The organism is Citrobacter sp. Igbk 16 (genome assembly GCF_028069755.1).
Taxonomy (GTDB): Bacteria; Pseudomonadota; Gammaproteobacteria; order Enterobacterales; family Enterobacteriaceae; genus Citrobacter.
The window spans coordinates 57,672-115,342 of the sequence record NZ_JANEWJ010000015.1 but is presented as its reverse complement, the minus strand read 5'-3'; the positions used below and the strand labels follow the sequence as shown (position 1 = coordinate 115,342).

Here is a 57,671-nt window from a genome sequence, read left to right as displayed (position 1 = left end):
TTTTCAGTTGCTGGCCTGAATCTCCGGGAATCTTCGCTACTGGAGGTGTAAGCATAAAGGGTACGTTAATTTTTTCCGGCGGTAATGACGTATTGCCGTCATCAATCCATGATTGCACCAGTGACGAACGCTCCCCTTGGTTCATCAACTGTACCAGAACTTCATTTTTTTCTGCTGGGTAGATTACGCGAGTACCATAAATCACGATCCCTGCGTGTCCAGAAAAAGAGCATATCACAAGCATTGAGATAAATATTCGTTTCATACGGTGCCATCCAAAATAATGCCGGTAATAATTACCGGCAAAATAATTTATTCAGCCGAAACAGAAAAAGTGACTGTGGCGCTAAGTTGACCATTTTTAACCGGATTTAAATTCAATCGAGAATAGTCGGCATCAAAATTCAAAGTATAGATCTCCCCTTCCCCTCCCAGCGTTTTATTTAAAGATGAAATATCAATAACGCCAGTTTTATCAATATGCTTTTCGTCCATTTTAAGTTTGAAACCAACGTTAGTATCCGCCCCTGTTGACGGTTTAATAATGCCGCCATCACCAAAAACAACATTTGTGATATTAATGCTTGTTAACTTCGAATTCCCAGGGCAAATTATCTTCATATTTGTTGCTTTTTGGGCATTGCCTTCAACCACCTCCCCGACCGCTTTATTGGCGAAAAGTGATGCATCAACGGCATTCAATTGAAGAATTTCAGAGTCTTTGCCACTGTCAAAATAGCAAGAAGATCCTTTAATTTCCCCATTAATAGTTAGAGTACCCTCTTCATTATTAGCAGCAAAAGCCCCAGCACTCATAAACACAGCAGACAGTACAGCAGCAGAAATAATTGAGCGTTTCATAATATCTTCCTTAATAAAGTAATTTCTATTTATTACCAGGGGTCGGCCCTTGAAATTAAATTCGCACAGCATAAACGTTACCGCAATGTAAACATGTTGTTTTTTTGATTTAAGACAAGTTACAAATAGCAATATAATTGCAACAAATAAATATCATAGATATTATTATCGACTTTAATAAATTAACGTAATTAATCGTTAGATATCATTCTTCAGGCCAAAAAAAAGCCCCCATCTCTCATTAAAATGATGGGGGCCTACTATGCAGTACGCTTTTTTAATCGTAGCGATTTAATACTATCTGCCGCGAAGAATCCCCAGGAACAGCGACGATACGGGTCACAACGCCTTGTGCTGGAGCAGTCATCACATTGTTGATATCTGCACTATGCACAGTCTGACCACACCGCTGTTGCACAGTACTATCCACGACATCAGTGCTACAGGTGGGTTCAACTATCTTGCCAGTAATGGTCAAGGTCGCGGTATCAGAAGCAAAAGCAGACGTGCTAATTCCATAAGCCAGAGTGATAATTCCCAAGAATAAACTAATTTTCATGTGTTCATTATTCCTGTAAGGGGTCAGAAACAGCGAGCAAGCTGCTTGTCCGTTGAATTATGGGATAACTTCCCTGCTAAAACCAATTGAAATTGTAGATTGATGAGATTGGTATGATCAATTTGAATGATGCATTAAGAGGAATTATTCGGAAAAGAACACGAATTATAGTGGCATGATGAATAATATTGGGCAGTTTGTTCACTCAATATATTCACCGCATCAATATATCATTAATACGGTGAATACGTACAACACCTTTCGCATCAGAAAAAATTACACCGCGCGGAAGGCAATTTCCCCCGGAATAACCTCTCCCTGCCAGTAGAGTTGGGCGGCGACACGACCGGCCAGATCGCGGTAAATCGCGGTGAATTCACTGTCAGGACGACTGATAACCGTCGGCATACCGCGGTCGAGATCTTCACGCAAGGAAATATGCAGCGGCATCTGTCCCAGCAGTTGGGTGTGATATTGCTCAGCCAGCTTTTGTGCGCCACCCGTGCCGAAAATCGGTTCATGATGACCGCAGTTGCTGCAAATATGCATGCTCATATTTTCAACAATGCCCAGCACCGGTACTTCCACTTTTTCGAACATCACGATGCCTTTTTTCGCATCGATAAGCGCAATGTCCTGCGGCGTGGTGACCACTACCGCGCCCGTTACCGGAATGTTCTGCGCCAGCGTCAGCTGAATGTCACCGGTGCCCGGCGGCATATCCAAAACCAGGTAATCAAGATCCGGCCATAAGGTTTCTTGCAGCATTTGTAACAACGCTTTGCTGGCCATTGGACCACGCCACACCATCGCATTGTCGTCAGTTACCAGATACCCAATGGAATTGGTTGCCAGGCCATGAGACATAATCGGCGCCATATGGGTGCCATCTGGCGAGGTTGGACGCTGATTTTCCGCACCGAGCATGGTCGGAATGGACGGACCATAAATGTCGGCGTCCAGAATGCCTACTTTCGCCCCTTCGGCTGCCAGCGCCAGTGCCAGGTTCACCGCAGTAGAGGATTTACCCACACCACCTTTGCCGGAACTCACGGCAATGATGTTTTTCACACCATTAATACCCGGCTGGTTTTTCACACGCTTCAGCGTCGCAATGTTATGCGACAGCTTCCAGTCAATGGCTTTAGCACCGGTAATACGCAGTAAATCGGCACTGCATTGCTCTTTTAATGCTTCAAACGCGCTGTGCCATACGAATGGCATGACCAGCTCAACGTGCAACGTGTCGTCCATCCAGGCGACATGATGCAACGCTTTCAGCGTCGTCAGATTATGCTTCAGGGTTGAATGCTGAAAATTCGCCAGCGTCCCAGCGACCATGGCGCGCAGGGTTTCTGGTGATTTGGCCTGGGATTGTGCGTTCATCCCGACTCCTTTTTGTTGTTCTGAAAGTACAATAGTCACCAGGTAGTTTACTCCAACCGCAACAATTATTCATTTACGGATAAATGCCCTTATCGCTTGGCGCAGTAATTACCATTTTGGTACTATCAAAGCCCTTTTCACTACAAAAGAAGTAATTGCCCACTATGACTCAAGTCGCGAAGAAAATTCTGGTAACGTGCGCGCTGCCGTACGCCAACGGCTCAATCCACCTCGGCCATATGCTGGAGCACATCCAGGCTGATGTCTGGGTCCGTTACCAGCGAATGCGCGGCCACCAGGTTAACTTCATCTGCGCGGACGACGCACACGGTACGCCAATCATGCTGAAAGCACAGCAGCTTGGGATCACACCAGAGCAGATGATCGGTGAAATGAGTCAGGAGCATCAGACTGATTTTGCGGGTTTCGACATCAGCTATGACAACTATCACTCAACGCACAGCGAAGAGAACCGTGAACTGTCTGAACTGATTTACACGCGCCTGAAGGAAAACGGTTTTATTAAGAACCGCACCATCTCCCAGCTTTACGATCCGGAAAAAGGCATGTTCCTGCCGGATCGTTTTGTCAAAGGCACCTGCCCGAAATGTAAGTCTCCGGACCAGTACGGCGATAACTGTGAAGTGTGCGGCGCAACCTACAGCCCGACCGAACTTATCGAGCCGAAATCCGTTGTTTCCGGTGCGACACCGGTAATGCGTGACTCCGAGCACTTCTTCTTCGATCTGCCGTCGTTCAGCGAAATGCTGCAGGCGTGGACGCGCAGCGGCGCATTGCAGGAGCAGGTTGCCAACAAAATGCAGGAGTGGTTTGAATCCGGCCTGCAGCAGTGGGATATTTCCCGCGATTCACCGTACTTCGGTTTTGAAATTCCGAATGCGCCGGGTAAGTATTTTTATGTCTGGCTGGATGCGCCAATTGGTTATATGGGTTCGTTCAAAAACCTGTGTGACAAACGTGGCGACACCGCCAGCTTTGATGAGTACTGGAAGAAAGACTCCGATGCTGAGCTGTATCACTTCATCGGTAAAGATATCGTCTACTTCCACAGCCTGTTCTGGCCTGCCATGCTGGAAGGCAGCAACTTCCGCAAACCGACTAACCTGTTCGTTCACGGGTATGTCACAGTAAACGGCGCGAAGATGTCCAAGTCTCGCGGTACCTTCATTAAAGCCAGCACCTGGCTGAAACACTTTGATGCCGACAGCCTGCGTTACTACTACACCGCGAAACTCTCTTCGCGCATTGATGATATCGACCTGAACCTGGAAGATTTTGTTCAGCGTGTTAACGCCGATATCGTCAACAAAGTAGTGAACCTGGCTTCCCGTAACGCAGGATTTATTGCGAAACGCTTTGACGGCATTCTGTCCGCCGAACTGGCCGATCCGGCACTGTACAAAACCTTTACCGACGCAGCTGCAGTCATCGGCGAAGCGTGGGAAAGCCGCGAATTCGGTAAAGCAATCCGCGAAATTATGGCGCTGGCCGACGTGGCGAATCGCTATGTTGACGAACAGGCACCATGGGTTGTGGCTAAACAGGAAGGCCGTGACGCTGACCTGCAGGCAATTTGCTCCATGGGTATTAACCTGTTCCGCGTCCTGATGACGTACCTGAAACCGGTACTGCCGACGCTTGCTGAACGTGTTGAGGCATTCCTGAACAGCGACCTGAGCTGGGATGCCATTGAGCAACCGCTGCTCGGTCACAAGGTCAACACCTTTAAGGCGCTCTACAACCGTATCGACATGAAGCAAGTTGAAGCGCTGGTGGAAGCGTCCAAAGAAGAAGTGAAAGCCGCAGCCGCTCCGGTGACCGGCCCGTTAGCGGATGACCCTATCCAGGACACCATCACCTTTGACGATTTCGCCAAAGTAGATCTGCGCGTGGCGCTGATTGAAAACGCCGAGTTCGTGGAAGGTTCCGACAAACTGCTGCGTCTGACGTTGGATCTCGGTGGTGAGAAACGTAACGTCTTCTCCGGTATTCGCTCTGCCTACCCGGACCCGCAAGCCCTGATTGGCCGCCAGACTATTATGGTGGCGAACCTGGCTCCGCGTAAGATGCGTTTCGGTATCTCTGAAGGGATGGTAATGGCAGCAGGCCCTGGCGGAAAAGATATCTTCCTGTTAAGCCCGGATAACGGTGCTAAACCTGGTCAGCAGGTGAAATAACAATAAAGCCGGAGATAATCTCCGGCTTTTTTTTGTTTTTTTCAGGCTGGCGGCTTCGCCTAACCCGGTCTTCAAATCCCGTAGCCCCTGCAAGCGCAGCGCCACTGGGCAAAAATCACGACTTCGCCTTATGTACTCGCGCAGTTAAACCACGCAAGAAATAACGCAAGAATTGATCGCCACATTCGCGATAGTTCTTATGATCCGGTGCACGCATCATTGCGGTGATTTCCGGCATTGATACGCGAAATTTCTGTTCGGTCATGATGGCCAGAATATCATCGGTTTTCAGTGAAAACGCAATGCGCAGTTTTTTCAGCACCGTATTGTTGTTAACACGACGTTCAATCGCCAGTTCCGGCGCAGAATCATCTTTTCCACGCAGATGGTAGATAAGACCGTTCAGGAAACCGGAGAGGATGATATCCGGGCAGCGAACAAACCCGTCTTCATCCTCTTTCGTCATCCAGGTGTCGAAACCTGCCGAGGTGGCTTCCATCTCAGCAAGCGCAAGAATGCGCACCATGTCGTTATTGTTCGCTTTCAGGGTGTAGCGCAGGCTACGAAGAATATCGTTACTTAGCATAAAGCCTTCAACTGTCGGTGATGCAATGGCGCGCAGTGTACCAGTTTTACAGACCAATCGCCTCTTTTAGACTTTTGAGGTAACGACGGCTCACCGGGACAGTCAGTCCGTTACGCAAAATCAGCTCAGCCTGGCCATTATCTTCCAGACGGATTTCCTGCAAATGGGCCATGTTGACCAGGTATTGTCGGTGGCAGCGCAGCAGCGGAGTACGGCTCTCCAGTGTTCTAAGCGTCAGCTCGGTGAATCCTTCTTTGCCATCACTACTGGTCACATAAACGCCGCTCATACGACTGCTGACAAACGCCACATCATCCATTTGCAGCAGATAGATTCGGCTATGACCACTACATGGAATGAACTTGAGCGCCTGCTGATGTTCCGGCAGTAACGACACATCCTGCTTCGTGCGCTCCTGACGTAAACGGATCAGCGTTTTCTCCAGCCGCGTTTCTTCAATCGGCTTAAGCAGATAATCAAAGGCATGCTCTTCAAAGGCTTTCACGGCATATTCATCAAAAGCGGTGAGAAAAACGATATATGGGCGATGCTCGGGGTCAAGCATACCCACCATTTCCAATCCGCTAATACGCGGCATCTGAATATCGAGGAACAGCACATCCGGGCGCAGCTTATGTACTGCACCAATGGCCTCTACCGCATTCGAACACTCTCCGACTATCTCGATGTCGCTTTGCTCCTGTAACAGGATCCGCAGATTCTCCCGCGCTAACGGTTCATCATCGACAATCAGCACTTTGATCATGCCAGTTCCTCCAGGGGAAGTCGTAAAGTAATTCGGGTAAAGAGGTCAGGCTCACAGGCTACGCTGATACCAAAATCATCGCCAAACCGTTCCCGCAGGCGTTTGTCCACCAGACTCATTCCAAGCCCACTGGACTCCGTCGTGGGCTGATACAGCCCGGCATTATCTTCAATATCCAGCATCAGATACTGCCCTTCCTGACGAGCAGTGATAGAGACTTCTCCGGTATCAAGTAGCTGGGAAGTGCCATGCTTAATTGCATTCTCGACTATCGGTTGCAGAGTAAACGCAGGCAATTGCTGATGCGCAAGCGCTTCCGGGACCGTTAAGGTCACCTGCAGGCGGGACTGGAATCGTGCCTTTTCAATTTGTAGATAGGCATTTACGTGTTCTATTTCATCAGCCAGCGTCACAATTTCCGACGGGCGTTTTAAATTCTTACGAAAGAAAGTCGAGAGATATTGCACCAATTGGCTGGCCTGTTCGCTGTCACGACGGATCACGGCTTTGATCGTATTCAACGCGTTAAACAGAAAATGGGGATTAACCTGAGCGTGCAGAAGTTTGATTTCTGACTGCGTCAGCATCGCTTTTTGTCGCTCATATTGGCCGGCCAGGATTTGCGCGGAAAGCAACTGGGCGATCCCTTCCCCCAGCGTGCGGTTAATTGAGCTAAAGAGACGGTTTTTGGCTTCATACAGTTTAATCGTCCCCATCACCCGCTGGTTTTCACCACGCAACGGGATCACCAGCGTCGACCCTAATTTGCATTGCGGATGCAGTGAACAGCGATAAGGCACTTCGTTACCGTCGGCATACACAACTTCTCCGGTTTCAATCGCCCGTTGGGTGTATGAAGAGGATATGGGCTTGCCTGGCAGGTGATGGTCATCACCAATGCCAGTAAAGGCCAGCAACTTCTCGCGGTCAGTAATCGCCACCGCACCGATATCCAACTCTTCATACAGCACCTGAGCAACCTTCATGCTGTTAACCTCATTAAATCCCTGTCGCAGAATCCCCTCCGTAGAGGCGGCAACTTTTAGCGCAGTGGCAGAAAACGCCGAGGTGTATTTTTCAAACATCGCACGTTTGTCGAGCAGAATACGCATAAACAACGCAGCACCAACGGTATTGGTCACCATCATCGGTGCGGCAATGTTACTGACCAGGTGCAATGCATTCTCAAAGGGACGCGCAATCAGCAAAATGATGAGCATCTGCACCAGTTCGGCAACAAAGGTAATCGCGCCAGCCGTCAGCGGACTAAACACTTTATCAGTACGGCCCCGTCGAGTAAGTACACTGTGTACCAGCCCTCCAAGCAGGCCTTCCACTATGGTCGAAATCATGCAACTGAGTGCCGTCATGCCCCCCATCGAATAGCGATGAAGACCGCCGGTCAGGCCAACCAGTCCCCCAACAACAGGCCCGCCAAGTAGCCCGCCCATCACCGCGCCGATGGCACGGGTGTTTGCAATGGAGTCTTCAATATGCAGCCCAAAGTAGGTGCCCATAATGCAAAAGATGGAGAAGGTGACGTAACACAGAAGTTTGTGCGGCAGTCGGATAGTGACCTGCATCAGCGGGATAAACAGGCGCGTCTTGCTCATTAGCCACGCGATAACGAGAAACACGCACATCTGCTGAAGCAGCAGCAACACCAGATTAAACTCGTACATACCCGCCAACCACACATTTCTTAAAAGCGCGTAACATACATGGGCTGCGCGTAACTTTCTTTGAACTGTTGCAAAAAAACAGGAATTTGTGAGAACGATCACTCGAAAGCGCGAATATGACGACAATCTCACCCTTCTTCTGATCAAAAAACAGACAAAACTACCTGGTTCGCAAAAGAGCGTCTAAAGTAAAACTGGGACCTCGCGAGCAAGAGTGAGACAACGATGGCGCTTTACACGATAGGTGAAGTGGCTTTGCTTTGTGATATCAACCCTGTCACTTTACGTGCATGGCAGAGGCGTTACGGATTACTAAAACCTCAGCGTACAGACGGGGGGCATCGCCTGTTTAACGATGCGGACATTGACAGGATCCGTGAGATAAAACGCTGGATAAATAATGGCGTTCAGGTCAGTAAAGTTAAAATGTTACTCAGCAATGAGAACATTGATGTGCATAACGGCTGGCGTGAGCAACAAGAAACGCTATTGAGCTATTTGCAAAGTAACAATCTGCACAGCCTCAGGTTGTGGATCAAAGAGCGTGGTCAGGATTACCCTGCGCAAACGCTCAATACGCATTTGTTCATTCCCTTACGCCGACGTCTGCAATGCCAACAGCCCATTCTTCAGGCGCTATTGGGGATCCTTGACGGTGTGCTCATCAATTATATTGCGATTTGCCTTGCCTCGGCGCGTAAAAAACAGGGTAAAGATGCCCTGGTGGTCGGCTGGAATATCCACGATACCACCCGCTTATGGCTGGAAGGTTGGGTCGCCAGCCAGCAAGGATGGCGTGTTGATGTACTGGCCCACTCGCTCAATCAGCTACGGCCTGAGCTGTTTGAAGGGCGCACCCTACTCGTCTGGTGTGGAGAGAACCAAACCCCTGCACAACACCAACAACTGGAAGAGTGGCGCGCGTTAGGTCACGATATTTATCCACTCGGTATTTAATATTTTATTAACAAACGTGTACAATCCTTATATTCACATAAGGAGTACAAAATGAGCGCAGCTAAAATCGGTGTTATAACCCTCTTCCTGCTGATGGCTATCGGTGGTATCGGCGGCGTAATGCTGGCTGGTTATACTTTTATTTTACGTGCCGGGTAAGGTAGTACGCTAATCGCTCAAACCCGCGATCGATAATGACTGCGGCCAATGCGACCAGCAGCGCCCCCTGGATCACATAGGCGGTATTAAACCCGCTTAACCCAATGATAATCGGTGTTCCCAGCGTATTCGCACCAACGGTAGAGGCTATCGTTGCGGTGCCAATATTAATAATCACTGACGTGCGAATCCCGGCCAGAATAACCGGCGCCGCGAGCGGAAGTTCGACTTTACGTAGCCGCTGCCCATGACTCATGCCCATCCCGCTGGCAATATCTATTACGCTGGCAGAGATCCCTCCCAGCCCTGCCAGCGTTGCCTGTAAGATCGGTAATACCCCATACAGGATCAGCGCGATAATCGCAGGCTCCGGGCCAAACCCCATCACCGGCACGGCGATCGCCAGCACCGCGACCGGCGGAAAAGTTTGCCCCACTGCGGCAATTGTTTCGACCAAAGGTCTGAACTCTACTCCCCATGAGCGGGTTACCGCTACACCTGCCCCAACCCCAATAATGACAGCAATCAGGCTTGAAATACCCACCAGCGTGAAATGCGCCAACGCCAGCGCCGTAAAGCTCTCTTGCTGATAAACAGGACGCGGCAATTGGGGAAACAACGCGCTGAACAGTGCCTGGCTGTGGGGCAATCCCACCAGCAACACCAGGAACAGCGCAATGAGCCACAGCAGAGGATCAAGCAGATGTTTCACAGTGCGGTGCCTCCGAAAGCAGATCGTGAAAATGCAGCGTACCGCGGGCCGCACCCTGAGCATTAACTACCGGCAACACATCACAGCCCCGGGCGACAAAAACAGATAGCGCATCACGTAACGTCATCTCGTCCACCAACGGCTCACCAGCCAACTGTTCACCACGGCGGGTAAAATCCCCCACCGTGCGCAGTGACAGCAGTCTTACACCCAGTTCACTGTGGCCAAAAAAGGTCTGCACGAAATCATTAGCAGGCGCAGTCAACATCGACAGCGGCGTGCCTTGCTGTACCACCTTGCCCGCATCCATTAACACCAGGTGCTCCGCCAGTCTCAGCGCTTCATCAATATCATGCGTCACCAACACGATGGTTCGACCCAACAGACGATGGATACGGGTCATCTCCTGCTGTAGCGCACTGCGTGTTACCGGGTCCAGCGCGCCAAAAGGTTCGTCCATCAGCAGTACCTGAGGGTCAGCCGCCAGCGCACGAGCCACACCGACTCGCTGCTGTTGACCACCGGAAAGCTGATGCGGATAACGGTGACGCAAATCCGCTTCCAGCCCCAGTAACGCCATCAGTTCTTCTGTTCGGTCATCAATACGCGCACGTGACCACTTTTGCAGCTGTGGTACGGTGGCAATGTTCTGGGCGACAGTCCAGTGTGGAAACAAACCAATCGACTGGATGGCATAGCCCATGCGTCGTCTTAATTCCAGCACCGGCAGGCTACGGATCTCTTCCCCGGCAAAACGGATCTGACCACTGTCATGCTCGACCAGCCGGTTGATCATTTTCAGCGTGGTGGACTTCCCCGAACCGGAGGTCCCGATTAATACCGAAAAGCTCCCTTCGCCTAAATGCAGATTGAGATCGCTCACGGCCTGTTGCTGGTTATAGGTTTTATTGACATGGCTAAATTCAATCATCGTTTGTCACCTTCAGCAGCGCTAAGCCTAAATCAAACAGCGCATCAATCAGCACTGCCAGTACCACCACCGGAATCACGCCCAGTAGCACTAAATCAACGGCGCTACTGAGCAGTCCCTGAAAGACCAGCGCGCCAAACCCGCCTGCACCAATCAATGCGGCAATGACCGCCATCCCCACCGTCTGAACCATCATCACCCGCAAACTGCGCAGGAAAATGGGTAGCGCTAACGGAAGTTGCACCGAAATAAAACGCTGACGCGCACTCATCCCCATAGCACGCGCACTTTCCAGCACATCACGCGGAACCTGATTCAGCCCGGCCACCACGCCACGAACCAATGGCAATAATGCATACAGCACCAGCGCAATCAGTGCGGGCGTCAGCCCCGTTCCCGCTACACCGAGCGAGCTAAGCCACGGGAAATGCTTAACCAGTCCGGCAAGCGGCGCGATCAACAAGCCAAACAATGCGACAGAGGGGATCGTCTGGATGATATTCAGCACGGCAAATATTGGCCCCTGACGCGCAGCAGAAAAGGTGCACCAGATACCCAGCGGCACGCCAATACACAGCGCAGGCACCACCGTACCGAACAGAATAGTCAGGTGCTGCGCCAGAGCATCATCAAAGACATCCTGGCGGTTGGCATATTCTTTGAGCAAAGAAAGATCGTTAAGGGTACCGGACAGCAGCAGCACCACTGGCACAATGACAATTTGCGCATGCAGTACCCAGCGCCACAGCGGCTGAGCGGTGATACGCCGAATGGCGTCACTGCCAGCCAGCAACAGCACCCCTACCCCAAGCCAGAAACCGCTCCCCAGGCTGGTTCTGGCGACAGCAGTTCCCGTCTGAGCCAGATGCGTTGCCGTTTCCCCGGCCATAAACAACGCCGCAATCACCAGTAACTGGACAACAACCAGCGTCAATACATTGCCGGATTTACCGGGTATGAAGCATAGAACCACGAGCAGTAAAAATGTCGCCGCCAGTCCCCACACCATGTGGGGCCAGACCTCCCAGAGTTGGCGACCTTCACCGGAAACCAGACGATTAGGGGCATAGCTGATGAAAGGAAGCGCGGCTGCGGCCGCGGTCAGAACCACCAGCAGCAACAGCACCCAATTAACTGATATCTTTGACACAACACTCACCTGCTGCAAATCCGTTACTTCACCCATCCTTTTTGCTTCAGGTAATCTGCAGCGACTTTTTTCGCATCCAGCCCCTCAACGGCGATACTGGCGTTGAGCCGCTGCAGCGTTTTTTCATCCAGACTGGCAAAGACCGGCTGTAGCCATTCCCCCATTTGCGGGTACGCCTTGAGTACCACGTCACGCACGACGGGCGCAGGTGCGTAAATGGGCTGAACCCCTTTGGGATCGCTTAATGTTTGCAGCCCCAGCGCAGCAACAGGGCCATCGGTTCCGTAAGCCATTGCGGCATTAACGCCGGAGGTCTGCTGCGCCGCAGCTTTAATTGTCACCGCAGTATCGCCCCCTGCCAGTGACAACAATTGGTTCTGATTGAGCTTGAAGTCATACGCTTTTTCAAAGGCGGGCAGCGCGTCTGCACGTTCAATAAACTCGGCGGAGGCCGCCAGTTTGAACGCCCCCCCCTCTTTCAGGTAGCGGCCTAAATCCGCAAGAGAGACAAGTTTGTTTTTTTCAGCGATATCCTGACGTACTGCAATAGTCCAGGTATTGTTGGCTGGCGCAGGCGTAAGCCAGATCAGTTTATTTTGCTCAGCGTCCAGTTTTTTCACTTTCTCGAAACCTGCCTGCGCATTTTTCCACGCGGGGTCGTTTTCATCTTTAAAAAAGAACGCGCCATTGCCGGTATATTCCGGATAAATATCCAGCTCACCGGAAGTGATGGCCCCACGCACCACGGGCGTCGTGCCCAGTTGCACTTTATTGACCGTTTTCACACCGTGGCTTTCAAGCACCTGCAAAATAATATTGCCGAGCAGCGCCCCTTCGGTATCAATTTTTGACCCCACAGTGACGGGTGACGCGGCCTGTAAAGGCAAGCTTATCGTGGCCAGCAACGCCAGCGACCCCACCCATACCTTTGAGATTATCATGCTGCTCTCCTCATCCTTTTGCTGCCCTTTTCAGAGACTTGAGGAAAAAGCATAGTTGAAAAATCCAGTCTTAACCTGGCTATTGGGGGGTAACACTGAGAGTTATTAGCGGTACGGCGAGCACAAAATAAAAAAATCCGGTAAACCCAACGTGAATTTACCGGATGATACGATTTCGCAGGCCTGATAAGCGTAGCGCTATCAGGCACTGTCGGTGGCTTTATTCACACATTACAGCAGTTCAAACTCGCCCCGCTTCACTCTGGCAGAGTCCACGCCGATAAAGACGTTAAATTTGCCCGGTTCCGCATCGTACTTCATCTGCTGGTTCCAGAACTTCAGCGCGTCAATATCAATGGGGAAACTGACGGTCTGGGTTTCACCTGGCTTGAGGTTCACTTTCTCAAAGCCTTTCAGCTGTTTCACCGGACGACTCATTGAGGCCGTCACATCCTGTAAATACATCTGAATGACTGTCGCCCCTTCACGCTTGCCGGTGTTGGTTACCTGCACGCTGGCAGTCACTGTTCCGTCACGTTTCATTGTCGGTGCAGAGAGCTTCACATCAGACACGGTAAACGTGGTGTAGCTCAGACCATAGCCAAAGGGATACAACGGACCATTCGCTTCATCAAAGTAGCGCGATGTATATTTGTTCGGCTTATCGGCGTTATACGGGCGACCGGTATTAAGATGGCTGTAATAGACCGGGATCTGCCCCACCGATCGTGGGAAAGACATCGGTAGCTTACCTGACGGGTTATAATCGCCAAACAGCACATCAGCAATGGCGTTACCCCCTTCGGTCCCGGCAAACCAGGTCTCGAGGATCGCATCAGCCTGCTGATCTTCCTTCACCAATGCCAGTGGGCGACCGTTCATCAGCACCAGCACCAGCGGTTTCCCGGTTGCTTTCAGCGCAGCAATCAGATCACGCTGGCTTTGCGGGATAGTGATATCGGTTCGACTGGACGCTTCATGCGCCATCCCCTGCGCTTCACCCACTACCGCAACAACCACGTCAGACTGTTTCGCCGCGTTAACGGCTTCATCAATCATCGCCTGCGGCGAGCGTGGGTCAACTTTCACCGCCTCTTCGTACAGGTTAAGGAAGTCAACAATACCTTTATCGTTGGTGATATTCGCCCCTTTGGCGTAGACCACTTTACCTTTATCACCCAGGGCATTTTTAATGCCTGTCAGCACCGTGACAGACTGTTCGGCAACACCCGCCGCAGACCAGCTACCCATGACATCACGTTTGCTGTCTGCTAACGGTCCGACAACTGCCACGGTTGCTGTTTTTTTCAGTGGCAATGTTTCCAGACGGTTTTTCAGCAATACCAGGCTTTCACGCGCCACGTCACGGGCTTCTTTGCGATGCAAACGGCTTTCAGCATTGGTATCTTGTGGGTCAGAGTCTTTCGACCCCAGGTGGCTGTACGGGTCGTTAAACAGACCCATATCATATTTTACATTCAGTACATGGCGCGCGGCATCGTCGAGCTCCGCCATCGTAACCTTGCCCGACTTAATCAGTCCCGGCAGATACTTACTGTAATATTCATCGCTCATGCTCATGTTAATACCGGACGTGATCGCCACGCGCACAGCATCTTCAGGGTCGGACGCGGTTCCATGCTTAATCAATTCTTTAATTGCGCCATGATCGGAAACCGTTATGCCTTTAAAGCCCCACTTATCGCGCAGCACGTCTTTGAGCAGCCAGGCATCAGAGGTGGCAGGCGTCCCATTCAGTGAATTAAGCCCCACCATCACCGCACCGCTACCGGCATCCAGTCCGGCCTTGTACGGCGGCATGTAGTCGTTAAATAAACGCTGCGGACTCATATCCACAGTGTTGTACTCTTTACCGCCCTCAACGGCGCCATAAGCAGCGAAGTGCTTGACGCTGGTCATCACTGAATAGCGATCGGCCGGGCTTTTCCCCTGCATCGCTTCCACCATGGTTTTGCCCATGATGGCAGTTAAATACGTATCTTCACCAAAACCTTCGGACGCACGGCCCCAACGCGGATCGCGGGAGACATCAACCATCGGCGCCCAGGTCATATTCAGACCATCGTCTGCGGCTTCATACGCAGAAATTCGGCCAACTGTTCTGACCGCATCAAGGTTAAAAGAGGATGCCAGGCCAAGGCTTATCGGAAACACGGTACGTTGACCGTGCAGCACGTCATAGGCGAAAAAGAGAGGGATTTTCAGGCGGCTGAGTTCCATAACCTGATCCTGCATCTTACGGATATCCTGGCGAGTGACGGTGTTAAAAATCGCCCCTACCTGTCCGTCTTTGATCATCTCACGGATGGCTTCTTTCGGGTTATCAGGTCCAACGCTTATCAAACGCAATTGCCCAATTTTCTCATCCACGGTCATCTGTTTGAGTAAATCGGTCACAAACGCATCCCGCGCTTCAGGCGTCAGTGGATGGTTACCAAACAAGGTGTCCGCCAGCGCTGGTTGCAACGCCAGGCCCACCGCGACACCTACAGAACATAGCCATTTCATGTTGATTCTCTCTTAATTTCTACCCGACGAGGCAGCGAAAATATAACAAAAACCGCAGCTTGCCGTAAGCCTAAACGGGAGCGGGGAAGAAAGCTAAGGATATTCTCTGAATTTTCAAAACCAGCATGAATCAGTGGGATACAACACAGAGACAATGCGAATGAGAAAGCGTATTGTCATACATAGCGCTATGCTTGTTCCTGATATTGAGTCCCACCACAAGGAGTGGAGAATGTCTTCCATTACAACAACTGATAATAAAGCGTTTCTGACTGAATTGACCCGACTGGTCGGCCATTCACACCTGCTCACCGAACCGGCCAAAACGGCCCGTTATCGTAAAGGCTTCCGCTCGGGCCAGGGCGATGCGCTCGCCGTCGTTTTCCCTGGCTCGCTATTAGAATTGTGGCGTGTCCTCAACGCCTGCGTCTCGGCTGACAAAATAATCCTGATGCAAGCCGCCAATACCGGTCTGACCGAAGGCTCTACCCCTAGCGGCAATGATTACGATCGCGACATCGTTATCATCAGTACTCTGCGCCTCGATAAGCTGCACGTCATCGGCAACGGTGAACAGGTGCTGGCTTATCCGGGTACGACACTTTATTCGCTGGAAAAGGCGCTCAAACCTTTTGGCCGTGAACCGCATTCGGTGATCGGCTCTTCCTGCATCGGTGCTTCCGTTATCGGCGGTATCTGCAACAACTCTGGCGGCTCGCTGGTACAACGTGGTCCGGCATACACAGAAATGTCGCTCTTTGCACGCGTTGATGAGCAGGGCAAGTTACAGCTGGTCAACCATCTGGGTATCGAGCTGGGTCAGACGCCGGAGCAGATCCTCAGTAAACTCGACGACGAGCGGATCAAAGATGATGATGTCCAGCACGATGGGCGTCATGCACACGATCATGATTACGTCACCCGCGTCAGAGATATTGAGGCCGATACGCCGGCACGCTATAACGCAGACCCTGAGCGTTTGTTTGAGTCTTCTGGTTGCGCCGGAAAGCTTGCGGTTTTCGCCGTGCGCCTGGATACCTTTGAGGCTGAGAAAAACCAACAGGTCTTTTATATCGGTACCAACCAGCCAGAAGTGCTGACAGAAATCCGCCGTCATATTCTGGCCAAATTTGAGCATCTGCCGGTCGCCGGTGAATATATGCACCGCGATATTTACGACATTGCTGAGCAATACGGCAAAGATACGTTTCTGATGATCGACAAACTCGGCACCGACAAAATGCCGTTTTTCTTTACGCTGAAAGGCCGCACCGATGCGATGCTGGAAAAAGTGAAAATTTTCCGCCCGCACTTTACCGACCGGGCGATGCAGAAGTTTGGCCATTTATTCCCCAGCCATTTACCGGCACGGATGAAAAGCTGGCGAGATAAATACGAACATCACCTGCTGTTAAAAATGGCCGGTGGCGGTGTAGCGGAAGCTCAGAGCTGGCTGACTGAGTTTTTCAAAACCGCCGAAGGTGATTTCTTTGCCTGTACACCGGAAGAAGGTAGCAAGGCCTTTTTACACCGCTTCGCAGCGGCGGGCGCGGCCATTCGATATCAGGCCGTCCATGCGGATGAGGTGGAGGATATACTGGCACTGGATATTGCGCTGCGCCGTAACGATACCGAATGGTATGAGCACCTGCCGCCAGAAATAGACAGCAAGCTGGTGCATAAGCTCTACTACGGCCACTTCATGTGCTATGTCTTCCATCAGGATTACATCGTGAAGAAAGGTGTGGATGCTCACGAACTGAAAGAGCAAATGCTGGTGTTACTGCGTGAGCGCGGGGCGCAATATCCTGCAGAACATAACGTGGGACATCTGTATAAAGCACCAGAAACATTGACGCGTTTTTATCGCGAGAACGACCCGACCAACAGTATGAATCCAGGTATTGGCAAAACGAGTAAGCAGAAGTACTGGAAAGAATCGTAGGCCCGATAAGCGTAAGCGCCATCGGGCACGTTGCCGGGGGCGCTTCGCTTGCCCGGCCTACGGTTTAATCGTTTTGCGCGGTTTGCTCACCTGTCGCTGAACCCGCTGCCGCCATCTGGGCGGCTTTTTGCTTTTTATAACTCAGCGCCGCGGCCGGAACAGGCATCACCTTACCGGTTTCAATCCAGGTGCGTAAACGACTGGCATCAGCAAAGTGGGTATATTTGCCAAAGGCATCCATAACCACCAGCGCTACCGGCTTGTTATTAATGACCGTACGCATCACCAGGCAGTGACCGGCGGCATTAGTAAACCCTGTTTTGGTGAGCTGAATGTTCCAGTTATCGCGGTACACCAGATGGTTGGTGTTACGGAACGGCAGCGTATAAGCCGGATTAGCAAAGGTCGCCATGTCTTCACGCGTCGTACTCAACTGACCAATCAGCGGATACTGCTTGCTGGCAATTAGCAGTTTAGTGAGATCACGCGCCGTCGAGACGTTATGAATCGATAACCCGGTCGGTTCCACGAAGCGCGTCTGGGTCATTCCCAACGACTTCGCCTTCGCATTCATCGCCTTGATAAATGCGTTATAACCGCCCGGATAGTGGTGCGCCAGGCTTGCCGCTGCGCGGTTTTCTGAGGACATCAGCGCCAGTAGCAGCATATTCTTACGACTGATCTCACTGTTCAGACGCACACGAGAGTAGATGCCTTTCATTTCCGGCGTCTGGCTGATATCAACTTTCAGTTTTTCATCCAGCGGCAGTCGTGCATCAAGCACCACCATCGCCGTCATTAATTTGGTAATCGACGCAATCGGACGCACGAGGTCCGGGTGGTTCGAATAGATAACTTTGTTGGTATTCAGATCAACTATCATCGCACTACCAGAAGCAATCTCAGGTTGAGATGCCGCTGCAGTAGTCGCCGTTTTCGCTACGGCTTGGGGTGCAAAAGGAACGGCCAGCACCAGGGCAAGACTTAATAATGAAACTCGGAATTTCAGCATGATGAGGTTTCTGATAATGGTTCACGCACGTCACAACGCACACCGCCTGAAATAAGGATTATCTCAGGCTAGCTCTGGCATCATAGCGATCCGGCAGGTTTGCCGCTACAGAAGAATCATCTCGAAATGCTGCGTTGCTGACTTTTACGTCAACAACGCAGCGCAGACAGGTTGTACACCTAGAACAATCGGTACCCGTAGCCCCACAGGATCACCGTAATCGCCAGCAGAACCTCCAGCACCAGCACACCGATCGCCAGCGTTGAACTGGAAAAGCTCAGCCCTTCTTCTTTCGTGATATTCAGGAACGTTGGAATACCGAGATAAAGTAAATAGCCGGTGTAAAAAAGCGCGATGGTTCCCACGAGCGCACACAGCCAGACCAGCGGATACAGCGCCACCAGCCCGCTTAAAAACAGCGGCGTGGCAACATATCCGGCAAAGACCATACAATGCGCCAGCGACGGGCGTCGCGAGTAATTCCGCGCCATCCACCAGATCACTCTGCCCATAATGGCCACACCCGCCAGCATCACACCGTAAAACAGAATTGCCATCGCAAATCCGGTAAACAGGGATAACTTCAGTATATTGCCATCGCCAAAATTCCAGCCAATTTGCGTGGTGCCAATAAACGCACAAATCACCGGGATTGCCGCCATCAGCAGTACATGGTGGGTATAGTGATGCGAAACACTTTCGTTTTCGCTGTTGATCACGTGCATTTCACGATCGGGATGGGAAAACAACCCCCAGACATGGTTCATACCGCCCCCTTCTTGTCAGCTCCGGACCTCAACACTTCAAGTATAATTCAGCTTTTGATTATTTTATGTACACATGAAAAATACCGATGCGCTGAATTACTGCTTTTCCGGCATGAACAATTCACTGGGTGTATGCTATGGAGCGTGGAGGTCATACAACGTATGGATATAACGCATTATGTTGAGCAATACGGCTATGCGGCGCTGATTATTGGCAGCCTTGCCGAAGGCGAAACCATTACCTTGCTAGGCGGTGTTGCTGCGCATCAGGGAATTCTAAAATTTCCGCTGGTGGTGCTCTCCGTCGCGTTGGGTGGGATGATTGGCGATCAGTTACTCTTTTTACTTGGGCGTCGTTATGGCGGCAAAATTTTACGTCGTTTCTCGCGTCATCGGGCAAAAATCCACTACGCACAGAAGATGATCCAACGGCGTCCCTATCTGTTTGTGGTCGGCACGCGCTTTATGTACGGCTTTCGCGTCATTGGTCCGTTGCTGATTGGAGCCAGCCACCTGCCGCCGAAGATTTTCATCCCACTGAATATCCTGGGGGCGTTTGTCTGGGCTTTGCTGTTTACCACGCTCGGCTATGTGGGTGGTGAAGTGATTGCCCCATGGTTGCATAGCCTCGACCAGCATATTAAACATGGGATCTGGTTGGTTTTGGTTATCGGCGTTGTAGTGGCTGCCCGCTGGTGGATGAAACGGCGAAGTAAACGCAAAGAACAGGCAAATTGACCCGACAGCGGCTTCTGCCGGGTCAGACTATCAGGAGGCGCGGTAACCCCCGCCCAGTGCGCTGGTCAGCTGTATAGACGCATCCAGCCACTGTCCCTGTAGAACCAGACCATTAAGCTGTTCGCGTAATGCCGGAATTTTGGCCTCGCTAACCCGGGAACCCGCAATGATACCGGCGCTATATCGTGCCTGTGCAAGCCCCACGACGCGCTGTGCGTCATGTTCAATTTGCTGCTGGTGCTGGTTCTTCTGCGCCAGCGTTTCTACCTGTGATGCCGCACGCGCCACGTCATTCACCGCATCGACCACGGCCTTGTTGTAATTTGCCACCGTCAGATTGCTCTGCGCTTTCGTGATATCGAGATTCGCATTCAGTCTGCCGCTATCAAAAATAGGCAGCGTCAGTCCAGCCGTCACGCCCATCTGCTGTGCAGAATGGCGGAACAAATCGCTCAGATGTAGCGCATCCTGCTGTAAAAACGCCATCAGGTTAACGTCCGGATAGAATGCCGCTTTTGCCGCATCAATGCTGCTCAGCGTTGACTCGATGTACCAGTGTGCGGCCTGTAAATCAGGGCGGCGGGCCAGCAGCGAATAACCAAGCTGGGACGGTAGCTGGCTTTCTACCGCCGGTAGCGTTGTCGCTTTAAGCTTCATGACGGAAGATTGCGAGTTGGTCAGTGCGCTCAACCGCGCCTCTATCACCTTCATTTTGCCGCTGACATCGTTCAGTTGCTGCTCCGTTTTACTGGAGTCGATATCCGTTTCAACGCCTTCGACAGAAGAGGTAATCCCGTTTTGATACAGTTGACGATCGACGGTGATGACGTTCTGCTGCTCATTTTTAATCTGCGTCAGCACGGTTTTAAGCGCCGCCTGCGTCTGCCACTCCCAGTACAAACGCGATACACCGCTCGCCAGTAACTGCCGAGTTTGCTCACGCTCAGCCTCACGCGCTTTCACCTCACCAATACGCGCCGCCACTTCAGCCCGGTTTTTACCCCACAGATCCAGATTCCAGCCAGCGGTTAAACCAAAGGTGCCGTTGGTGTACCACGGTCCAGTAGTGCCTGCCGCAGGATCGGTAATGGCAAACGGTCCCATTAAACCCTCTGCCGACATTCTTTGACGTTCAACGTCTGCAGAAAAATCAACCTCTGGACCATCCTGCGCCTGAACCGCTTTAGCCTGCGCTTCTGCCAGTTGAATGCGCTGTTCTGCTACCTGCATATCTGGAGAATTCTTGAGGGTGCTGTCAATCAACGCATTCAGCTGTGGATCGTGATACGCCTTCCACCATTGGCTATCCGGCCAACCATTTTTTAATGCCGCAGGCAACGCGGAGTCAACGTTCACAGCGGGCGTCTGCTGTGACAGCGATTGGCGATTGTCATGCATAGGTGCACAACCGACCATCAAAATAAGCAGCGGCAAACATGCCGTTGCAACAAGAACAGAGTTACGATTCATGGGAATATACGGGTAAGAAAAGATGCACAGAGAGTACGACTTACCGCATTCTCTTTTTTAGTTACGCGTGGCAATACATCTTTTGAAATAAAATCACATAATTAAGAAACATATACATAACATATGGTTCTGTCAAAATAATTCCAATGAATTATAAATGGAGGCGTAATGTCACAAACGCTTATCAGGCCTACGAATTACGCGTCCGTTCCGTCGGCCGGATAAGGCGGTTACGCCGCCATCAGGCGATAATAGGGATGGCCTGAATCGCGCGTGCAATATCCGGTGAATTATTCAACGCCCTAATTTCCTGAAACAGTTCTGTCGCTTCAACATATTCTTTACGAAGATAGCCCAGCCACTGTTTGATACGCGCCACATGATACAGCCCGGTATCACCCTGTTTTTCCAGTCGTGTATATTTTTGTAGTAACGTCACAACTTCAGGCCATGGCATACGCGGTTCGTTATATTTCACCACGCGACTCAAATTCGGGATATTAAGCGCACCGCGCCCGATCATGACGGCATCGCATCCGCTGATAGCCATACAGTCCTGTGCGCTTTGCCAGCCCCAGATCTCACCATTCGCGATAACCGGGATATTGAGACGCTGGCGGATCTCGCCAATTGCCTGCCAGTTAATGTGCTCGGCCTTATAACCTTGCTCTTTCGTTCGCCCGTGCACCACCAACTCGCTGGCACCGGCCTGCTGGACGGCATCAGCGATTTCGAACTGCCTGTCACTGCTGTCCCAGCCCAGACGCACTTTTACCGTCACCGGTAAATGGGCCGGAACCGCATCACGCATGGCCTTAGCGCCACGGTAAATCAGCTCAGGGTCCTTCAGTAACGTTGCGCCACCGCCGCTGCCGTTCACCAGCTTCGACGGACAGCCACAGTTTAGATCGACGCCATACGAACCCAGCTCAACCGCGCGGGCTGCATTTTCTGCCAGCCACTGCGGATACTGCCCCAGCAGTTGTATACGCACCGGCGTACCGGATGTCGTGCGGCTGGCGTTAAGCAGCTCTGGGCAAATGCGGTGAAAGACTTTTACCGGCAGCAGTTGATCCACCACGCGAACAAATTCGGTGATACAGAGATCATAATCATTCACTTCAGTCAGCAGCTCGCGCACCAGCGAGTCGAGCACGCCTTCCATCGGCGCCAGTAAAACACGCATATTGTTACCCGCAAAAAAGAGAGGCGCTATGGTAACGTCTCTATGCAGGAGATTAAAGCGTCTCAGCGCCGGGCACAGGTTTGGTTATGCTGATTGGGGGCATTGCCTGATGTTCCAGATATCTATTTCCACTATGCTTAGAATTCATGATGTGATCGGTAGCACGTTTTAAAGTTTAATTGTATGATGAATCAGTCTCGTCAAGGGTTTCAAATATGAGCAAGTCACTGAACATTATCTGGCAATATTTACGCGCATTCGTCCTCATTTATGCCTGCCTCTATGCAGGTATTTTTCTTGCCTCACTGCTGCCAATCACGATTCCGGGCAGCATTATCGGCATGCTGATTCTGTTTGTATTACTGGCATTACAGATCTTACCGGCAAAATGGGTAAACCCAGGCTGCTACGTACTGATTCGTTACATGGCCCTGCTGTTTGTCCCGATTGGCGTGGGGATCATGCAGTACTTTGACTTGCTACGCGCACAATTTGGTCCGGTCGTGGTGTCCTGCACCATCAGTACACTGGTCGTATTCCTGGTAGTGAGCTGGAGCTCGCACATTGTTCACGGCGAACGCAAAATCGTTGGCCAAAAAGGGTCTAAACAATGATGTCGTATATCTGGTGGTCGTTACCCCTCACCCTGGCGGTATTTTTTGCTGCACGTAAGCTGGCCGCACGATTTAAACTGCCGTTGCTGAATCCGTTGCTCGTCGCAATGGTAGTGATTATTCCCTTTCTGATGCTGACCGGTATCCCCTACGATCACTACTTCAAAGGCAGCGAGGTGCTGAACGATTTACTGCAACCTGCCGTCGTCGCGCTAGCCTATCCGTTATATGAACAGCTGCACCAAATCCGTGCCCGCTGGAAATCCATTATCGCAATCTGTTTTGCCGGCAGTGTCGTGGCCATGGTCACAGGCACATCTATTGCCCTGCTGATGGGGGCTTCACCAGAGATTGCCGCCTCTATTATGCCTAAATCGGTCACCACACCTATCGCTATGGCTGTGGGCGGTAGTATTGGTGGTATTCCGGCAATCAGCGCAGTGTGCGTTATTTTTGTCGGTATCCTCGGTGCCGTATTTGGCCATACCCTGCTGAATGCAATGCGCATTCGCACTAAAGCAGCACGTGGGCTGGCAATGGGTACGGCTTCACACGCCCTGGGCACGGCTCGCTGTGCTGAACTGGACTACCAGGAAGGCGCATTTAGCTCACTGGCGCTGGTGATTTGCGGGATTATCACCTCATTGGTTGCCCCCTTCCTGTTCCCGGTTATCCTGGCAGTGGTAGGCTAATCTGCATTTTTAAGCTGTTTATTTGCGATGCGTTGCACATTTTTAATTTAAGTTTCATAAGTTGCATACACAATGAGATTTGGATCACATATAAAGCCCTGTCAGGCCCGTAAACTACGGTTCCATTACATTGTTATGAGGCAACGCCATGCATCCACGTTTTCAAACTGCTTTTGCCCAACTCGCGGATAACTTGCAATCAGCCCTGGCCCCTATTCTGGCGGATGTACATTTCCCCGCCATGCTGACGGCTGATCAGGTATCTTTGCTTAAACGCGAATCGGGACTGGACGAAGACGCGCTGGCATTCGCTCTGCTGCCTTTAGCTGCGGCCTGCGCACGCACCCCGCTGTCCAACTTCAACGTTGGCGCGATCTCACGTGGTATCAGCGGAACCTGGTATTTCGGTGGGAACATGGAGTTTCTTGGTGCAACAATGCAGCAAACCGTTCACGCCGAGCAGAGCGCTATTAGCCATGCCTGGTTACGTGGCGAAAAAGGACTCGCCGCGATTACCGTCAACTACACCCCTTGCGGGCACTGCCGTCAGTTTATGAATGAGCTGAACAGCGGACTGGATTTACGTATTCACCTGCCCGGGCGTGAACCACACGCACTGCGCGACTATCTGCCGGACGCTTTTGGGCCAAAAGATCTCGACATCAAGACGCTGTTGATGGACGACCAGGATCACGGCTTCGCGCTGCAAGGCGATGCGCTGACCCAGGCGGCGATTGCCGCAGCAAACAGATGCCATATGCCCTACAGCAACTCCCCGAGCGGCGTGGCGCTGGAGTGTAAAGATGGACAGATTTTCAGCGGTAGTTATGCTGAAAACGCCGCCTTCAACCCAACACTGCCACCGTTGCAGGGTGCATTAAACCTGTTGAGTCTTAACGGTTACGACTATCCGGACATTCAACGTGCGGTGCTGGCAGAAAAAGCGGATGCGGCGCTTATCCAGTGGGATGCGACGTCTGCCACGCTGAACGCGCTGGGTTGCGACAATATCGAGCTCGTACTACTCGGTTAAGTCGTGACGCCCGGTGGCGCTGCGCTTACCGGGCCTACAAGCCAACCGTACAGTCTGCTGGCCCGATAAGCGCCGCGTCATCGGGCAACAGTGACTAAAATCCCCTCAATCAGACTGCTGTTTCTTGCGCTCCGCCGTTGGGTACAGTAGCCTGATTGAAATTCCATCCAATTATCGAGTTTTCTGCATGTTAAAGCGCGTGTTTTACAGCTTGTTAGTCCTGGTAGGCTTGCTGCTGTTGACAGTGCTTGGGCTCGACAGATGGATGAGCTGGAAGACGGCCCCCTACATCTATGACGAATTACAGGATCTCCCCTACCGTCAGGTTGGTGTTGTCCTGGGCACGGCAAAATACTACCGTACCGGCGTCATCAATCAGTATTACCGCTACCGCATTCAGGGCGCATTAAATGCGTATAACAGCGGCAAAGTAAACTATCTGCTCCTTAGCGGCGACAACGCACAGCAAAGCTATAACGAACCGATGACGATGCGTAAGGACTTGATTGCCGCGGGCGTCGATCCCGCTGACATCGTGCTCGATTACGCAGGGTTCCGTACGCTTGATTCGATTGTACGCACCCGCAAAGTATTCGATACCAACGATTTCATCATCATTACTCAGCGATTCCACTGTGAGCGCGCATTGTTTATTGCGCTACATATGGGCATTCAGGCTCAGTGCTATGCGGTACCCTCGCCAAAAGATATGCTTACCGTGCGGGTACGCGAATTTGGCGCTCGCTTTGGTGCGCTGGCCGATCTCTACCTTTTTAAACGCGAGCCACGTTTTTTAGGTCCGCTGGTACCTATCCCGACCATGCATCAGGTACCCGATGATGCTCAGGGATATCCGGCAGTCACTCCGGAACAATTACTCGAATTACAAAAGAAACAAGGAAAATAAGCATGGATGTACAAACACTCTTCGTCGTATTGGCCTTTCTGCTCATTCCCCTCTTTTGTTTCCGGGAAGCCTGGAAAGGATGGCGCTCCGGAGCCGTAGATAAAATTAAGAAGAATGCGCGCGAACCGGTTTATGCTTATCGCTCTCAAGAGCCATTGCAATTTTGGTCCTATGTGCTGGTTTATGCCGGATGCGGATGTTTATCATTGGGTATGGTTGTTTATTTGGTATTTTATCGTTGACGATATTGTCTTTATATTAGATGTTGAGAATAACTAATATTATGATAACGGTTACCATTTCAATATAAGGGATTCATGCTGCCTGTCAGCATTTCCCTCACACCTTCTTCTATTTGTGAATCCTTTCACAGAATACTCTTCCTGCAGTGCTTAGCCTTAAGAATAGCCTTTCACTTTTTATATTTTGTTATTAACGGTTTGCCTTAATTTACTCAAGCATTAAGGAAGAAAATATGCCACAACAAAATTATCTGGATGAGCTCACGCCGGCTTTCACCCCATTATTAGCAATAAAAGAGGCTTCTCGTTGTTTATTATGTCACGATGCCCCCTGTAGTCAGGATTGCCCGGCGCAAACCGACCCAGGGAAATTTATTCGTTCCATATATTTCCGCAATTTTAAAGGCGCGGCTGAAACTATCCGGGAAAATAATGCGCTCGGTGCGGTGTGCGCCCGGGTATGCCCAACCGAAAAATTATGCCAACGCGGATGTACACGTTCAGGAATTGATAAGCCTATTGATATTGCGCGACTGCAGCGATTTATTACCGATTTTGAACAGCAGACCGCAATGAAAATCTATCAGCCCGCAACAAAAACGCTGGGCAAGGTCGCCATCATCGGTGCGGGTCCGGCCGGATTACAGGCCAGCGTAACGCTGAGTAATCTTGGCTATGACGTCACCCTCTTCGAAAAGCAGGCCCAGCCAGGCGGCTGGTTGCGTTATGGCATTCCAGAGTTTCGTCTGCCGCAGACGGTTTTAGATAATGAGATTGCCCGTATCGTGGAAATGGGCGTGACCATCAGATGCAATTGTGAAGTGGGTGCTGCCCTCTCCCTTGAGCAACTCAAAACAGAATACCGCGCCGTACTGGTGACCGTAGGGATGTCTTACGGTTCTACGTTGCCTCTGTTTGACCAGGCGAATAATGTCGAAATTGCCGTCGACTTTCTGCAACGGGCCCGACAGTCAGGCGGCAATATTAGTGTCGCGCAAAGCGCATTGATCATCGGCGGTGGCGATGTGGCAATGGATGTCGCCAGTACACTGAAACTGCTGGGCTGCCCGTCCGTCACCTGTGTCGCACGTGAGGAACTGGCCGAATTCCCTGCCAGCAACAAAGAGTTCAACAGCACCCAGGCGTTAGGGGTATCGATTATTGACGGTTTCACGCCTGTGGCGGTTAGTGGAAATCGCGTCACCTTTAAGCATGTACGCCTGCCGGGAGAACTCTCGCTTGAAGCCGAACATATTATTCTTGCCGTCGGTCAACATGCGCAGCTTGATGATTTCGCCGCGTTAAAGCCACAGCGCAATCTTATCGATACGCGCAATTACCAAACCGCCGATCCGGTTATGTTTGCCGCAGGCGATATTGTTAAAGGCGATAAAACCGTTGTATACGCCGTGAAAACCGGAAAAGAAGCCGCTCAGGCCATTCATCACTATTTAGAGGGAGCTTGCTCATGTTAACGAAAGATCTTTCTATTACTTTTTGCGGCGTCAAATTTCCCAACCCGTTCTGCCTCTCTTCTTCTCCGGTGGGCAACTGCTATGAGATGTGTGCCAAAGCCTACGATACCGGCTGGGGCGGTATTGTTTTTAAGACAATCGGTTTCTTTATCGCCAATGAAGTCTCCCCGCGCTTTGACCATCTGACCAAAGAAGATACCGGCTTTATCGGCTTCAAAAACATGGAGCAAATTGCCGAACACCCGCTGGAGGAGAATCTGGCCGCAATTCGCCGACTGAAACAGGACTATCCTGACAAGGTCCTGATTGCGTCGATCATGGGTGAAAACGAAGAACAGTGGCAGGAGCTGGCTCGCCTGGTTGAAGAGGCGGGTGCAGACATGATCGAATGCAACTTCTCGTGTCCGCAAATGACCTCACATGCCATGGGCAGCGATGTCGGGCAAAGCCCTGAGCTGGTCGAAAAGTATTGTCGGGCAGTTAAACGCGGCTCAGCCTTACCAATGCTGGCTAAAATGACACCGAATATTGGTGATATGTGCGAGGTGGCGCTGGCAGCTAAGCGCGGAGGCGCTGACGGTATCGCGACCATCAATACGGTTAAATCCATCACCAATATCGACCTGAAGCGCAAAATCGGGATGCCAGTCGTCAACGGTAAATCCAGTATTTCTGGTTACTCCGGCAAGGCCGTGAAACCTATCGCTCTGCGCTTTATTCAGCAACTGCGTATGCACCCTGAACTGCGCGATTTCCCGATTAGCGGCATTGGGGGGATTGAAACCTGGGAGGATGCCGCCGAGTTTCTGCTGTTGGGTGCTGCCACGCTGCAGGTAACCACCGGGATTATGCAGTATGGCTACCGAATCGTGGAGGACATGACCAGCGGGCTGTCGCATTACCTCGCCGATCAAGGATTTGATTCACTGGAGGAGATGGTTGGTCTCGCCAATGCCAATATCATCCCCGCAGAGGAACTTGATCGTAGCTACATCGTCTATCCGCATATCAATCTCGCAAAATGTGTGGGTTGTGGCCGCTGCTACATCTCCTGCTATGACGGTGGGCACCAGGCGATGGAATGGAATGAGGAAACCCGTACACCACACTGCAACACGGAAAAATGCGTGGGCTGCCTGCTGTGCGGTCACGTTTGCCCGGTAGCCTGTATCGATCTCGGTGAGGTGAAATTTAAAACCGGCGAGAAAGCGCATACGTTAACGTTGTAACACTCACAAAAAAGCCCGGTGCAGATTGCGCTGCACCGGGCTTTTAGCATTTTAATCGTTACTTCTTACGTGCGTATTTCAGTGAATCCAGCGCGACGGCGAAGATGATGATGCCGCCCTTAATAATGTACTGCCAGTAAGGGTTCACGCCGATGTAGGTCAGACCGTAGTTGATGACGGTGAAGATAATCACACCGGTCACCACGCCGAAAACCGTCCCCACGCCACCGCTGAACGACACGCCGCCAACCACGCATGCCGCAATGGCATCCAGCTCGTACATAAAGCCGAGGTTGTTGGTTGCAGAACCGATACGCCCTGCTTCCAGCAATCCACCGAAGGCATAGAACACACCAGACAGCGCATAGATAATCAGCAGGTTCAGCGCCACGTTTACACCGGATACTTTCGCGGCTTCTGGGTTTCCGCCGATAGCGAAAATATTTTTACCAAAACGGGTCTTGTTCCATAGCACCCAAACAAAGGCCACGGCAATCAAGGCATAGAAAGTAATGTAGGAGAGTCGGAAACTACCCAGCGCAATAAAGCCCTGCGCAAAGGTTGAGAACCCGCTGTCAAAGCCAGAAATTGGCGATGCCCCAACAAAGTCGTAATACAGGGAGTTAATACCGTAGACGATAATCATCGTGCCGAGGGTGGTAATAAATGGCGTCACATTCAGATAAGCAATGATGATACCGTTTACCAGACCGATGACAGCACCGATAACGCAGACAATCAGCACGACTACAATAATGGGCATCGTCGCCATTTCCGGGAACACCTTGTTGGCATTCTCCATCGACTGCAACAAGGTTGCCGCAACGACCGCCGCCAGGCCAACCTGGCGCCCTGCTGACAGGTCCGTCCCTTGCGTAACAATCAACCCGGCAACACCCAGCGCGATAATAATACGCACCGAGGATTGCGTCAGAATATTACTCAGGTTCAGTAAACTTAAGAAAGTGGGATCCTGGAAAATAATAATTGCCAGCAAAACCAAAAGAACAACGTAAATTCCGCCTTCTTTCAGGTAAGTAAGAAAACTTTTCTTATTTAACGCACTCATGAGGAGCCCCTAATCTTAAAGGTGCAAAGACGCAAGACGGAGGATTTCGTTTTGCGTTGTGGTTTTGGTTTCAACAATTCCCGCGACGAGGCCATTGCTCATCACCAGAATACGATCGGTAATACCTAACAACTCCGGCATTTCAGAGGAAATAATGATGATCCCCTTTCCTTTTTTCGCCAGTTCAGCAATCAACTGATAAATCTCAAATTTCGCGCCAACATCAATACCGCGTGTCGGTTCATCCAGCATCAGGATTTCAGGCTGCGTTAACAACCAACGGCCAATGACCACCTTTTGCTGATTACCGCCAGAAAGCGAACCAATTTGCGTACGATGCCCTGGTGTTTTTACCCTCATCGAGTCAATTACCCACTGGGTATCGCTCTTCATGCGGGAGTTATCCAGCAGGCCGACTTTATTTTTATAGTTCTGGATATTGGAGATTAACGAGTTAAAACCAATGTCCAGATAGGCATAAATACCGGTTGAGCGACGCTCTTCGGTGACCAGCGCAAAACCATGGTTAATCGCTTCATTCGCGCTGTGGTTATTGATTTTTTTGTCGTGGAGCGTAATCGTGCCCGATGATTTCTCGCGAATGCCAAACAATGTTTCAACGATATCGGTGCGTTTCGCGCCAACCAGACCGGCAATGCCGAGAATCTCCCCTTTATGGAGATCAAAAGAGATATCACGAATCGACGGCTGACGCAGAGAAGTCAGGTTACGCACTTCCAGAATCACTTCTCCCGGCTTGTTCTCTTTGTCCGGGAAACGTTGGTTCAGTGAGCGTCCTACCATCATGGCGATGATCTTATCCATGTCCAGCCCTTCCAGCGGCTGGGTCGCAATCCATTGACCGTCGCGCAGCACGGTAATTTCATCACACAGTTGAAAGATTTCTTCCATTTTGTGAGAAATATACACAATCCCGCACCCACGCTCTTTCAGCTTACGGATGATGGTAAACAGATGATTAACCTCTTTCTCGGTTAACGATGAGGTCGGTTCATCCATAATGACGATTTTGGCGTCATACGAAAATGCTTTCGCAATTTCAATCATCTGCATTTGCGAAACAGATAATGTTCCGACACGCGCACGCGGATCGATGTCAATATCCAGTTCATCGAAAATCGCTTTGGTATCGCGGTACATTTTTTCCTGATCGACAAACATACCTTTGGTGGGATAGCGCCCCAGCCACATGTTGTCCATTACAGAACGTTGTAATACCAGGTTTAATTCCTGGTGTACCATTGAAATACCATTCTCAAGCGCTTCTTTAGCAGAATGAAAATCGATTTCTTTACCCTGAAATAAAATACTACCGGAATCTTTTTGATAGATCCCAAAAAGACATTTTAATAATGTTGACTTTCCTGCGCCATTCTCGCCCATCAGAGCATGAATAGAATGTGGGCGGACTTTTAAATTGACATTATCAAGAGCCTTAACGCCGGGAAAGGACTTGTTGATGCCGCTCATTTCCAACAAGTATTCGCCTGACGACTGAGTATTAGTGCTGACCATAATTATACCTTGTTGGCCTTGCAGAGTGCGTAATTAAGGGCGCAATGAAATTGCGCCCACAGACGGAGTATTTATTTGTTGGTGAACTCTGCCAGATTATCTTTATCGACACCTACATATGGAACGCGAACAATTTTGTTCTCAATTTTCCAGTTGGTGCCGTCTGCCGCGCCTTTGCCATCAGCCAGGTTTCTCGCCAGATCGAAGGTCGCTTTCGCCTGGTTGTTTGCATCGTTCAGCACGGTACCGGCCATGGCACCAGATTTCACCAGAGCCAGTGCTTCAGGCAGCGCATCGACGCCAAATACCGGGACGCTGGTTTTGTTGTGCGCTTTCAGCGCTTCAACTGCGCCCATCGCCATGGCGTCATTGTTGGCGATAACCACTTCAATTTTGTTTGCGTTAGGACCAGACATCCACGCATCCATTTTATCTTTCGCCTGAGCGGTATCCCACATTGCGGTATCTAACTGCAACTGCTCAGTTTTAATGCCTTTGTCGTTCAGCTCTTTAATCACGTAGGTCGTACGTGCTTCAGCATCCGGGTGTCCCGGTTCGCCTTTCAGCAGAACAAACTGAATTTTGCCGTCTTTATTCAGATCCCAGTTCGGGTTAGCGGCCCAGTGCTTGGCAATCAAATCACCCTGAATAATCCCGGACTCTTTGGAGTCAGTACCGACGTAATAGGCTTTGTCATAGCTGTCCAGCGCTTTACGGGAAGGCTCTTTGTTGAAGAATACAATCGGTACGTTCTGACCGCGTGCTTTTTCAATTACCGTTCCTGCTGCTGCCGGGTCAACCAGGTTGATAGCCAGTGCTTTAACGCCTTTTGCCAACAACACATCAATCTGATCGTTCTGTTTGGACTGATCGTTTTGCGAGTCATTCATCAGCAACTGTACATCCGGCGCTGCTTTAGCATCTTTTTCAATAGCCTTACGTACCACAGACATAAAGTTATCGTCATATTTATAGATAGTCACACCAATGCGGGTATCAGCAGCGTGCGCAGCCGCGCCGAATAACATGCTTGCCATTACAGCAGACAGGGTCAACACCTTCTTATTCATGGTATCTCCGGTTTTATTATGCAGGGTAGTGCTTGAGATAAATGCTCGGCAGGCAGAACGTTACTGAAGTGTTACTGAACGCCGAAGCTCACTTTTAAAAATATTTCTTCCGTGTCTGGCAACGCTCCAAAAACAGGCTTTAATTGTTGTTTAAGACGCCTATACCTCGATGAAAGTGATTATTCACCGTTACATAGTAGTTACAGCGCAGCAAACAGTGTCATCATAGCTATCGCATTGTTAAGATACTGTGAATTTACTCACATATTGAAAGCGGTTACATAGCCCGACATTATCAGTTAGTGATCGGTGCCGCATTCTGCCGCAAAGCCACAGAATGGCGCCGCACCAGTGTCGGCATAAAGCAATGTGTTGCATCAGGATCCAGCGTTCCCGCCGCGCCTTGTAGCGCAAGCTCAGTGGCCATTTTTGCCATAGAAGCAATAGGATAGCGCACCGTTGTCAGTTGTGGGTCGGTGTAACGCGCGATGGGGATATCGTCGAAGCCAATGATAGACAGATGTAATGGAATGGCGATGCCGTTGTCTTTTAGCGCCGTTAGCGCGCCAGCGGCCATATTGTCGTTGTAAGCGAAGACAGCCGTCAGTTGCAGGTTGCGTCCCAGCAGTTCCACCATGGCGGACTCTCCGCCCTGCATATCCGGTGAACCAGTACCTATCCAGCTGTCGGCAGGAGTAACACCCTGTTCTTTCAGGGCACTTAGCCACCCTTCTTTACGCATTGCGTCGTCCTCAATGCGGTGACTTGATGCCAGGTAACCAATACGTTGATGCCCATTATTCAGCAGCATGCGGGTTGCCATTTTAGCGCCACTAATATTATCCAGACAGACGCAGCGATGCGCATAGCCCGGCACAATGCGGTTGATCAGCACCATACCGGGGATCTGATCCATAAACTCCGCCAGCTCGCGATCGCTCAACGCTTTCGAGTGAACAATCAGTGCGTTACAACGCTGACGAATCAGTACCTCAATGGCGTGACGTTCTTTTTCAGCTTCGTGGTAGCTGTTGCCTATCAGGACGTACTTCTGATGCTGCTGGGCAACCAGGTCCACGGCTTTGACCAGCGCGCCAAAAAATGCGTCTGAAACATCCATCACCACGACACCAATCGTGTCGCTCACCTGCGTCGCCAGCGCTTGTGCATTGGCGTTTGGGCGATAGCCGAGCTGAGTCACTGCTTTCATTACCGCTTCACGCGTGTCAGGACTCACCAGCGCGCTGTTGTTGAGTACGCGGGAAACAGTCGCTACAGAAACGCCAGACTGCCGTGCCACATCACGTATGGTTACCATATTCACTGCCCTGTTTTAGATTGCGGCTGCCCGCAGACACCCCAGGCTGTGTATTTTGTCAGCACAACGAAACGGACTGCGTGAGTGATGTCACAGGAATGAAAGCGCTTACATCCATTTTGTTAATGAATGTGATCCAGATCGTTATCTGGATGTTCGCGGTAATGATGTCCCTGACGCACGCAGGGTTAATTGACGCCATAGCCATTCTACCGGGCCTTGCCGGTAAAAATGCAACCAAATGACGGAGAAAAGCAGGTTAACGGCCCAGACCGGAATGACAAATAACATCAGCGTCAGTCGGTCATATTTCATAAATAAGCCGAATTGATAAAACAGCGTGGTACAAATTAAGGTTTGTAACAGATAGTTAGTCAGTGCCATGCGTCCAACGCAGGCTATCGCAACAACCCATTTTAAACGGCTAAGCTGCGGCCAGAAACCAAACAGCAACGCGGCATAGCCAATTGTCTGAAACGGCGCGCCCAGCTCACGCGGAGCCTGCAACAGAAAAGCGCACCAGCGATATGCCCAATCCAGATGCCACTGCGCAACGATAGCAGGCAGGTTAATCGCAATGCCAATAATGACCAATAACGCGCCGGTACGTCGATAGTGCTGCAAACTGTACTGCCCTTTCAGCCAACCGCTGCGCATCAATGCCGCGCCCAGCAGCATCATCCCCGCCAACTGCCAGCCGTACTGTGCGCCCAGCGCCAGTAAGCTATTCGACAGCATATCCACACGATTACTGACCGCTTCCATCCCGCCGTTAATCTTCCAGTACTTCTCATACAACAACGCAGAAGCATCCGGTGTCCAGGCCCGACTGGTCTCACTTCCGGAGATAAACCCCAGCAGCAACAGCACGCCAACGCCCACCAGATAGAGCAACACGCCGGTATTAAACAGACTTTTGACGGAAGGGGCATCGCGAACCAACCGCCAGCAAATCAGCCCGATGAGACCATACGCCAGCAGGATATCGCCATCCCAGAACAGCAAACCGTGAATAAACCCCAGCAGGACCAGCAAAGTGAGTCGCGACTGGATCCAACGTTTGCCTCGCGGTAGCAGCATCTGCAAACCCGCGCCAAACAACAGCGCAAACAGCGTGAGGAATTTCACCTGCGCAAAGAGATCAAGCACAGCCCAGGTCCAGGCATCTGACGGGGTAATGCTGCCGTACCAGGCAGGATTCAGATAGGCCGCCTTTGGCAGACCAAAGGCGCTAATATTGAGAAGCAGGATGCCGAGGATGGCGACGCCACGAATAAAATCCAGCGTGACATTACGCTCCATGGCCCCTGCCCTGATCAGTTGTGGTGACGCACGGCGCGCAGGAATTCCTGACGCGTATTCTGGCTGGACTTAAACAATCCGCCAAGCGAGGTGGTGGTGGTGGCGCTGGTCGCATCACGGATACCACGCGCTTTCACGCAGTAATGCACAGCATCAATTGACACCGCCACATTATTCGTCCCGAGCAGCGTTTGCAGCGCGGTGAGTATTTGCTGAGTCAGCCGTTCCTGGACCTGTGGGCGCTGGGCGAAGAACTGCACAATGCGGTTAATCTTCGACAGACCGATGACCGAATCTTTCGGAATATAGGCCACCGTCGCTTTGCCATCAATCGTGACGAAGTGATGTTCGCAGGTGCTGGTCAGCGTGATATCGCGAACCGTGACCATCTCATCCACTTTCATCTTATTTTCAATGACGGTGATTTTAGGGAAATTGGCGTAATCGAGGCCGGAGAAAATCTCATCGACATACATTTTTGCGATGCGATGTGGCGTTTCCATCAGACTGTCATCGCTCAAATCAAGATTGAGCAATTGCATAATCTCGGTCATATGACCGGAGATAAGACGTTTGCGCGTTTCATTATCCATCTCTTGCACGGGCGGGCGTAGCGGTGTTTCAAGACCACGCGCGACCAGCGCTTCATGAACCAGGGCCGCTTCTTTACTGAGTGATGACATTTCTTTTTCTCCTGCAGGTGGGGCGCCTCTGCCCTGCGTGGGGCAAAGTTTTTAGGCTGTGTCACAGCCAGAACATTGTGCGTGAGGCGGCGCACATAATCCAGTATTCGCCGCGATAATTATTGAAATTGGTGCTGCCTTTTAGCACACAGATTTCAAACGTCGTTCAACCGGGTGAATTCGAGTGTTAATGTAAAGTTATATAGATGATGAAGTATGTTTGCTCAATGCGGAAGTGAAAGTTACTCACAGTGCAATGAATAATCTGTATTATGGTGAGTTCGCAAACACATTCAGGTTCAACACAACAAGGAGCCACGCATGGAAATGCTTGAAGAGCACCGCTGTTTTGAAGGCTGGCAGCAACGCTGGCGTCATGACTCCACCACGCTAAATTGCACCATGACCTTCAGTATTTTTCTTCCACCTCCCCGGGATAACACCCCGCCTCCGGTGCTGTACTGGCTGTCAGGTTTGACCTGCAATGATGAAAACTTCACCACTAAAGCCGGAGCACAACGTATTGCGGCTGAACTGGGCATCGTTCTGGTGATGCCTGATACCAGCCCGCGTGGGGAACAGGTCGCCAATGATGAAAGCTACGATTTAGGCCAGGGCGCCGGATTTTATCTCAATGCCACGCAACAACCGTGGGCCTCACATTTTCGCATGTATGACTATATGCGTGATGAGCTGCCGGCACTCATTCAGTCACAGTTTAACGTCAGCGATCGCTGCGCCATCAGCGGGCACTCAATGGGGGGGCATGGTGCACTGATCATGGCACTGAAAAACCCTGGTAAATACACCAGCGTTTCTGCCTTTGCCCCCATCGTCAATCCATGTCGCGTACCGTGGGGTGAGAAAGCCTTTAGCGCCTATCTGGGTGAGGATAAATCACGGTGGGCGGAATGGGACAGCTGTGCGCTGATGCTGGCCAGCAAACCCGAAGATGCGATCCCAACGCTTATTGATCAGGGGGATAGCGATCAGTTTCTCGCCGACCAGCTGCAACCCGCAGTCCTGGCCGAAACCGCCCGTCAGACTGCATGGCCGATGACATTACGCATTCAGCCTGGCTATGATCATAGCTATTACTTCATTGCATCTTTTATTGAAGATCACCTGCGTTTCCACGCCCAATATTTGCTGAAGTAGACTTCGAGGGCGCAAGCCCTCTTGGTTTCTCCATTATTCCTTCACTTTTTATCCATTTTTATTTCGCCGCTATCTCATTGATTTTATAAATACTTCTCCAAATTTCATATCAAACACAAATGATTTCTATTATCATTTGTGTTTACAAAAATTCATACTTTTGTACAATCCTCCCGCTTCTTTACTGAAAAGAGTCCTTAAAAGACAAATACATACAATTGTCATGGCCTTTCACATGACACGCAGTTAGATTCATTTAAATGGAATGATACAAATGACTATACCTCACGTTAAGGCTGTAGCCGCCGCAGTATGCGTCGCGAGTCTCCCATCACTCGTCTATGCCGCCGACCAGGATACCGTGGTCGTCACCGCCACCGGGTTTGAGCAAAAAATTCAGGATGCCCCCGCCTCCATTTCGGTTATTACCAAGCAGCAGATCGAAGATAAAGCGTATCGCGATGTGACCGATGCACTGAAAGACGTCCCTGGTGTTGTTGTGACCGGCGGCGGTAGCAGCAGTGATATCAGCATCCGCGGTATGGCCTCGCAATACACGCTCTTCCTGGTTAACGGTAAACGTATCAGTACACGCGGTACGCGCCCGAACAGCGACAACGCGGGTATTGAGCAAGGCTGGCTACCGCCACTGGAATCCATCGAACGTATCGAAGTGATCCGCGGCCCGATGTCGTCGCTGTACGGCTCTGATGCCATGGGCGGCGTGATTAACGTGATCACCAAAAAAGTCTCGAATACCAAAGCCTGGACCGGCTCCCTGCATGGCGACGCCACCTTCCAGGAAGATCGGGACTCCGGTGACCTTTACCAGACAAATGCCTACGCGTCCGGACCACTGATCGACGGGCTACTCGGCGCAAAAGTGACCGGGCTGTTCTCCCATCGCGGAGAAGATAAGATAGTCAATGGTTACAATGAACAGCGCCTGCGCAACGGCGGACTCACCCTCAACTTCACCCCGGATGATAAAAATGACATCGACTTCGATGTCGCGCATGAACTACAGGATCGCAACAGCACACCGGGCGAATCGATGGCGGCAGAAAACTGTCGTAACGGTGTTTGTAAGCCAAACAGCAAAAGCTACAACCGTTATGAACACACAACGTATTCATTAACCCACAGCGGTTATTACGACGATTTCAACAGCACCAGCTATGTTCAGCAGGAAGAGACCAAAAACCCTGGTCGTCAGATGAAGTCCTACAACACGATCTTCAATAACCAGAACCAGGTCTTCCTCGGGGCGCACACCCTGACAGTTGGCGGGCAATACCGTTATGAAAAACTGCGCGATAACGGCAACCAACTGCAGGCTGCTGACGGTCTGAACAAATTGACCCGCTGGAGCTGGGCACTGTTTGCCGAAGACGAATGGGCGGTTACCGATACTTTCACGCTGACCGGTGGTCTGCGTATGGATAAAGATGAAAACTACGGTGACAACTGGACGCCGCGCGGCTATGGCGTATGGCACCTGAGCGATCAGTGGACCTTAAAAGGCGGTGTTTCTGCGGGCTATCGTGCGCCGGATCTGCGCCAGTCATCCGCAAGCTGGGGGCAAGTGACCGGCGGCGGTCGTCTGAACGGTATCATTGTCGGCAACCCGGATCTGAAACCAGAAAAAAGCCTGAGCGAAGAGATCGGTTTACTGTGGGATAACGGCAACGACCTCAATGCGGGCGTCACGCTGTTCAATACCGACTTCAAAAACAAAATCACCGAAGTGCGTCGCTGTAACAGCAGCGCCGATCCGGCTTGTACTATTGGCAGCACCCATTACGACTTTGTCAGCGATCGGGTTAACGTTGATAAAGCCAATATGCGCGGCGTCGAATCCACCTTCGGTTGGAAGATGACCTCCGACATCAACTGGACAGCGAACTATACCTACACTGAATCTGAACAGAAAAGCGGCCAGTTCTCGGGTCAGCCGTTAAACAAAATGCCAAAGCATATGTTTAACACCACACTGGACTGGCAGGCAACGCAGGACATCGGTTTCTGGAGCCGTTTGAATCTGCGTGGCAAAACATCAGAATACCTGAGCCGTACCTCCATGGCGCAAGGCACCCCTTCCTATACCCAGGTCGATGTCGGTATGCGTTACTACGCGACCAAAGATGTGCTGCTTACTGCTGGCGTGTATAACGTGCTGGATAAACAGATTGATTACGATACCTATGACACCGTGCTTGATGGTCGTCGCTACACTGTTGGCCTGACTTACAACTTCTAAAGTTAGGACAATAAATAACCCCGGCAAGGTGAATGTCTAATGCCTGTTAGTTAAGCATGTATGGAGAACATTTTATTCCGCTACGGGGTTCCGTTCACTTCAACGGTATCACTTCTTTGAATCACAGATACCCGTGAACGTGCAAGGGAGGCTCACCGCCGCCTCCCTTGCAACCCAGGCTCCCGGCACGGAAAATCGTCGCTGCGCGAGCTATTCGTCTTATGCCGTCTGCCTGTCGGGTCGGGGTCGAGCCTGCGTCCCTGCAGGCCGTCCCCTCTGCCCGCATCCCTGCGGGCAGCCCCGGTCAGCCGTCAACGCCTCATCGATTTTCAGCCGGACCAGGGTGTCGCTTCAACTCTCTGACTTTCAGTTAAATCTGTTTTGCTGTTCAAACATGTTCAAATAAAAATACAGATGGTCAGGCGTGGCGGGTCCGGCTGAAAATTGCCGACGTGTTTCCGTAAGGCCGGGAGAACCCGCAGGGATGCGGGTTCAGGGTGCGTGCGACAGGGATGTTGCATCGCGCCCGGCCCGGTAGCCTGGAGGAATAAGCGGAGGGGATTGCGCAGCAACAATTTTCCGTGCCGGGAGCCGGGATTGTTAAGGGTGCGGCGATAGCACCCTTAACACGTTCACAGGCGTTCAGTGTACAGAGAAGCGATGAACATGAGGTGAACGGAACCCTTTCTCAGAGAGAGCATGTTCATTACCTCGCCAACACATGTTGATGCTTTCTGAAACTAAAATGTTAACTGAACAGGGTGAGTGCCGGGGGAGGGTTATTGTCTGCCGGATGGCAGCACGGAGGCCTTACCCGACCTACACTATCTTACGTAGGTCGGATAAGCGCGGTACCATCAGGTACAAGATTACTTCTTCACACGTTTCGGAAAGTGCATTTCGCTGTAACGAACGAAACGGGTTCCTTTGGTCAGCTTATAGCCAAACCAGATGATCAGGAACAGCGGGATACCAATGTAGGTTGCCATTACGCCTCCCCAGTCAATGGTATCTTTCAGGAACGCTTCGTAGTTTTGACCCAGGGTGATTATCAGGCACAGAACAAAGGCAAAAATCGGCCCCAGAGGGAAGAAGCCAGAACGATACGGCAGATCCTTAATATCATGGCCCTGTAACACATAACCACGACGGAAACGATAGTGGCTAATTGCAATTCCCAGCCAGGCGATAAAGCCCGTCATCCCGGAGGTGTTCAACAGCCACAGGTACACAGTCTGGTTACCAAACATGGATGTCAGGAAGCACAGACCTGCCACGACAGTCGTTGCATACAGCGCGTTACGCGGTACACCGCCACGAGACAGTTTAGAGAAAATACGCGGCGCTTTACCGTCACATGCCAGGGTGTAGAGCATACGTGTTGATGCATACATGCCGGAGTTACCCGCCGACAGCACCGCCGTCAGGATAACGGCGTTCATCACCGCCGCCGCAGACAGCAGACCCGCGTGCTGGAATACCAGCGTGAACGGGCTGACGCTGATATCTTTTACATCATTGCGCAGCAGGCTCGGATCGGTATACGGGATAATCAGGCTGATAATCAAAATCGCGAACACATAAAACAGCAGGATTCGCCAGAATACCTGGCGCACCGCGCGCGGAATGTTCTTCTCTGGATCTTCAGATTCGCCCGCGGCGATACCAATCAACTCGGTCCCCTGGAAGGAGAAGCCGACGATCATCGCCACACCAATCATGGCGGCAAAACCACCAGCAAAGGGTGCATCACCTGTCGTCCAGTTACTCCAACCCACCGGTTGAGCACCTTTGAAGATACCGATAATCATCATCACGCCAACCACGATGAAGATAATCACGGTGGTAACTTTGATCAGTGAGAACCAATACTCTGCTTCGCCAAATCCACGTACCGAAATGTAGTTCAGCAGGAAGATAACGCCAAGGAACAGCGCACTCCAGATCCAGCCTGGCGTATCCGGGAACCACCAGCTCATGACCAATTGTGCGGCCACCAGGTCCACGGCGATAGTTACCGCCCAGTTGTACCAGTAGTTCCAGCCGAGCGCGAAGCCAAAGCCTTCTTCTACATAGTTCTGACCGTAGGTAGAGAACGAACCGGAAACCGGCATATAGGCTGCCAGCTCACCAAGACTGGTCATCAGGAAGTACACCATCAGGCCAATCAGAATATAGGAAAACAGCGCGCCGCCAGGACCCGCCGCAGAAATGGTTGCACCAGATGCAACGAAAAGACCCGTGCCGATGGAACCACCAATGGCGATCATCGTCAGGTGACGCGCCTTCAGTTCACGGCGTAGCGTGGGCGCTTCTGTGGTTTTAGTTTCGGAAACCATGTGAAAATGCTATCCATCCAAAAAATGAGGCGCGATTGTAGCAGACGAAATGGCATTCTTCCGGCACAAATGCGCAGTTATAAGAGACCTTCATGACTGGCCGCGGATTATAAGTAAAGCAGAAACTGGGCAACGTATGACGATTGCCCTCAGTTGAAGATGAGGTGTTCATTGCAGGTGCGACGCATCAGCGTCTTATTCAACCTGCTCTACCTGGTCGCTATAACGTAAAAAACGCAGCAGCGAGTTTGAAAGATGTTTTTGGCGATGATGGACGCGCCAAAGCGTGCGGACCAGACGCGGCAACGGCACAGGAACTTCGCTTAACGTTCCTGCCTGCAGTTGTTCTGCAATAACCCGACGTGACAAGCAGCTGATCCCCAGTCCATGGCGAACAGCATGTTTAATGGCCTCAGAGTTACCCAACTCCATTGCCATCTGAAATCTCGGTAGATGAGACAGCAACAGATAATCCACCAGCTCGCGAGTACCGGACCCACGTTCGCGCAGGATCCAGGGCGAAGCCGCAAGTTGCTCCAGCGTCACGGGACCCGTGGTTAGCGGCGATGACGGCGCAGCAAATACCACCAGTTCATCTTCCAGCCACGGTTCAGAGATGATCTCCGTACTGTGACATGGCCCTTCGATAAGCCCGATGTCGACCCGAAAATCCAGCACAGCATTGATAACATCCTGGCTGTTGCCCACGCTGAGTTCCAACGGCAAGTCGGGGAAATCACGCCGGTAACCTGCAATCATGGCAGGTAAAATATAGTTGCCGATGGTGCTACTGGCATAGACGCGAATCGCGCCGTTATCTTCACGAAAAAGCTGTTCGATTTCTGTCGTTTGCTCGAGCAAGGCCAACGCACGCGGATAGAGTAAGCGCCCGTGCTCATTGACGACCAGCCGCTTGCCCACGCGGTCAAACAGTTGCACGCCAAGTTGCCCTTCTAAATCGGTAAGCGCAGCACTCACCGCTGACTGCGACAATGACAACATGACAGATGCCTGAGTCGTCGAGCCGCTTTTCAGTACCTCAGCAAACACTTCAAGTTGTCGCAGGGTGATATGCATAGTCGTTTTCCACCGGGTAGCCCGTGCTTACCACTTATAAAGATTAATTATAAATATATAATCAATTTTATTTTTAAGCCACTTCACCTTACAATTTTTGCCAAGAAATCATTCAAATTGTTCAGGAGGGGTTATGACTGAACTCGCCCTACAGAATCATCGTCGTACAGTGTGGCATTTTATTCCGGGGCTTGCCCTGAGTGCAGTTATCACCGGGGCCGCCTTATGGGGAGGTTCCATTCCCGCCGTCGCAGGTGCCGGGTTCAGCGCCCTCACCTTAGCCATCTTATTCGGGATGGTTATCGGCAACACCGTGTATCCACAAATCTGGAAAAGCTGTGACGGTGGCGTGCTGTTTGCCAAGCAACATTTACTGCGTCTGGGGATCATCCTGTATGGTTTCCGCCTCACCTTCGCCCAAATAGCCGACGTTGGTGTCAGCGGTATCGTCATTGATGTCCTGACGCTCAGCAGCACCTTTATGCTGGCCTGTTTCCTCGGACAGAAAGTATTTGGTCTGGACAAACACACCAGTTGGTTGATTGGTGCGGGGAGCAGCATTTGTGGTGCCGCCGCGGTATTAGCCACTGAGCCGGTGGTGAAAGCAGAAGCCAGTAAGGTAACGGTCGCCGTTGCTACCGTGGTTATCTTCGGGACCATTGCTATCTTCCTGTACCCGGCAATGTATCCGCTACTGGCGCACTGGTTTAGCCCGGAAACCTACGGGATTTATATTGGCTCCACGATGCATGAAGTTGCACAGGTTGTTGCTGCCGGGCATGCAATCACCCCGGAAGCTGAAAACGCAGCCGTCATTGCTAAAATGCTGCGCGTCATGATGCTGGCTCCGTTCCTCATCATCCTGGCAGCACGTGTTAAACAACTGTCTCCGGCGACCGGCGGAGAGAAAAGTAAAATCACTATTCCGTGGTTTGCCATCCTGTTTATTGTGGTCGCGATTTTTAACTCGTTCCACCTGCTGCCACAGTCAGTGGTGAACATGCTGGTTACGCTGGACACCGTGTTGCTGGCTATGGCGATGGCAGCTCTGGGGTTAACCACTCACGTGAGTGCACTGAAAAAAGCCGGTGCAAAACCTCTGCTGATGGCACTGGTGCTGTTTGTCTGGCTGATTGTGGGCGGTGGCGCGATTAACGTTGCCATCCACGCGCTGATGGCATAATCGATCACGACTCACCTCCATTAACCCGCTATACTCTTCCCTTTTGAGTATGGCGGGTTTTTCCCGTCATATTTCAAGTTGTAGGCGCGTTGGCTGCGCTCGTTCGCCCCAGTCACGTACTGAAGTACGCTCCCGGGGATTAATGAGGGACATCCATGTCCCTCACCAGAGGCCAGCCTTTGGCTGGTCAAATTCGTTCCTGACGAATTTGTCTCTCTCTTGCCACCTTCCTGCAACTCGAACTGTTTAGGGAATTATTATGAAATACATCGGAGCGCACGTAAGTGCCGCTGGCGGTCTGGCTAACGCTGCTATTCGAGCTGCAGAAATCGAAGCGACCGCATTCGCCCTGTTCACCAAAAATCAGCGCCAGTGGCGCGCCGCACCATTGACCACTGAAGTCATTGATGACTTCAAGTCAGCCTGCGAGAAATATCACTTTTCCTCCGCACAAATCCTGCCACATGATAGCTACCTGATTAACCTCGGCCATCCCGTCAGCGAGGCGCTGGAAAAATCACGCGATGCTTTTCTTGATGAAATGCAGCGCTGCGAGCAGCTTGGTTTATCCCTGCTTAACTTTCACCCGGGCAGCCACTTAATGCAGATCCCGGAAGATGAATGCCTGGCGCGTATTGCGGAATCAATCAACATTGTCCTTGCTCAGACTCAGGGCGTGACGGCAGTCATTGAAAACACTGCCGGGCAAGGCAGTAATCTGGGTTTTAAGTTCGAGCATCTGGCGGCAATCATCGACGGTGTCGAGGATAAATCCCGTGTAGGTGTCTGCATCGACACCTGCCACGCCTTCGCGGCCGGTTACGATTTGCGTTCCGCTGACGAGTGTGAAAAGACATTCGCTGAATTTGAACGTATTGTCGGCTTTAACTATTTACGCGGTATGCACCTGAACGATGCCAAGAGCGCATTTGGCAGCCGCGTTGACCGCCACCATAGCTTAGGGGAAGGCAATATCGGTCACGATGCATTCCGCTGGATCATGCAGGACAGCCGTTTTGACGGCATCCCACTGGTACTGGAAACCATCAACCCTGATATCTGGGCCGAAGAAATTGCATGGCTGAAAGCGCAGCAAACTGAAAAGGCGGTTGCATAATCATGAACGACAGGGAAAAGCAGATCCTTAAGATCCTGCGACGCAATCCGCTGATACAACAAAATGAAATCGCCGATATTTTGCAGATCAGCCGTTCGCGCGTCGCCGCACATATTATGGATTTGATGCGCAAAGGAATGATCAAAGGTAAAGGTTATATCCTTACCGAACAAGATTATTGCGTCGTCGTCGGGGCAATAAACATGGATATTCGTGGTGTCGCTGACATCCACTATCCTCAAGCCGCATCTAACCCCGGCAGCATCCACTGTTCTGCCGGCGGCGTGGGACGAAACATCGCCCACAACCTGGCGCTACTGGGCCGCGACGTGCATTTAATTTCCGCGGTTGGCAGCGATTTCTATGGCGAAACGCTGCTGGAACAGACCCGTCAGGCCGGTGTTAACGTTTCCAATTGTATTCGTCTGCATGGACATAACACCTCCACCTATTTGTCGATCGCGAATCAGCAGGAAGAGACCGTACTGGCGATTAACGATACCCACATTCTGCAACAGCTAACGCCGCAGTTGCTGAACGGTTCACGGGATCTTATCCGCCATTCCGGCGTCGTGCTGGCAGATTGCAACCTGACGGCTGAAGCCATCGAGTGGGTATTTACTATTGCTGATGACATTCCGGTATTTATTGATACCGTTTCAGAGTTCAAAGCAGCAAAAATGAAGACCTGGTTTACACGTATTCATACGCTCAAACCCACGCAGAAAGAGCTTGGCATTTTATGGGGTAAGCCTGTCCAGTCGGATGGGGACCGCGTGCAGGCCGTCAACGACCTCCATCAACAGGGGGTAAAACGCATCTTTGTATGTCTGGAAGACGAATCCGTTTTTTGCAGCGAAAAGGACGGAGAGCAATTTTTACTGACACCGCCGAAGCATACAGTGATAGACAGCTTCGGTGCCGATGACGCATTTATGGCGGGATTGTTATACAGCTTTCTGGAAGGCAGTGCGTTCCGCGAAAGCGCGCAGTTTGCAATGGCCTGTGCAGCATTATCACGCGCCAGCGTCAGTATTAACAACCCGACGCTCTCTGCCGATAATGCCCTGTATTTGCTGAAAACCGCTTAGAGGTAATGCCGGATGGCGCTACGCTTATCCGGCCTACAAACAACGACACTTCCTCGCAAACTGCCACCACCCGGCCTACAAGCAACAACTCTTCCTCGTAGGCTGGATAAGGCGTTAGCCGTCATCCGGCTATGCTAAACCAATAAAGAAACCGGCTATTGTGGCGCTCATCAGGTTAGAAAGCGTTGCCGCAGCCAGTGCTCTCATCCCAAGCTGTGCGATTTCCGGTGCGCGCTGTGGCGCAATGGCTGAAAACGCACCGACGACGACACCAATCGAACCAAAGTTTGCAAAACCACACAGGGCAAACGAAATAATCGCAATGGTCTTCACATCCAACGTCCCACCCGTTTGCAGGTACGGTGAGAAGTTGAGATAAGCGACAAACTCATTAATCGCCAGCTTCTGCCCGATCAGGCTCCCCGCCAGCGTTGCATCGCTCCAGTCCACCCCCATAATCCACGCCAGCGGAGCCAGGATATAGCCAAAAATGCCTTCCAGGGTCGCGTGACCGAAGCCAAACCAGCCGCCAACGCCACCAATAATGCCGTTAATTAACGCAATAATAGCGACAAATGCCATTACCACCGTCGCAACGCCTGCGGCAATCTTCAGCCCGGTCATCGCCCCGCTCGCCGCCGCTTCGATGATGCTTTTCGGTGGTGTCTCAGTAAACGACAGATTCTCGAAGGTAACGCGAGACTCTTCTGTTGCGGGGCTCAACATGCGCGCGAACAAAATCCCGCCAGGAATTGCCATCAATGATGCCGCCAACAAATAATCAATGGGAACACCCATTCCGGCGTAACCAATCATCATTGAACCCGCAATAGACGCCATCCCACTACAAATTGCAGTAAACAGCTCATTGCGATTCAGGCGATCAATAAAGGGTTTCACGATTGCCGGAATTTCGTTTTGCCCGAGAAAAATCGTCGTCACCGCAACAAATGATTCGATTTTACTGATGTTCAGCGCTTTCTGGAAAATACCACCGAGAATACGGATCAACAGTCCCATTACGCCAATGTAGTAAAGCAGGCTTATCAGCGCGGTAACAAAAATGATGGCAGGGAGAACCCGGAAGGCAAAGATAAAACCGGCACCGTCAAACAGCACATCCATTTTAGGACCGACCAACGAGCCAAAAATAAATGCACTACCTGCATCGCTATATGACATGACCTTGTGGACGCCGAGTGCCGCCTGTTCAACCAGCCATTTCCCCGGAGGGAAATACAACATGATACCGCCAATGGCGATTTGCAGAACCAACGCAGCGCCAACGGTACGCAGGCTAATACGTTTTTTATTTACTGACAGCAGAAACGCGATGGCCAGTAATACCACCATACCCACAACACTTCTCATTATATCCATAATGAAATCCCTTCATGCCAGGAAACCCGGCGCTAACGCCAGGTTTTGGTAGGTTTGATATTCACGGGCGACCACTTTCTGCCCGGTAAATTCGGTCAGGCGAGGCGTTGATATTCCTTCGCAATCTCGCAAGCCAGTACGGCGTTGTTGAACACCAACTGAATGTTAGATTTCAGACTGTCGCCTCCGGTCAGTTCCGCAACCCGTGCCAGAAGGAACGGCGTGCTATCTTTGCCCACCACGCCCTGCTCTTCAGCTTCCTTCACTGCCCTATCGATTGCCGCGTTAATTTTTTCCTCTGCCATTGCAAACTGTTCAGGGATTGGGTTTGCGACAACCAGACCGCCGTTCAGGCCGGTTTGCCATTTCACCGCCATCGCACGGGCAATTTCTTTTGCGCTGTCCAGACGAATACTGACGTCAAACGGGCTGGTGCGGCAGAAAAACGCTGGCAGTGATGTTGTCTGATAACCAATGAGCGGCACACCGAAGGTTTCTAAATATTCGGTTGTTAATCCGAGATCGAGAATAGATTTTGCCCCTGCACAAATAACCGTGACATTGGTATGTGCCAGTTCTTGCAGATCCGCTGAAATATCAAATGTATGCTCAGCCCCACGGTGAACACCGCCGATACCACCGGTTGCAAATACTTTAATTCCCGCCATAGCGGCAATAATCATGGTAGAGGCAACGGTAGTCGCACCATTTTTCCCCGCCGCGACAACAAACGGTAAATCTCGACGACTTACTTTAGCAACGTTATGCCCTTCACGTCCTAAAAGCTCAATTTCGTCTTTACTCAAGCCAACTTTCATTACTCCGCCAATAATGGCAATGGTTGCAGGCACAGCACCATGTTTGCGAATAGTTTCTTCTACTTCAATTGCTGTCTGCGCATTTTGTGGAAATGGCATGCCATGGGAAATAATGGTTGATTCAAGTGCAACAATAGGTTTTTTACTGTTTAATGCTTCCTGAACTTCTGGAGATATTTGTAATAATTCAGAGGAAAGAGTTAATTCAGACATTCTGTGTTCTCCACTATTGAGCTAACATTCGCAACAGACAAATCAGGGTTATTGGTATATTCACAGGCCAGCGCCATAGATGAGCAACCCTGCGCAAATCGAACCGAATCAATAAAGGGCAAACCGTCTACCCAGCAGGATGCCAGTCCTGCCATCATGGCATCACCCGCCCCCGTAACATTAATGACGTGAGTTTTAATGGGCAGCGACCAGCCGCTACTCCCTGAGATATCACTATAATAAACACCGTCCCCCCCCATGCTGAGCACCAGACGGTTTAGGCCGCGTTCATGAAACCACGTGGCAACTTTGCCAACATCCTCTCGCCCGGAGAGTGCAATACCACTCAGGGTTTCAGCTTCAAGTCGATTAGGTTTTAAGGTGTGGATTTTGCCGAGTTGTTCGCGAATTTTAACGCACTTCCATGCCGATACCGGGTCAACAAACACCGGTACCTCACCCGCGTTTTCCAACACCCATGTCAGCGCGTCTTCGCTGATATTACAGTCAGCAACAATAACTTTTGCTGCACGAATAAAATCACGATGTTGCGACAAAAAATCCGCTGAAATGTGGTCAGTAATACTCATATCATTAATGGCAACCAGCATCTCACCGGTATTATCAAGCAGCGACAAATAGCTTGATGTATTTTCTCCAGCAACAATCAGGCATTTTTCGACATGAACACCAGATTGATTAGTTTGCGCCAGCAGTGATTGCCCATAGAAATCGTTACCAACGGCAGTCAGTAACCATGAATCTTTCCCCAGCAGCGCCAAATTATGAGCGATATTGCGTCCCACGCCGCCTGGCGTAAATTTTATTTTTCCCGGATTCGAGTCCGCATAATTCAGAGAAGCATGCGAATACCCGGCGACATCCATATTGGCCGAGCCAATGGTTACTATGTATTCCTTTTCACGCATAGCACGTCCCCTGGCAATATAATTACCACTAATGAGTTCGTCAGAAATAACCATTACCACCAAAATGATTATTAGAGCACATGTTCACTATCAAACACGTGTTCATGTTAGCCAGGTTTTTTGTAAAGTAAATCCATCCGCAAGATCTAAAACAAATAGATATGAACAGAATCACAATTTTTTATAGATACAGTTTGCAAGGGCGCGAAAAAATGAGAGACAGAACACAAATTGAACAAGCCAGAAAAAAACCTCCGGATAACCGGAGGTTTTTCAGATGCGCCAGGCGGACTGCGTGCATTAACTGAGCGAAACCAGATCCTCCGGCATGTGGTTGTACAAAATCCGCCAGAAGTGCTCAGCCGTTTTATTCAGGCGGGTGTCCATCCGGTAAATATAGGCCTGAATAGGCACCATCAGTTCCGGCGTCTGCAGACAAACCAGCCGCTTGTCGCGCAGTTCGTTTACGATAGTCCACGCCGGTAGCCAGGCGATACCATGCCCATCTAATGCCATATTTTTCAATAACTCACTCATCGAAGACATAAACAGAGTACGAGCAGAAATGCCCCCCACTTCCGCCAGATGACGGTTTACCAATCTTCCCATGTAGGATGTGCTGGTATAGTTCAGGATCGGCGCCTGCGGCTGATAGATATCAAACAACGCCTTCCCCTGCTCGTCGGTCGCACAGACGGGATACAGCTCAGACTCAAAAACCTTCAAACCGCAGAAAGGTGACTGCATTAAATCTTCATCCCGAAAGGAGATAATAAAATCACTTTTCCCTTCACGCAGGGTATTCACCGCTTGCACCACATCAATCGCCTCGACGTGATAAACAAACTCTTCCCCCCAGGCCGCCATTGAGTGCACTAATCGGGGCAACATAGTCAGCGACAGAGAATGTGCCGCCGCTATTTTGATATTGGGTACCCCAAGCAGATTGTGCCCACTTAGCTCATCCAGATTGCATTCCAGCTGTTGCAGCAGACTACGGGTTTGTGAATGGAATAACTTACCCTCCTCCGTGAGTTGCAGTGGGCTCGTCGTGCGATCAAAAAGCTGTACCCCCACGGCTGATTCGAGCGCCTTGATCCGCCTGCTAAATGCCGGTTGGGATATATTGCGTTCCTCGGCCGCTTGGGAAAAATGACGACACGCCTCCAGCGTCAGGAAATCATATAACCATTTTGTCTCAATATTTTTCATGCCTGTCACGCGGATGTTTAAATATGCCAATTGGCTTTAAGCATCATGCCTGAATATTTCCAGAGATGAAATTCATCATCGCCACCTGGTGATTCGTTTTTTGCATCAAGCCTTCGTTTTCAACATTACCATGCCTCCCTCCCCCTCGGCCACGACCGCTCGCCTGCCGCGTATAGTCGGACCTCAGGCTGAATATCGGCCTGCTGAGATGACAAACGAAGCCACATCCATGCGGTTTTTGCATTGAACAAAACATTATTGCATTTCTCCTCACGCCTCACTGCTGTTAAACATAACCAGCAGATACAACGTAGCTCTGAATATTAATCATCGGTGAATTGAGGTATATATCGTGAAAGGTTTAATTGGCGTACTTGGTGGTATGGGGCCAGCGGCAACCGTCGATCTCTTTAATAAATTCGTCACCTTTACCGCGGCACAACGTGACCAGGAACATATCCCATTAATTATTTCATCTATCCCTGACATTCCTGACCGAACTGACGCATTAATGCATCATGGTAATTCCCCACTCCCGGCAATGCGTGATTATATGCATAAACTCGAAGATGCTGGCGCGGAGTGTATTGTGATCCCCTGTAATACCGCCCACTTTTGGTTTAATGAATTAAAAGAGTGCTGTCACACAGAGTTGCTCAGTATCGTTGAAACGACCATCAACGAGGTCAAGAACTGTGGAAAATCACGTATTGGACTGCTCGCCACCAACGCCACGTTATACATGGGTCTCTATCAGAAAGGCATTGAATCGCTTGGGCTAACCTGCATCAGTCCTGACTCTGCCAGTCAGGAAAAAGTGATGGAAAGCATCTATTGCTTAAAAGCCAATGATGCTAAGCGGGCACAAATGCTGATGAATGAACAGGCTCAAGCACTCTTTTCTCGTGGCGCACAAGTTATCGTCCTGGGATGTACGGAAGTCCCCGTCATCCTTGCTGAGGCTGTCAAAACATCACCTGAAAAATATATTGATTCAACCGGTTCGTTGGTTCGCGCCGGTATTAAATGGTACGAGAAACGCGTTGGTAAAAATCACCTTTTGGTGCAATGAAAATCTATACCTGGCTAATTGTTGCATTAAATAAACACCCATTTTAATAACCAATTATTCTCTGGCGGAGGCCATTATGATTTGGCTGGAAATTATCGTAGTGTTAGGGGCAATATTCTTTGGCATCCGCCTTGGCGGAATTGGTATCGGTTTATGTGGCGGGCTGGGGCTGGCTATATTAACGCTGGGATTTGGGCTGCAAATTGGTTCGCCTCCCGTGGACGTTATTCTTATTATTATGACGGTTGTCGTGGCAGCATCGGCGCTACAGGCCGCCGGAGGTATGGATTATCTGGTACGTGTTGCCGGGAACTTTATGCGGCGTAACCCTAAATATATCAATATTATTGCGCCTATTATTACCTGGTCGATGACCATTATGGCGGGGACCGGATTTATTGTCTTTTCTACCCTACCGGTCATTGCCGAAGTTGCGAAAGAGTCGGGTATCCGCCCCTCACGCACACTCGCAGGGTCCGTCGTCGCCTCTCAGGTGGCAATATCCGGCTCACCGATCAGTGCTGCAATGGCTGCAATGCTGACCATCATGGAAGGAAATGGCGTCAGCTTTATACAGGTCATGGCGGTATGCCTGCCCGCCTCGTTCGTTGCCGCCATGGTGGCCGCATTCATCGCTTCACGCCAGGGGTGCGAGCTACAGGATGACGAAGTGTATCTGCAACGCCTGCAAAAAGGTCTGGTCCGTAAATATGAAAGCCAGAGTAGTACGACGCCGGGTGCCGTGCTTTCCGTTGCTCTGTTTATGCTGGCAACCATCGTCATCGTCATCCTTGCCGCCTGCCCTCAGCTACGTCCGGGATTTGACGTCGGTAGTCCGATGAATACGCGGGATATTATTATTATCTGCATGTTATCTGCCGCTTGCCTGATGGTCGTGCTGTGCAAAACATCTACAGATGCCATTGTACTGACATCCACTTTTCGAGCAGGGATGAGTTCGCTGGCCGTCATTCTCGGCATAGTTACACTGGGAACCACATTCATTGACGCGCACTTAGCGGAAATTAAAGACATCGCGGGTAATATTCTACAGGCCTACCCGATGCTGTTGGCTCTGGTACTGTTTGGGACCTGCGCGCTGCTCTATTCGCAGGGAGCCACCACGCCGCTGATTATCCCGCTTGCCGTCGCGCTCGGCGTACCCACCTGGGCCATTCTGGCTTCCTATGTGGCAGTGACTGGTGTGTTTGTTCTCCCCACATACCCCACTTCACTGGCGGCAATGGAGTTCGACACCACCGGGACAACACGCGTGGGCAAGTATGTCTTAAACCATCCGTTTATGTTACCAGGACTGGGTGGGATCATCGCGGGCGTTGCCTTTGGTTTTATCATCGCGCCAATGATTGCCTGACCCGTTTTATTCTGGGGGGCCGAAAGCGATATCGCCCCCTGAATGCTTCGCGACTTACCTGACCGGGTTCACCATAGCAATACCGTCTTACCTTTATCTATTTGCTTCACCTCGCTGCTTTTAATCACGCGCTGATAGCCATAGGTATCAGCATATTTTGTCAATCCTGTCCCGGAATCCTGCTCAGGTTTTCCTTGCGTCTCTATCGTTGTCCCTGATGTTGTTGTCATCACATAAATGGTTGAGCACCCTGTAAGCAACAGCGTAGCGAGTGACAGAGAGGCAAAAATGCGCGTTTTTTTCATATTCGATTTCCGTGATGAGTTTGATTTAAGGGCACTTTATCGAATTTGGTTAAGGCAGGATGGATTATTGTGGCGGTGCCGCAACTGTCGGGATCAAAGAATAAAAAGGGCAGAGAAATCTCTGCCCAGGGAAGTAAAGAAGGGTTAGGCTACTTTCGCAACGGCGTCCACTTCCGGGCGCTTCAGCACCGCGTAGGAGAGACCTGCCACCAGCGTACCAGCAACAATCGCCAGCAGGTAACCAAGTACAGGGGTAATGGCACCAGGGATCAGCAGTACAAACAGTCCGCCGTGTGGCGCCATCAACTTCGCCCCCACAGCCATTGAGATTGCTCCCGTCACCGCGCCACCGACAATACAGCATGGCAGAACACGCATCGGATCGCGTGCCGCGAACGGAATTGCCCCTTCGGTGATAAAGCACAAACCCAGAACCAGTGCCGCTTTGCCACCTTCTTGTTGTGCTTTGTCGAACTTACGACGCGCAACCAGCGTTGCCAGACCCAGAGCCAACGGTGGCACCATACCTGCCGCCATAATGGCTGCCATCGGTGCATAAGTTTGCGTACTCAGCAGACCCACCCCAAAAGCGTAGGCCGCTTTGTTCACTGGACCGCCCATGTCGGTACACATCATGCCACCAAGAATCGCGCCAAGCAGAACCGCATTCGCCGTCCCCATGGTTTGCAGCCAGTGAGTCAGGCCTTCCAGAATGCCCGCAACCGGTTTACCAATCAGGTAAATCATTGCCAGACCAACGACCAGGCTCGAAAGCAGCGGAATAATCAGAATCGGTTTCAGCGCTTCCATACTCTGTGGGAGTTTCAACTTCGTGCTGATGAGCTTCGCCACATAACCGGCAAGGAAACCGGCGATAATCCCACCGATAAAGCCAGAACCGGTGCTTACCGCCAGCATACCGCCGATAAGACCCGGCGTCAGACCAGGACGGTCAGCGATTGAAAATGCAATATAACCTGCCAGAACGGGCACCATCAGTGCGAAGGCTGAGCCCCCACCAATCTGCATCAGTGCTGCTGCCAGCGTACCTTGCTCTTTGAATGCTTCAATACCAAAGGCGAATGACAGCGCAATACACAGACCACCCGCAACCACCATCGGCAGCATGTAAGACACACCGGTCAGCAGGTGACGATACGCGCCCGCGCCCTCTTTTTTTCCTTCGGTGGCCGCAGTCTGATTCTTCCCGGCAGGCTGGTACGGGGTCGCTTCATCCAGCGCTTTATCCAGTTCCTGCTTCGTTTTCTTCAGCGCCAGCCCCGTAGACGTGCGATACATCGGTTTTCCAGCAAATTTCGCCAGATCAACCTCAATATCAGCCGCCACAATCACCAGATCAGCCTCGGCAACCTCTTCCGGCGTAATGGCATTACCTGCCCCTACAGAGCCACGGGTTTCCACCTTCACCCACCAGCCGCGTTTTTTCGCTTCGGTTTCAATGGCTTCAGCAGCCATAAACGTATGTGCGACACCTGTTGGACAAGCTGTCACTGCCACCACACGTTTTGGACCATTGCTTGCCACTGGCGTGGCCACAACCGGCGCGGTATATGGCTGCGCATGGCCTTTTGCTTCACTGAGAAAAAGCTCGGGATGCGCAACCGCACGACCGATATCACCCAGCCAAACCTTTTTGCCGTTCAGGGAACTGTCGACAGGCAGCTTATCGCCCAGGACAATCGCCAGCTCTGCATCATTTGGATTATCGATGATCTCCAGATGCGCTTTCTGTGCCGCCGCTCCAAGCAGGGTTTTCGCCATATAGGCGCGAGCCTGGCCGAGATTAGCGTCAATAATCAGCAGCGTTTTCATTATGCCTCTCCTGCTGTTAGTTAAACGGTTTTAAGTCGACACGCGCCATCATTGCGGCCAACTGAGGACGATCGGTAATGCCAACATTACTTTGGCTTACCGCCAGGGCGGCAACTGCCGTCGCCAGACGCAGGGTATGTTCGCTGGATTCACGCATCAGCAAGCCATAAATCAGACCGCCAACCATCGAATCACCCGCACCTACAGTGCTGACCACCTCAACTGACGGTGGTTTAGCAATCCATTCACCCGAAGCGTTAACCCATAATGCGCCTTCCGCACCAAGTGAAATCACCACGTGCGCAATGCCTTGTTCACGCAGAGCATGTGCCGCATCGATAACATCTTTCATTTCTGGCAGCTTACGGCCAGCCCAGATTTCCAGTTCACGACGGTTTGGTTTCACCAGCCACGGAGCCGCTTTCAGGCCGGCGACCAGCGCTTCACGACTACTATCAAAGATAATGCATGGACACTGACTGCGCAGGCGCGTCATCCAGTCAGTGAATGCTTCAGGGCTCACGCCGGTCGGCAAGCTGCCGCTAACACACACCATGTCGAACTGGCCCAGCCAGCTCAGTGAGTCATTCACAAAGCGTTCCCAGTCAGCCGGCGTGACTTCAAAGCCGGAGAAGTTGAAGTCAGAAACTTCACCGTCTTTTTCGGTCAGCTTGACGTTAATACGGGTACGCCCCTGCACCACTTGAAAACGGTTAGCGATGCCCAGTTCACTGAACAATTGCTGAAAACCATCCTGGTTGTCCTTACCCAGAAAGCCGCCGACCGTCACGTCAATCCCCAGATCCTTAAGCACTTTTGCGACGTTAATCCCTTTTCCCGCGGCATGCAGACCGGTCGTTTTCACCAGATTGACTTCACCGCGTTCAATTTCCGGGCAAAAACCGACCAGATCGTAAGCCGGGTTCAGGGTGATAGTTGCAACACGTCTGCTCATTATGCGCCCTCCCCAAGACCTGCCGCGATGGCATCGCCAATGGCTTTCAGCGCCTGTTCAGCATCTTCACCCTGTGCGGTAAAGCGCAGGTGGTGTCCTTTTTTCACGCCCAATGCCACCACTTTCATCAAACTGCGTCCATTTGCCGGTTTTCCGGTTCCATCAAGATTCGTCACGGTTATTTCACTATTAAATTGTTTAATCGTATTCACCAGCATGGTGCCCGGACGGGCGTGTAAACCATGCTCATTACGCACTACAAACTCGGCACTCAGCACATCATCAGTTAATGCATCATCACTGGTCAGCAGCGCCAGTACCGTTGCTGCATCCGCCTTCAGCAAACGGTCAGCTTTATTGCTCAGCAACAGATCGCCAAGACGCTTCAGCACCGCAACGGGCTGGTCATCATTCATCGCGACAGTAACCAGTAGCGCAGCAGCTTCGCCTTGCACGTCAAATGCGCTTGCCGCACGACTGACCGCGACGGCGCTGCGCACATTGCCTTCAGCACAATCATTCAGCCAGATGCCCTGACCAAGATTCATTGGTTGCTCGTTAATCGCTCTGGCCACAAAGGTGGCATCTACTGCACCGGCTTCTTTCAGACGTGCGGCGTTCAGTGCCTGCAGCGTCACCAGCGAATTGGCGACGACGTCCAACGACAGCGTTTCGTTATCAAGCTTCAGTTGCTCGCTCTGCTTTTCACCCATCAGCAATGCACGCAACTCTTCTGCCGTGGTGGCGGATTTCAACTGTTCCGCAACCGAGTCATCACTCAATACATGAGTCAGCTGACGCAGCAGCCCAAGGTGTTCATCTGAGCTGGCTGCAATGCCGATTGCCACATACGCAACCTGACCTTCGCCCCACGTCACCCCCTGCGGAAACTGAAACACCTGAACCCCGGTTTTCAGCACCTGATCGCGTGTGTCTGTCGTACCGTGAGGAATGGCAATACCATTGCCGAGAAACGTCGATGTTTGTTGTTCGCGCGCCAGCATGCCATTGACATAGCCGTCTGCAACATTGCCCGCTTGCACCAGGGCAGCGGCAACCTGGCGAATAGCCTCTTCTTTGCTCCCGGCCTGTTCGCCGGGGTGAATATCCTGAACAGATAACTGGAACATGATTCTCCTCTCCTGCTGAATTGAAACGATTCAGCTAACATGAGAAAAAAGGCGCCACCCGACTCCATCAGTTAAGGCAAGATGACGCTGAAACGTTTCAAGGAGTCTGGATCTTTCTGCTTCAGCACGCAAGTAAAGTTAACAATTAACTTGCTGAATTTAGATATACCGCACATTTTCTCGACGGTTCTTTGAAACAAGCTGACGCAAAAACGTGTTCAGCTACCCAACTTCAGCATCGTCAGCATGTGGACTTCTCAGACTGAAATGACATTTTGATTTTCCATATCGATTTTGATTTAGTGCCCTGTTTATTTTCTGGCGAGCAGCGTAAACTCCGCCTCTCTTCACTCCACTGATAGCTAAACATGCATAACACCCCCGTAGCCGCCACACCCAAGGCGTTTGATTTAACGTCTTCGGCGTTCCTGCTTGTCGCTTTTCTCACGGGTATCGCCGGGGCATTGCAGACACCTACGCTCAGCCTTTTTCTGACCGATGAAGTCCATGCTCGTCCGG

The 57,671-nt window shown here is 51.1% G+C and carries 52 protein-coding genes (2 of these 52 cut by a window edge); 20 read left to right on the top strand and 32 right to left on the bottom strand.

All coding sequences use genetic code 11. From position 1 onward, the window contains the following. The 4 genes from NNO03_RS12235 to apbC form a co-directional block, all read right to left on the bottom strand. Nucleotides 1-265, bottom strand: partial view of a fimbria/pilus periplasmic chaperone gene (locus NNO03_RS12235; RefSeq protein WP_086523388.1) — the beginning only. 419 nt of this gene lie to the left of the window's left edge; only the first 265 of its 684 coding nucleotides appear in the window; it begins with the start codon at nucleotides 263-265; its stop codon lies off the left edge, out of view. Nucleotides 266-312: 47 nt separating this feature from the next. Next, nucleotides 313-861 carry a fimbrial protein gene (locus NNO03_RS12230; RefSeq protein ID WP_271449633.1) on the bottom strand — a complete coding sequence of 183 codons (549 nt, stop codon included), beginning with the start codon at nucleotides 859-861 and terminating at the stop codon, nucleotides 313-315. A gap of 277 nt (nucleotides 862-1,138) precedes the next feature. Next, complete coding sequence (locus NNO03_RS12225) at nucleotides 1,139-1,420, bottom strand: DUF2574 family protein (protein ID WP_271440047.1); 282 nt, start codon at nucleotides 1,418-1,420, stop codon at nucleotides 1,139-1,141. A gap of 276 nt (nucleotides 1,421-1,696) precedes the next feature. Continuing rightward, complete coding sequence (gene apbC / locus NNO03_RS12220) at nucleotides 1,697-2,806, bottom strand: iron-sulfur cluster carrier protein ApbC (protein WP_040230634.1); 1,110 nt, start codon at nucleotides 2,804-2,806, stop codon at nucleotides 1,697-1,699. A gap of 164 nt (nucleotides 2,807-2,970) precedes the next feature. Between apbC and metG the strand changes: the two genes are divergently transcribed. Then, a complete protein-coding gene (gene metG / locus NNO03_RS12215; protein WP_271449632.1) occupies nucleotides 2,971-5,004 on the top strand; it encodes a methionine--tRNA ligase in 2,034 nt (677 codons plus the stop codon). A 115-nt stretch (nucleotides 5,005-5,119) separates the two neighbouring features. Here metG and NNO03_RS12210 read toward each other — a convergent pair whose 3' ends face one another. Genes NNO03_RS12210 through NNO03_RS12200 form a run of 3 tightly spaced genes read right to left on the bottom strand, consistent with a single transcriptional unit; the run spans nucleotide 5,120 to nucleotide 8,038 of the window. Continuing rightward, a complete protein-coding gene (locus NNO03_RS12210) occupies nucleotides 5,120-5,590 on the bottom strand; it encodes a DUF1456 family protein (RefSeq protein ID WP_137382304.1) in 471 nt (156 codons plus the stop codon). Nucleotides 5,591-5,636: 46 nt separating this feature from the next. Next, on the bottom strand, nucleotides 5,637-6,356 hold the full coding sequence (btsR, locus tag NNO03_RS12205) for a two-component system response regulator BtsR (RefSeq protein WP_005129174.1): 720 nt from the start codon (nucleotides 6,354-6,356) through the stop codon (nucleotides 5,637-5,639). Continuing rightward, on the bottom strand, nucleotides 6,353-8,038 hold the full coding sequence (locus NNO03_RS12200) for a sensor histidine kinase (RefSeq protein ID WP_271440050.1): 1,686 nt from the start codon (nucleotides 8,036-8,038) through the stop codon (nucleotides 6,353-6,355). Before NNO03_RS12200 ends, btsR begins: the two co-directional genes overlap by 4 nt. Before the next feature lie 225 nt (nucleotides 8,039-8,263). Here NNO03_RS12200 and mlrA point away from each other — a divergent pair, with 225 nt between their 5' ends. Both mlrA and NNO03_RS12190 read left to right on the top strand, forming a co-directional pair. After that, nucleotides 8,264-8,995: an HTH-type transcriptional regulator MlrA gene (mlrA, locus tag NNO03_RS12195; protein ID WP_271440051.1), complete on the top strand. Its 732-nt coding sequence runs from the start codon at nucleotides 8,264-8,266 to the stop codon at nucleotides 8,993-8,995. 51 nt (nucleotides 8,996-9,046) lie between these two features. Then, complete coding sequence (locus NNO03_RS12190) at nucleotides 9,047-9,154, top strand: protein YohO (protein WP_003027354.1); 108 nt, start codon at nucleotides 9,047-9,049, stop codon at nucleotides 9,152-9,154. On the opposite strand, the gene NNO03_RS12185 is transcribed toward NNO03_RS12190, so the two are convergent. The 5 genes from NNO03_RS12185 to bglX form a co-directional block, all read right to left on the bottom strand. Next, entirely contained in the window at nucleotides 9,135-9,866 is a 732-nt protein-coding gene (locus NNO03_RS12185; protein WP_271440052.1) for an ABC transporter permease, read from the bottom strand. The genes NNO03_RS12190 and NNO03_RS12185 overlap by 20 nt on opposite strands. Beyond that, nucleotides 9,850-10,797 (bottom strand): ABC transporter ATP-binding protein, encoded by a 948-nt coding sequence (locus NNO03_RS12180; protein WP_271449631.1) that lies wholly within the window; start codon nucleotides 10,795-10,797, stop codon nucleotides 9,850-9,852. Before NNO03_RS12180 ends, NNO03_RS12185 begins: the two co-directional genes overlap by 17 nt. Continuing rightward, nucleotides 10,790-11,983: an ABC transporter permease gene (locus NNO03_RS12175; protein WP_271449630.1), complete on the bottom strand. Its 1,194-nt coding sequence runs from the start codon at nucleotides 11,981-11,983 to the stop codon at nucleotides 10,790-10,792. The genes NNO03_RS12180 and NNO03_RS12175 overlap by 8 nt, the downstream gene beginning before the upstream one ends. Further along, nucleotides 11,971-12,888: an ABC transporter substrate-binding protein gene (locus NNO03_RS12170; RefSeq protein ID WP_271449629.1), complete on the bottom strand. Its 918-nt coding sequence runs from the start codon at nucleotides 12,886-12,888 to the stop codon at nucleotides 11,971-11,973. The genes NNO03_RS12175 and NNO03_RS12170 overlap by 13 nt, the downstream gene beginning before the upstream one ends. A 231-nt stretch (nucleotides 12,889-13,119) precedes the next feature. Further along, on the bottom strand, nucleotides 13,120-15,417 hold the full coding sequence (gene bglX / locus NNO03_RS12165) for a beta-glucosidase BglX (RefSeq protein WP_271449628.1): 2,298 nt from the start codon (nucleotides 15,415-15,417) through the stop codon (nucleotides 13,120-13,122). Nucleotides 15,418-15,649: 232 nt separating this feature from the next. Between bglX and dld the strand changes: the two genes are divergently transcribed. Continuing rightward, complete coding sequence (gene dld / locus NNO03_RS12160; protein WP_271449627.1) at nucleotides 15,650-17,362, top strand: D-lactate dehydrogenase; 1,713 nt, start codon at nucleotides 15,650-15,652, stop codon at nucleotides 17,360-17,362. A 64-nt stretch (nucleotides 17,363-17,426) separates the two neighbouring features. Here the strand turns inward: dld and pbpG are convergent, their stop codons facing one another. Next, nucleotides 17,427-18,374, bottom strand: coding sequence for a D-alanyl-D-alanine endopeptidase (gene pbpG / locus NNO03_RS12155; RefSeq protein WP_048211180.1), 948 nt, complete (start codon nucleotides 18,372-18,374; stop codon nucleotides 17,427-17,429). A gap of 179 nt (nucleotides 18,375-18,553) precedes the next feature. Next, complete coding sequence (locus NNO03_RS12150; RefSeq protein ID WP_005129189.1) at nucleotides 18,554-19,141, bottom strand: Yip1 family protein; 588 nt, start codon at nucleotides 19,139-19,141, stop codon at nucleotides 18,554-18,556. 162 nt (nucleotides 19,142-19,303) lie between these two features. Here NNO03_RS12150 and NNO03_RS12145 point away from each other — a divergent pair, with 162 nt between their 5' ends. Beyond that, the gene (locus tag NNO03_RS12145; protein WP_271440058.1) at nucleotides 19,304-19,879 is read left to right on the top strand and encodes a DedA family protein; all 576 of its coding nucleotides are present in this window, start codon (nucleotides 19,304-19,306) and stop codon (nucleotides 19,877-19,879) included. Nucleotides 19,880-19,909: 30 nt separating this feature from the next. Here the strand turns inward: NNO03_RS12145 and mdtQ are convergent, their stop codons facing one another. Continuing rightward, nucleotides 19,910-21,349, bottom strand: coding sequence for a multidrug resistance outer membrane protein MdtQ (mdtQ, locus tag NNO03_RS12140; RefSeq protein ID WP_271449626.1), 1,440 nt, complete (start codon nucleotides 21,347-21,349; stop codon nucleotides 19,910-19,912). A 241-nt stretch (nucleotides 21,350-21,590) separates the two neighbouring features. Further along, nucleotides 21,591-22,535, bottom strand: coding sequence for a tRNA dihydrouridine(16) synthase DusC (dusC, locus tag NNO03_RS12135; protein WP_271440060.1), 945 nt, complete (start codon nucleotides 22,533-22,535; stop codon nucleotides 21,591-21,593). A 215-nt stretch (nucleotides 22,536-22,750) separates the two neighbouring features. Here dusC and NNO03_RS12130 point away from each other — a divergent pair, with 215 nt between their 5' ends. From NNO03_RS12130 to preA, 7 genes are all read left to right on the top strand, one after another. Beyond that, the gene (locus NNO03_RS12130) at nucleotides 22,751-23,149 is read left to right on the top strand and encodes a CidA/LrgA family protein (RefSeq protein WP_005129194.1); all 399 of its coding nucleotides are present in this window, start codon (nucleotides 22,751-22,753) and stop codon (nucleotides 23,147-23,149) included. After that, nucleotides 23,146-23,841, top strand: a complete 696-nt coding sequence (locus tag NNO03_RS12125) for a CidB/LrgB family autolysis modulator (protein WP_271440062.1) — start codon at nucleotides 23,146-23,148, stop codon at nucleotides 23,839-23,841. The genes NNO03_RS12130 and NNO03_RS12125 overlap by 4 nt, the downstream gene beginning before the upstream one ends. 148 nt (nucleotides 23,842-23,989) lie before the next feature. Then, nucleotides 23,990-24,874, top strand: a complete 885-nt coding sequence (gene cdd, locus NNO03_RS12120; RefSeq protein ID WP_271449625.1) for a cytidine deaminase — start codon at nucleotides 23,990-23,992, stop codon at nucleotides 24,872-24,874. A gap of 187 nt (nucleotides 24,875-25,061) precedes the next feature. Further along, entirely contained in the window at nucleotides 25,062-25,781 is a 720-nt protein-coding gene (gene sanA / locus NNO03_RS12115; RefSeq protein ID WP_137382290.1) for an outer membrane permeability protein SanA, read from the top strand. Between the two features lie 2 nt (nucleotides 25,782-25,783). Further along, entirely contained in the window at nucleotides 25,784-26,023 is a 240-nt protein-coding gene (locus tag NNO03_RS12110) for a DUF2542 family protein (RefSeq protein WP_137382289.1), read from the top strand. Nucleotides 26,024-26,256: 233 nt separating this feature from the next. Continuing rightward, the gene (locus NNO03_RS12105) at nucleotides 26,257-27,498 is read left to right on the top strand and encodes an NAD(P)-dependent oxidoreductase (RefSeq protein ID WP_271449624.1); all 1,242 of its coding nucleotides are present in this window, start codon (nucleotides 26,257-26,259) and stop codon (nucleotides 27,496-27,498) included. Then, nucleotides 27,492-28,727, top strand: coding sequence for an NAD-dependent dihydropyrimidine dehydrogenase subunit PreA (gene preA / locus NNO03_RS12100; RefSeq protein ID WP_271449623.1), 1,236 nt, complete (start codon nucleotides 27,492-27,494; stop codon nucleotides 28,725-28,727). The genes NNO03_RS12105 and preA overlap by 7 nt, the downstream gene beginning before the upstream one ends. A gap of 58 nt (nucleotides 28,728-28,785) precedes the next feature. Here the strand turns inward: preA and mglC are convergent, their stop codons facing one another. The 6 genes from mglC to folE all read right to left on the bottom strand — a co-directional run bounded on the left by mglC (nucleotide 28,786) and on the right by folE (nucleotide 35,705). Beyond that, on the bottom strand, nucleotides 28,786-29,796 hold the full coding sequence (mglC, locus tag NNO03_RS12095; RefSeq protein ID WP_005129205.1) for a galactose/methyl galactoside ABC transporter permease MglC: 1,011 nt from the start codon (nucleotides 29,794-29,796) through the stop codon (nucleotides 28,786-28,788). A gap of 15 nt (nucleotides 29,797-29,811) precedes the next feature. Then, nucleotides 29,812-31,332: a galactose/methyl galactoside ABC transporter ATP-binding protein MglA gene (gene mglA, locus NNO03_RS12090; protein ID WP_271449622.1), complete on the bottom strand. Its 1,521-nt coding sequence runs from the start codon at nucleotides 31,330-31,332 to the stop codon at nucleotides 29,812-29,814. A 71-nt stretch (nucleotides 31,333-31,403) separates the two neighbouring features. Next, entirely contained in the window at nucleotides 31,404-32,402 is a 999-nt protein-coding gene (mglB, locus tag NNO03_RS12085; RefSeq protein ID WP_043016958.1) for a galactose/glucose ABC transporter substrate-binding protein MglB, read from the bottom strand. A gap of 295 nt (nucleotides 32,403-32,697) precedes the next feature. Next, nucleotides 32,698-33,720 carry an HTH-type transcriptional regulator GalS gene (gene galS, locus NNO03_RS12080; RefSeq protein ID WP_271440065.1) on the bottom strand — a complete coding sequence of 341 codons (1,023 nt, stop codon included), beginning with the start codon at nucleotides 33,718-33,720 and terminating at the stop codon, nucleotides 32,698-32,700. A gap of 144 nt (nucleotides 33,721-33,864) precedes the next feature. Then, nucleotides 33,865-35,022 carry a DUF418 domain-containing protein YeiB gene (yeiB, locus tag NNO03_RS12075; protein WP_271449621.1) on the bottom strand — a complete coding sequence of 386 codons (1,158 nt, stop codon included), beginning with the start codon at nucleotides 35,020-35,022 and terminating at the stop codon, nucleotides 33,865-33,867. Nucleotides 35,023-35,036: 14 nt separating this feature from the next. Next, nucleotides 35,037-35,705 carry a GTP cyclohydrolase I FolE gene (gene folE, locus NNO03_RS12070; protein ID WP_003027410.1) on the bottom strand — a complete coding sequence of 223 codons (669 nt, stop codon included), beginning with the start codon at nucleotides 35,703-35,705 and terminating at the stop codon, nucleotides 35,037-35,039. Between the two features lie 321 nt (nucleotides 35,706-36,026). Here folE and fghA point away from each other — a divergent pair, with 321 nt between their 5' ends. Together fghA and NNO03_RS12060 are read left to right on the top strand one after the other, a co-directional pair. Next, complete coding sequence (gene fghA, locus NNO03_RS12065) at nucleotides 36,027-36,863, top strand: S-formylglutathione hydrolase (protein WP_271449620.1); 837 nt, start codon at nucleotides 36,027-36,029, stop codon at nucleotides 36,861-36,863. A 274-nt stretch (nucleotides 36,864-37,137) separates the two neighbouring features. Next, nucleotides 37,138-39,123: a ligand-gated channel protein gene (locus NNO03_RS12060; protein WP_271449619.1), complete on the top strand. Its 1,986-nt coding sequence runs from the start codon at nucleotides 37,138-37,140 to the stop codon at nucleotides 39,121-39,123. 869 nt (nucleotides 39,124-39,992) lie between these two features. Here the strand turns inward: NNO03_RS12060 and lysP are convergent. Together lysP and yieE are read right to left on the bottom strand one after the other, a co-directional pair. Next, a complete protein-coding gene (lysP, locus tag NNO03_RS12055) occupies nucleotides 39,993-41,462 on the bottom strand; it encodes a lysine-specific permease (RefSeq protein ID WP_137383673.1) in 1,470 nt (489 codons plus the stop codon). A 195-nt stretch (nucleotides 41,463-41,657) separates the two neighbouring features. Next, nucleotides 41,658-42,539 carry a DNA-binding transcriptional regulator YeiE gene (gene yieE, locus NNO03_RS12050; RefSeq protein WP_048211165.1) on the bottom strand — a complete coding sequence of 294 codons (882 nt, stop codon included), beginning with the start codon at nucleotides 42,537-42,539 and terminating at the stop codon, nucleotides 41,658-41,660. A gap of 133 nt (nucleotides 42,540-42,672) precedes the next feature. Here yieE and NNO03_RS12045 point away from each other — a divergent pair, with 133 nt between their 5' ends. The 3 genes from NNO03_RS12045 (at nucleotide 42,673) to NNO03_RS12035 (ending at nucleotide 45,930) form a co-directional block, all read left to right on the top strand. Further along, complete coding sequence (locus tag NNO03_RS12045) at nucleotides 42,673-43,722, top strand: YeiH family protein (RefSeq protein WP_137383674.1); 1,050 nt, start codon at nucleotides 42,673-42,675, stop codon at nucleotides 43,720-43,722. Nucleotides 43,723-43,981: 259 nt separating this feature from the next. Next, nucleotides 43,982-44,839, top strand: a complete 858-nt coding sequence (gene nfo, locus NNO03_RS12040; RefSeq protein ID WP_271440068.1) for a deoxyribonuclease IV — start codon at nucleotides 43,982-43,984, stop codon at nucleotides 44,837-44,839. A 2-nt stretch (nucleotides 44,840-44,841) separates the two neighbouring features. Beyond that, nucleotides 44,842-45,930, top strand: a complete 1,089-nt coding sequence (locus NNO03_RS12035; RefSeq protein ID WP_271449618.1) for a sugar kinase — start codon at nucleotides 44,842-44,844, stop codon at nucleotides 45,928-45,930. Between the two features lie 129 nt (nucleotides 45,931-46,059). Here the strand turns inward: NNO03_RS12035 and NNO03_RS12030 are convergent, their stop codons facing one another. The 4 genes from NNO03_RS12030 to hypT form a co-directional block, all read right to left on the bottom strand. After that, complete coding sequence (locus NNO03_RS12030; RefSeq protein ID WP_040230612.1) at nucleotides 46,060-47,310, bottom strand: NupC/NupG family nucleoside CNT transporter; 1,251 nt, start codon at nucleotides 47,308-47,310, stop codon at nucleotides 46,060-46,062. A gap of 95 nt (nucleotides 47,311-47,405) precedes the next feature. After that, the gene (locus NNO03_RS12025; RefSeq protein WP_048211160.1) at nucleotides 47,406-48,341 is read right to left on the bottom strand and encodes a pseudouridine-5'-phosphate glycosidase; all 936 of its coding nucleotides are present in this window, start codon (nucleotides 48,339-48,341) and stop codon (nucleotides 47,406-47,408) included. Next, a complete protein-coding gene (locus tag NNO03_RS12020) occupies nucleotides 48,329-49,270 on the bottom strand; it encodes a pseudouridine kinase (protein ID WP_271449617.1) in 942 nt (313 codons plus the stop codon). Before NNO03_RS12020 ends, NNO03_RS12025 begins: the two co-directional genes overlap by 13 nt. A gap of 300 nt (nucleotides 49,271-49,570) precedes the next feature. Continuing rightward, nucleotides 49,571-50,482, bottom strand: coding sequence for a hypochlorite stress DNA-binding transcriptional regulator HypT (gene hypT / locus NNO03_RS12015; RefSeq protein WP_271449616.1), 912 nt, complete (start codon nucleotides 50,480-50,482; stop codon nucleotides 49,571-49,573). Between the two features lie 352 nt (nucleotides 50,483-50,834). On the opposite strand from hypT, the gene NNO03_RS12010 reads away from it, so the two are divergent. Beyond that, the gene (locus NNO03_RS12010) at nucleotides 50,835-51,554 is read left to right on the top strand and encodes an aspartate/glutamate racemase family protein (RefSeq protein ID WP_271449615.1); all 720 of its coding nucleotides are present in this window, start codon (nucleotides 50,835-50,837) and stop codon (nucleotides 51,552-51,554) included. Nucleotides 51,555-51,630: 76 nt separating this feature from the next. Then, complete coding sequence (locus NNO03_RS12005; protein ID WP_271440072.1) at nucleotides 51,631-52,929, top strand: anaerobic C4-dicarboxylate transporter; 1,299 nt, start codon at nucleotides 51,631-51,633, stop codon at nucleotides 52,927-52,929. Between the two features lie 68 nt (nucleotides 52,930-52,997). Here the strand turns inward: NNO03_RS12005 and NNO03_RS12000 are convergent, their stop codons facing one another. The 4 genes from NNO03_RS12000 to fruB all read right to left on the bottom strand — a co-directional run bounded on the left by NNO03_RS12000 (nucleotide 52,998) and on the right by fruB (nucleotide 57,152). After that, complete coding sequence (locus tag NNO03_RS12000; protein WP_271449614.1) at nucleotides 52,998-53,234, bottom strand: YgdI/YgdR family lipoprotein; 237 nt, start codon at nucleotides 53,232-53,234, stop codon at nucleotides 52,998-53,000. Between the two features lie 144 nt (nucleotides 53,235-53,378). Further along, nucleotides 53,379-55,067 carry a PTS fructose transporter subunit IIBC gene (gene fruA, locus NNO03_RS11995; RefSeq protein ID WP_137384078.1) on the bottom strand — a complete coding sequence of 563 codons (1,689 nt, stop codon included), beginning with the start codon at nucleotides 55,065-55,067 and terminating at the stop codon, nucleotides 53,379-53,381. A 16-nt stretch (nucleotides 55,068-55,083) separates the two neighbouring features. After that, the gene (fruK, locus tag NNO03_RS11990; protein ID WP_003027446.1) at nucleotides 55,084-56,022 is read right to left on the bottom strand and encodes a 1-phosphofructokinase; all 939 of its coding nucleotides are present in this window, start codon (nucleotides 56,020-56,022) and stop codon (nucleotides 55,084-55,086) included. Further along, nucleotides 56,022-57,152: a fused PTS fructose transporter subunit IIA/HPr protein gene (fruB, locus tag NNO03_RS11985; protein ID WP_271449613.1), complete on the bottom strand. Its 1,131-nt coding sequence runs from the start codon at nucleotides 57,150-57,152 to the stop codon at nucleotides 56,022-56,024. Before fruB ends, fruK begins: the two co-directional genes overlap by 1 nt. A 368-nt stretch (nucleotides 57,153-57,520) precedes the next feature. On the opposite strand from fruB, the gene setB reads away from it, so the two are divergent. After that, nucleotides 57,521-57,671, top strand: partial view of a sugar efflux transporter SetB gene (gene setB, locus NNO03_RS11980; RefSeq protein ID WP_271449612.1) — the 5' end (the start) only. Its footprint extends 1,031 nt past the window's final position; the window shows 151 of its 1,182 coding nt (coding positions 1-151); the start codon lies at nucleotides 57,521-57,523; the stop codon falls past the right edge of the window.

Excerpts from the sequence above, each read along its gene's own strand:
- pbpG (WP_048211180.1), bottom strand. The coding sequence starts at position 18,374 with ATGCTGAAATTCCGAGTTTCATTATTAAGTCTTGCCCTGGTGCTGGCC.
- folE (WP_003027410.1), bottom strand. The coding sequence starts at position 35,705 with ATGTCATCACTCAGTAAAGAAGCGGCCCTGGTTCATGAAGCGCTGGTC.
- galS (WP_271440065.1), bottom strand. The coding sequence starts at position 33,720 with ATGGTAACCATACGTGATGTGGCACGGCAGTCTGGCGTTTCTGTAGCG.
- NNO03_RS12030 (WP_040230612.1), bottom strand. The coding sequence starts at position 47,310 with ATGGATATAATGAGAAGTGTTGTGGGTATGGTGGTATTACTGGCCATC.
- mlrA (WP_271440051.1), top strand. The coding sequence starts at position 8,264 with ATGGCGCTTTACACGATAGGTGAAGTGGCTTTGCTTTGTGATATCAAC.
- NNO03_RS12150 (WP_005129189.1), bottom strand. The coding sequence starts at position 19,141 with ATGAACCATGTCTGGGGGTTGTTTTCCCATCCCGATCGTGAAATGCAC.
- NNO03_RS12225 (WP_271440047.1), bottom strand. The coding sequence starts at position 1,420 with ATGAAAATTAGTTTATTCTTGGGAATTATCACTCTGGCTTATGGAATT.
- NNO03_RS12025 (WP_048211160.1), bottom strand. The coding sequence starts at position 48,341 with ATGTCTGAATTAACTCTTTCCTCTGAATTATTACAAATATCTCCAGAA.
- yeiB (WP_271449621.1), bottom strand. The coding sequence starts at position 35,022 with ATGGAGCGTAATGTCACGCTGGATTTTATTCGTGGCGTCGCCATCCTC.
- NNO03_RS12035 (WP_271449618.1), top strand. The coding sequence starts at position 44,842 with ATGAACGACAGGGAAAAGCAGATCCTTAAGATCCTGCGACGCAATCCG.
- metG (WP_271449632.1), top strand. The coding sequence starts at position 2,971 with ATGACTCAAGTCGCGAAGAAAATTCTGGTAACGTGCGCGCTGCCGTAC.
- NNO03_RS12200 (WP_271440050.1), bottom strand. The coding sequence starts at position 8,038 with ATGTACGAGTTTAATCTGGTGTTGCTGCTGCTTCAGCAGATGTGCGTG.
- fruB (WP_271449613.1), bottom strand. The coding sequence starts at position 57,152 with ATGTTCCAGTTATCTGTTCAGGATATTCACCCCGGCGAACAGGCCGGG.
- nfo (WP_271440068.1), top strand. The coding sequence starts at position 43,982 with ATGAAATACATCGGAGCGCACGTAAGTGCCGCTGGCGGTCTGGCTAAC.
- bglX (WP_271449628.1), bottom strand. The coding sequence starts at position 15,417 with ATGAAATGGCTATGTTCTGTAGGTGTCGCGGTGGGCCTGGCGTTGCAA.
- dld (WP_271449627.1), top strand. The coding sequence starts at position 15,650 with ATGTCTTCCATTACAACAACTGATAATAAAGCGTTTCTGACTGAATTG.
- yieE (WP_048211165.1), bottom strand. The coding sequence starts at position 42,539 with ATGCATATCACCCTGCGACAACTTGAAGTGTTTGCTGAGGTACTGAAA.
- NNO03_RS12020 (WP_271449617.1), bottom strand. The coding sequence starts at position 49,270 with ATGCGTGAAAAGGAATACATAGTAACCATTGGCTCGGCCAATATGGAT.
- btsR (WP_005129174.1), bottom strand. The coding sequence starts at position 6,356 with ATGATCAAAGTGCTGATTGTCGATGATGAACCGTTAGCGCGGGAGAAT.
- hypT (WP_271449616.1), bottom strand. The coding sequence starts at position 50,482 with ATGAAAAATATTGAGACAAAATGGTTATATGATTTCCTGACGCTGGAG.
- preA (WP_271449623.1), top strand. The coding sequence starts at position 27,492 with ATGTTAACGAAAGATCTTTCTATTACTTTTTGCGGCGTCAAATTTCCC.
- mdtQ (WP_271449626.1), bottom strand. The coding sequence starts at position 21,349 with ATGAATCGTAACTCTGTTCTTGTTGCAACGGCATGTTTGCCGCTGCTT.
- cdd (WP_271449625.1), top strand. The coding sequence starts at position 23,990 with ATGCATCCACGTTTTCAAACTGCTTTTGCCCAACTCGCGGATAACTTG.
- NNO03_RS12105 (WP_271449624.1), top strand. The coding sequence starts at position 26,257 with ATGCCACAACAAAATTATCTGGATGAGCTCACGCCGGCTTTCACCCCA.
- mglC (WP_005129205.1), bottom strand. The coding sequence starts at position 29,796 with ATGAGTGCGTTAAATAAGAAAAGTTTTCTTACTTACCTGAAAGAAGGC.
- NNO03_RS12230 (WP_271449633.1), bottom strand. The coding sequence starts at position 861 with ATGAAACGCTCAATTATTTCTGCTGCTGTACTGTCTGCTGTGTTTATG.
- NNO03_RS12110 (WP_137382289.1), top strand. The coding sequence starts at position 25,784 with ATGGATGTACAAACACTCTTCGTCGTATTGGCCTTTCTGCTCATTCCC.
- lysP (WP_137383673.1), bottom strand. The coding sequence starts at position 41,462 with ATGGTTTCCGAAACTAAAACCACAGAAGCGCCCACGCTACGCCGTGAA.
- NNO03_RS12145 (WP_271440058.1), top strand. The coding sequence starts at position 19,304 with ATGGATATAACGCATTATGTTGAGCAATACGGCTATGCGGCGCTGATT.
- NNO03_RS12190 (WP_003027354.1), top strand. The coding sequence starts at position 9,047 with ATGAGCGCAGCTAAAATCGGTGTTATAACCCTCTTCCTGCTGATGGCT.
- fruK (WP_003027446.1), bottom strand. The coding sequence starts at position 56,022 with ATGAGCAGACGTGTTGCAACTATCACCCTGAACCCGGCTTACGATCTG.
- fruA (WP_137384078.1), bottom strand. The coding sequence starts at position 55,067 with ATGAAAACGCTGCTGATTATTGACGCTAATCTCGGCCAGGCTCGCGCC.
- NNO03_RS12005 (WP_271440072.1), top strand. The coding sequence starts at position 51,631 with ATGATTTGGCTGGAAATTATCGTAGTGTTAGGGGCAATATTCTTTGGC.
- NNO03_RS12175 (WP_271449630.1), bottom strand. The coding sequence starts at position 11,983 with ATGGGTGAAGTAACGGATTTGCAGCAGGTGAGTGTTGTGTCAAAGATA.
- NNO03_RS12045 (WP_137383674.1), top strand. The coding sequence starts at position 42,673 with ATGACTGAACTCGCCCTACAGAATCATCGTCGTACAGTGTGGCATTTT.
- NNO03_RS12180 (WP_271449631.1), bottom strand. The coding sequence starts at position 10,797 with ATGATTGAATTTAGCCATGTCAATAAAACCTATAACCAGCAACAGGCC.
- apbC (WP_040230634.1), bottom strand. The coding sequence starts at position 2,806 with ATGAACGCACAATCCCAGGCCAAATCACCAGAAACCCTGCGCGCCATG.
- NNO03_RS12130 (WP_005129194.1), top strand. The coding sequence starts at position 22,751 with ATGAGCAAGTCACTGAACATTATCTGGCAATATTTACGCGCATTCGTC.
- sanA (WP_137382290.1), top strand. The coding sequence starts at position 25,062 with ATGTTAAAGCGCGTGTTTTACAGCTTGTTAGTCCTGGTAGGCTTGCTG.
- mglB (WP_043016958.1), bottom strand. The coding sequence starts at position 32,402 with ATGAATAAGAAGGTGTTGACCCTGTCTGCTGTAATGGCAAGCATGTTA.
- dusC (WP_271440060.1), bottom strand. The coding sequence starts at position 22,535 with ATGCGTGTTTTACTGGCGCCGATGGAAGGCGTGCTCGACTCGCTGGTG.
- NNO03_RS12060 (WP_271449619.1), top strand. The coding sequence starts at position 37,138 with ATGACTATACCTCACGTTAAGGCTGTAGCCGCCGCAGTATGCGTCGCG.
- NNO03_RS12170 (WP_271449629.1), bottom strand. The coding sequence starts at position 12,888 with ATGATAATCTCAAAGGTATGGGTGGGGTCGCTGGCGTTGCTGGCCACG.
- mglA (WP_271449622.1), bottom strand. The coding sequence starts at position 31,332 with ATGGTCAGCACTAATACTCAGTCGTCAGGCGAATACTTGTTGGAAATG.
- fghA (WP_271449620.1), top strand. The coding sequence starts at position 36,027 with ATGGAAATGCTTGAAGAGCACCGCTGTTTTGAAGGCTGGCAGCAACGC.
- NNO03_RS12000 (WP_271449614.1), bottom strand. The coding sequence starts at position 53,234 with ATGAAAAAAACGCGCATTTTTGCCTCTCTGTCACTCGCTACGCTGTTG.
- NNO03_RS12210 (WP_137382304.1), bottom strand. The coding sequence starts at position 5,590 with ATGCTAAGTAACGATATTCTTCGTAGCCTGCGCTACACCCTGAAAGCG.
- NNO03_RS12125 (WP_271440062.1), top strand. The coding sequence starts at position 23,146 with ATGATGTCGTATATCTGGTGGTCGTTACCCCTCACCCTGGCGGTATTT.